This is a genomic window from Micromonospora endophytica (assembly GCF_003236305.1).
GTDB classification, from domain to species: domain Bacteria; phylum Actinomycetota; class Actinomycetes; order Mycobacteriales; family Micromonosporaceae; genus Micromonospora; species Micromonospora endophytica.
The window spans coordinates 1-56,999 of sequence record NZ_POTX01000003.1; the positions used below are offsets into that span (position 1 = coordinate 1).

General features: G+C 68.2%; 51 protein-coding genes and 1 pseudogene. 37 read left to right on the forward strand and 15 right to left on the reverse strand.

All coding sequences use genetic code 11. The features are described from left to right. Positions 1-96 precede the first annotated feature (96 nt). Together C1I93_RS00870 and C1I93_RS00875 are read right to left on the reverse strand one after the other, a co-directional pair. Positions 97-633 carry a PIG-L deacetylase family protein gene (locus C1I93_RS00870; RefSeq protein ID WP_111241255.1) on the reverse strand — a complete coding sequence of 179 codons (537 nt, stop codon included), beginning with the start codon at positions 631-633 and terminating at the stop codon, positions 97-99. A gap of 49 nt (positions 634-682) precedes the next feature. Beyond that, complete coding sequence (locus tag C1I93_RS00875; RefSeq protein ID WP_223256372.1) at positions 683-1,942, reverse strand: nucleotide sugar dehydrogenase; 1,260 nt, start codon at positions 1,940-1,942, stop codon at positions 683-685. A 765-nt stretch (positions 1,943-2,707) separates the two neighbouring features. On the opposite strand from C1I93_RS00875, the gene C1I93_RS32175 reads away from it, so the two are divergent. Then, positions 2,708-2,869 (forward strand): transposase family protein, encoded by a 162-nt coding sequence (locus C1I93_RS32175; RefSeq protein ID WP_223256373.1) that lies wholly within the window; start codon positions 2,708-2,710, stop codon positions 2,867-2,869. Positions 2,870-2,878: 9 nt separating this feature from the next. Then, positions 2,879-3,379: a hypothetical protein gene (locus C1I93_RS32180; RefSeq protein ID WP_223256374.1), complete on the forward strand. Its 501-nt coding sequence runs from the start codon at positions 2,879-2,881 to the stop codon at positions 3,377-3,379. A gap of 102 nt (positions 3,380-3,481) precedes the next feature. Here C1I93_RS32180 and C1I93_RS00885 read toward each other — a convergent pair whose 3' ends face one another. Beyond that, on the reverse strand, positions 3,482-4,345 hold the full coding sequence (locus tag C1I93_RS00885; protein WP_111241257.1) for a glycosyltransferase: 864 nt from the start codon (positions 4,343-4,345) through the stop codon (positions 3,482-3,484). Continuing rightward, positions 4,284-5,504: an MFS transporter gene (locus C1I93_RS00890; protein WP_181444950.1), complete on the reverse strand. Its 1,221-nt coding sequence runs from the start codon at positions 5,502-5,504 to the stop codon at positions 4,284-4,286. The genes C1I93_RS00885 and C1I93_RS00890 overlap by 62 nt, the downstream gene beginning before the upstream one ends. Positions 5,505-6,187: 683 nt before the next feature. On the opposite strand from C1I93_RS00890, the gene C1I93_RS00895 reads away from it, so the two are divergent. Genes C1I93_RS00895 through C1I93_RS00950 form a run of 12 tightly spaced genes read left to right on the forward strand, consistent with a single transcriptional unit; the run spans position 6,188 to position 17,200 of the window. Then, positions 6,188-6,892: a 2OG-Fe dioxygenase family protein gene (locus C1I93_RS00895; protein WP_111241259.1), complete on the forward strand. Its 705-nt coding sequence runs from the start codon at positions 6,188-6,190 to the stop codon at positions 6,890-6,892. A 17-nt stretch (positions 6,893-6,909) separates the two neighbouring features. Further along, positions 6,910-7,095, forward strand: a complete 186-nt coding sequence (locus C1I93_RS00900) for a lysine biosynthesis protein LysW (protein WP_111241260.1) — start codon at positions 6,910-6,912, stop codon at positions 7,093-7,095. After that, positions 7,088-7,966: an ATP-grasp domain-containing protein gene (locus C1I93_RS00905; RefSeq protein WP_223256375.1), complete on the forward strand. Its 879-nt coding sequence runs from the start codon at positions 7,088-7,090 to the stop codon at positions 7,964-7,966. The genes C1I93_RS00900 and C1I93_RS00905 overlap by 8 nt, the downstream gene beginning before the upstream one ends. Then, the gene (gene argC, locus C1I93_RS00910) at positions 7,963-8,991 is read left to right on the forward strand and encodes an N-acetyl-gamma-glutamyl-phosphate reductase (RefSeq protein WP_212808364.1); all 1,029 of its coding nucleotides are present in this window, start codon (positions 7,963-7,965) and stop codon (positions 8,989-8,991) included. Before C1I93_RS00905 ends, argC begins: the two co-directional genes overlap by 4 nt. After that, positions 8,982-10,829 carry a M20/M25/M40 family metallo-hydrolase gene (locus C1I93_RS00915; protein WP_223256376.1) on the forward strand — a complete coding sequence of 616 codons (1,848 nt, stop codon included), beginning with the start codon at positions 8,982-8,984 and terminating at the stop codon, positions 10,827-10,829. Before argC ends, C1I93_RS00915 begins: the two co-directional genes overlap by 10 nt. Then, complete coding sequence (locus C1I93_RS00920) at positions 10,829-11,602, forward strand: thiamine pyrophosphate-binding protein (protein WP_111241261.1); 774 nt, start codon at positions 10,829-10,831, stop codon at positions 11,600-11,602. The genes C1I93_RS00915 and C1I93_RS00920 overlap by 1 nt, the downstream gene beginning before the upstream one ends. Further along, positions 11,599-12,510, forward strand: a complete 912-nt coding sequence (locus tag C1I93_RS00925; RefSeq protein ID WP_111241317.1) for a transketolase family protein — start codon at positions 11,599-11,601, stop codon at positions 12,508-12,510. The genes C1I93_RS00920 and C1I93_RS00925 overlap by 4 nt, the downstream gene beginning before the upstream one ends. Then, complete coding sequence (locus C1I93_RS00930) at positions 12,507-13,388, forward strand: family 3 encapsulin nanocompartment shell protein (RefSeq protein ID WP_223256377.1); 882 nt, start codon at positions 12,507-12,509, stop codon at positions 13,386-13,388. Before C1I93_RS00925 ends, C1I93_RS00930 begins: the two co-directional genes overlap by 4 nt. Next, positions 13,385-14,287, forward strand: a complete 903-nt coding sequence (locus tag C1I93_RS00935; RefSeq protein WP_111241262.1) for a sulfotransferase — start codon at positions 13,385-13,387, stop codon at positions 14,285-14,287. The genes C1I93_RS00930 and C1I93_RS00935 overlap by 4 nt, the downstream gene beginning before the upstream one ends. Beyond that, a complete protein-coding gene (locus C1I93_RS00940; protein ID WP_111241263.1) occupies positions 14,287-15,069 on the forward strand; it encodes an SDR family oxidoreductase in 783 nt (260 codons plus the stop codon). The genes C1I93_RS00935 and C1I93_RS00940 overlap by 1 nt, the downstream gene beginning before the upstream one ends. Then, positions 15,066-15,956: a sulfate adenylyltransferase subunit CysD gene (cysD, locus tag C1I93_RS00945; RefSeq protein ID WP_111241264.1), complete on the forward strand. Its 891-nt coding sequence runs from the start codon at positions 15,066-15,068 to the stop codon at positions 15,954-15,956. The genes C1I93_RS00940 and cysD overlap by 4 nt, the downstream gene beginning before the upstream one ends. Before the next feature lie 2 nt (positions 15,957-15,958). After that, entirely contained in the window at positions 15,959-17,200 is a 1,242-nt protein-coding gene (locus C1I93_RS00950; protein ID WP_111241265.1) for a sulfate adenylyltransferase subunit 1, read from the forward strand. 96 nt (positions 17,201-17,296) lie between these two features. Here the strand turns inward: C1I93_RS00950 and C1I93_RS00955 are convergent, their stop codons facing one another. After that, positions 17,297-19,915 (reverse strand): LuxR C-terminal-related transcriptional regulator, encoded by a 2,619-nt coding sequence (locus tag C1I93_RS00955; protein ID WP_338044275.1) that lies wholly within the window; start codon positions 19,913-19,915, stop codon positions 17,297-17,299. Between the two features lie 256 nt (positions 19,916-20,171). Here C1I93_RS00955 and C1I93_RS00960 point away from each other — a divergent pair, with 256 nt between their 5' ends. The 6 genes from C1I93_RS00960 (at position 20,172) to C1I93_RS00985 (ending at position 26,718) form a co-directional block, all read left to right on the forward strand. Then, positions 20,172-21,371 carry a glycosyltransferase gene (locus C1I93_RS00960; protein ID WP_111241267.1) on the forward strand — a complete coding sequence of 400 codons (1,200 nt, stop codon included), beginning with the start codon at positions 20,172-20,174 and terminating at the stop codon, positions 21,369-21,371. Positions 21,372-21,392: 21 nt separating this feature from the next. Beyond that, complete coding sequence (locus C1I93_RS00965) at positions 21,393-23,027, forward strand: AMP-binding protein (RefSeq protein WP_111241319.1); 1,635 nt, start codon at positions 21,393-21,395, stop codon at positions 23,025-23,027. Further along, complete coding sequence (locus C1I93_RS00970) at positions 23,027-24,178, forward strand: acyl-CoA dehydrogenase family protein (protein ID WP_111241268.1); 1,152 nt, start codon at positions 23,027-23,029, stop codon at positions 24,176-24,178. The genes C1I93_RS00965 and C1I93_RS00970 overlap by 1 nt, the downstream gene beginning before the upstream one ends. Then, positions 24,175-25,728, forward strand: a complete 1,554-nt coding sequence (locus C1I93_RS00975) for an aldehyde dehydrogenase family protein (protein ID WP_111241269.1) — start codon at positions 24,175-24,177, stop codon at positions 25,726-25,728. The genes C1I93_RS00970 and C1I93_RS00975 overlap by 4 nt, the downstream gene beginning before the upstream one ends. Next, complete coding sequence (locus C1I93_RS00980) at positions 25,725-26,072, forward strand: type II toxin-antitoxin system RatA family toxin (RefSeq protein WP_111241270.1); 348 nt, start codon at positions 25,725-25,727, stop codon at positions 26,070-26,072. Before C1I93_RS00975 ends, C1I93_RS00980 begins: the two co-directional genes overlap by 4 nt. Positions 26,073-26,385: 313 nt before the next feature. Continuing rightward, on the forward strand, positions 26,386-26,718 hold the full coding sequence (locus C1I93_RS00985; RefSeq protein WP_181444951.1) for a hydroxyisourate hydrolase: 333 nt from the start codon (positions 26,386-26,388) through the stop codon (positions 26,716-26,718). Between the two features lie 71 nt (positions 26,719-26,789). On the opposite strand, the gene C1I93_RS32185 is transcribed toward C1I93_RS00985, so the two are convergent. After that, positions 26,790-27,191: a transposase family protein gene (locus C1I93_RS32185; RefSeq protein WP_223256378.1), complete on the reverse strand. Its 402-nt coding sequence runs from the start codon at positions 27,189-27,191 to the stop codon at positions 26,790-26,792. A 515-nt stretch (positions 27,192-27,706) separates the two neighbouring features. On the opposite strand from C1I93_RS32185, the gene C1I93_RS00995 reads away from it, so the two are divergent. The 5 genes from C1I93_RS00995 (at position 27,707) to C1I93_RS01015 (ending at position 35,271) form a co-directional block, all read left to right on the forward strand. Further along, a complete protein-coding gene (locus tag C1I93_RS00995) occupies positions 27,707-30,679 on the forward strand; it encodes an AfsR/SARP family transcriptional regulator (protein WP_223256386.1) in 2,973 nt (990 codons plus the stop codon). A 169-nt stretch (positions 30,680-30,848) separates the two neighbouring features. After that, positions 30,849-31,808 (forward strand): NAD-dependent epimerase/dehydratase family protein, encoded by a 960-nt coding sequence (locus tag C1I93_RS01000; protein WP_111241273.1) that lies wholly within the window; start codon positions 30,849-30,851, stop codon positions 31,806-31,808. A gap of 8 nt (positions 31,809-31,816) precedes the next feature. Then, positions 31,817-33,142: a UDP-glucose dehydrogenase family protein gene (locus C1I93_RS01005; protein ID WP_223256379.1), complete on the forward strand. Its 1,326-nt coding sequence runs from the start codon at positions 31,817-31,819 to the stop codon at positions 33,140-33,142. 233 nt (positions 33,143-33,375) lie between these two features. Next, positions 33,376-34,383, forward strand: a complete 1,008-nt coding sequence (locus tag C1I93_RS01010; protein ID WP_111241274.1) for an aldo/keto reductase — start codon at positions 33,376-33,378, stop codon at positions 34,381-34,383. Between the two features lie 159 nt (positions 34,384-34,542). Then, on the forward strand, positions 34,543-35,271 hold the full coding sequence (locus C1I93_RS01015; protein ID WP_111241275.1) for a CGNR zinc finger domain-containing protein: 729 nt from the start codon (positions 34,543-34,545) through the stop codon (positions 35,269-35,271). Here the strand turns inward: C1I93_RS01015 and C1I93_RS01020 are convergent. Beyond that, on the reverse strand, positions 35,225-35,947 hold the full coding sequence (locus C1I93_RS01020) for an ElyC/SanA/YdcF family protein (RefSeq protein WP_111241321.1): 723 nt from the start codon (positions 35,945-35,947) through the stop codon (positions 35,225-35,227). The genes C1I93_RS01015 and C1I93_RS01020 overlap by 47 nt on opposite strands. Before the next feature lie 311 nt (positions 35,948-36,258). Here C1I93_RS01020 and C1I93_RS01030 point away from each other — a divergent pair, with 311 nt between their 5' ends. Further along, positions 36,259-37,314 carry a C45 family autoproteolytic acyltransferase/hydrolase gene (locus tag C1I93_RS01030; RefSeq protein WP_249412227.1) on the forward strand — a complete coding sequence of 352 codons (1,056 nt, stop codon included), beginning with the start codon at positions 36,259-36,261 and terminating at the stop codon, positions 37,312-37,314. 206 nt (positions 37,315-37,520) lie between these two features. On the opposite strand, the gene C1I93_RS01035 is transcribed toward C1I93_RS01030, so the two are convergent. The 3 genes from C1I93_RS01035 to C1I93_RS01045 all read right to left on the reverse strand — a co-directional run bounded on the left by C1I93_RS01035 (position 37,521) and on the right by C1I93_RS01045 (position 39,961). After that, entirely contained in the window at positions 37,521-38,189 is a 669-nt protein-coding gene (locus C1I93_RS01035) for an SIMPL domain-containing protein (protein ID WP_212808372.1), read from the reverse strand. A gap of 112 nt (positions 38,190-38,301) precedes the next feature. Further along, entirely contained in the window at positions 38,302-38,934 is a 633-nt protein-coding gene (locus tag C1I93_RS01040) for a DUF7002 family protein (RefSeq protein WP_146603395.1), read from the reverse strand. Between the two features lie 172 nt (positions 38,935-39,106). Next, positions 39,107-39,961 (reverse strand): NADP-dependent oxidoreductase, encoded by an 855-nt coding sequence (locus C1I93_RS01045; RefSeq protein WP_223256381.1) that lies wholly within the window; start codon positions 39,959-39,961, stop codon positions 39,107-39,109. 153 nt (positions 39,962-40,114) lie between these two features. Here C1I93_RS01045 and C1I93_RS01050 point away from each other — a divergent pair, with 153 nt between their 5' ends. Next, on the forward strand, positions 40,115-40,513 hold the full coding sequence (locus tag C1I93_RS01050; RefSeq protein WP_111241280.1) for a winged helix-turn-helix transcriptional regulator: 399 nt from the start codon (positions 40,115-40,117) through the stop codon (positions 40,511-40,513). 265 nt (positions 40,514-40,778) lie between these two features. Here C1I93_RS01050 and C1I93_RS01055 read toward each other — a convergent pair whose 3' ends face one another. After that, positions 40,779-41,675: an NmrA/HSCARG family protein gene (locus tag C1I93_RS01055; protein WP_111241281.1), complete on the reverse strand. Its 897-nt coding sequence runs from the start codon at positions 41,673-41,675 to the stop codon at positions 40,779-40,781. Between the two features lie 86 nt (positions 41,676-41,761). Between C1I93_RS01055 and C1I93_RS01060 the strand changes: the two genes are divergently transcribed. Then, complete coding sequence (locus C1I93_RS01060; RefSeq protein WP_111241323.1) at positions 41,762-42,304, forward strand: TetR/AcrR family transcriptional regulator; 543 nt, start codon at positions 41,762-41,764, stop codon at positions 42,302-42,304. Positions 42,305-42,340: 36 nt separating this feature from the next. Here the strand turns inward: C1I93_RS01060 and C1I93_RS01065 are convergent, their stop codons facing one another. Next, positions 42,341-45,085, reverse strand: coding sequence for an ATP-binding protein (locus C1I93_RS01065; protein WP_223256382.1), 2,745 nt, complete (start codon positions 45,083-45,085; stop codon positions 42,341-42,343). Positions 45,086-45,351: 266 nt separating this feature from the next. On the opposite strand from C1I93_RS01065, the gene C1I93_RS01070 reads away from it, so the two are divergent. From C1I93_RS01070 to C1I93_RS01110, 9 genes are all read left to right on the forward strand, one after another. Next, entirely contained in the window at positions 45,352-46,917 is a 1,566-nt protein-coding gene (locus tag C1I93_RS01070; RefSeq protein WP_181444952.1) for an alpha/beta hydrolase, read from the forward strand. Positions 46,918-46,956: 39 nt separating this feature from the next. Further along, on the forward strand, positions 46,957-48,027 hold the full coding sequence (locus tag C1I93_RS01075) for an LLM class flavin-dependent oxidoreductase (protein ID WP_111241282.1): 1,071 nt from the start codon (positions 46,957-46,959) through the stop codon (positions 48,025-48,027). Next, entirely contained in the window at positions 48,024-48,761 is a 738-nt protein-coding gene (locus tag C1I93_RS01080) for an NADPH-dependent F420 reductase (RefSeq protein ID WP_111241283.1), read from the forward strand. Before C1I93_RS01075 ends, C1I93_RS01080 begins: the two co-directional genes overlap by 4 nt. 44 nt (positions 48,762-48,805) lie before the next feature. Continuing rightward, complete coding sequence (locus C1I93_RS01085) at positions 48,806-49,531, forward strand: flavodoxin family protein (RefSeq protein WP_111241284.1); 726 nt, start codon at positions 48,806-48,808, stop codon at positions 49,529-49,531. A gap of 48 nt (positions 49,532-49,579) precedes the next feature. Beyond that, positions 49,580-50,521, forward strand: a complete 942-nt coding sequence (locus C1I93_RS01090; RefSeq protein ID WP_111241285.1) for a DUF5996 family protein — start codon at positions 49,580-49,582, stop codon at positions 50,519-50,521. 142 nt (positions 50,522-50,663) lie between these two features. Beyond that, positions 50,664-50,972, forward strand: coding sequence for a GNAT family N-acetyltransferase (locus tag C1I93_RS01095; RefSeq protein WP_111241286.1), 309 nt, complete (start codon positions 50,664-50,666; stop codon positions 50,970-50,972). 53 nt (positions 50,973-51,025) lie between these two features. Further along, positions 51,026-51,337, forward strand: coding sequence for a MoaF-related domain-containing protein (locus C1I93_RS01100; protein ID WP_111241287.1), 312 nt, complete (start codon positions 51,026-51,028; stop codon positions 51,335-51,337). After that, positions 51,334-51,729, forward strand: coding sequence for a nuclear transport factor 2 family protein (locus C1I93_RS01105; protein WP_212808375.1), 396 nt, complete (start codon positions 51,334-51,336; stop codon positions 51,727-51,729). The genes C1I93_RS01100 and C1I93_RS01105 overlap by 4 nt, the downstream gene beginning before the upstream one ends. 113 nt (positions 51,730-51,842) lie before the next feature. Beyond that, a complete protein-coding gene (locus C1I93_RS01110; RefSeq protein WP_111241289.1) occupies positions 51,843-52,616 on the forward strand; it encodes a PP2C family protein-serine/threonine phosphatase in 774 nt (257 codons plus the stop codon). Between the two features lie 129 nt (positions 52,617-52,745). Here the strand turns inward: C1I93_RS01110 and C1I93_RS33165 are convergent. The 3 genes and pseudogenes from C1I93_RS33165 to C1I93_RS01125 form a co-directional block, all read right to left on the reverse strand. Then, positions 52,746-52,856, reverse strand: a pseudogene (locus C1I93_RS33165) (transposase); the annotation flags it as partial. Positions 52,857-52,885: 29 nt separating this feature from the next. Next, entirely contained in the window at positions 52,886-53,314 is a 429-nt protein-coding gene (locus tag C1I93_RS01120; RefSeq protein ID WP_111241290.1) for an SRPBCC domain-containing protein, read from the reverse strand. Positions 53,315-53,629: 315 nt separating this feature from the next. Then, positions 53,630-56,368 carry an ATP-binding protein gene (locus tag C1I93_RS01125; protein WP_223256383.1) on the reverse strand — a complete coding sequence of 913 codons (2,739 nt, stop codon included), beginning with the start codon at positions 56,366-56,368 and terminating at the stop codon, positions 53,630-53,632. Positions 56,369-56,999 lie beyond the last annotated feature (631 nt).

The window sequence follows — 56,999 nt, forward strand, 5'->3', positions numbered from 1 at the left end:
AGTGAACCAGGTCAACCGCGTCACGCTGAAACTCTTCCGTGTACTTCGATGGACGCCCCAACGGGGACACCCCTTCCTCTGGACCAACATCCAGTCTCAGGGTGTCCACATCTCAGGGGGAAGGCCATCAGCGCGCCACTGGTCCGCTGCCTCTTCGTAGGCCAGGACGAGATCCGGGTGATGGCGTAGCCGGGTGTTTGACGGTCGCGTCGCGGTGTGGGCCGCCTCAGCCACGGCCTGGTGGTCCTGGTTGTAGCTGGAACGGTGCGGAGCGATCAACATCGTAGGCCGCAGTCTGGCGATGGCCAGCGGGCTTTCCTGCTCGACCATGTTGGTGAGTTCGAGTCGGGGAATCTGATCGAGCCGTAGGTGATACTCGTCGCCCGGGAAAGCCATGTGCCAGCCGTCCCATCGTTGGTAATCCGCGACCCGTTTGATTTCGTCGTTGCGCTCCGTTGGGCTGGAGAAGACGGACGAGGACTGGTCGGTGGTGTTGCCGACGGTGAGGAACTGGACGAAGACCTCGGCGCCGGCGGACTTCGCTTTGTGGATCAATCCGCCGCAGCCGAGGATCTCGTCATCGGGATGCGGCGATAGGATGAGGATGCGCTGCTGCGCCCAGGTGAAATTCATGGTGGATATCCGTTTCCGTAGGTCGTCCGAAGGTCTCCTGAAGCGCGGCTCAGAGGCGCTCGACGTTCTCGTGACGCCCCACGAGGCCACTTGTGTCGAGCACCAGCCGGGCGTGCCGGGTGATGGCCGCGAGGTCGAACGCCGAGTGCGCCTGGAGCAGTACGACGGCGTCGCAATCGTGGACCGCGTAGAGGGGCGCCTCCACCGCGGGGATGCTCACCCCGTCGACGGACCAACTCCGGATGTAAGGATCGGCGAAACACAATTCGGCGCCAAGGCTGAGCAGCTCGCGGGCCAGTGGCAGTGCCGGGGTCTCGCGGTCGTCGGCGATATCCGGCTTGTACGTCACACCCAGCAGCATCACGCGCGCGCCGTTGACGGACTTCCGCTCCCGGTTGAGCGCCCGCTGCAGGCGGCTGGCGACGTATTTCGGCATACGTCCGTTGATCTCGTCGGCTGTTTCGGCCAGCCGGAAGCTGTAGCCGAGCTTGCGGACGGTGTGCGACAGGTAGGAGGGGTCGATTGGGATGCAATGACCGCCTACTCCCGGGCCGGGGAGGAACTTGTGGAAGCCGAAAGGCTTGGTGGCGGCGGCCTCGATGGTCTCCCACAGGTCGATGCCCAACTCCTCGCAGAAGATCACCATTTCGTTGACCAGCGCGATGTTCACGTTGCGATACGTGTTCTCCAACAGCTTCGCCATCTCGGCCTCGCGCAGGCCCGAGGTGGGCACCACCCGGGAGACCAACTTGCCGTAGAAGGTGGCAGCGTGGTCACGGCAGCTCTCGGTCAGACCACCGACGACCTTTGGCGTGTTCCGCAGTCCGAATTGGCCGTTCCCGGGATCGATGCGCTCCGGCGAGTACGCCAGGCTGAAGTCGCGTCCCGCCGTGAGGCCCGATTCCTCTAGGATCGGCCGGACGACTTCCTCGGTTGTTCCGGGGTAGGTGGTGGACTCCAGGACGACCAGTGTGCCCGGCATCAGGCAGCCGGCGATCATGCGTGCGGCACTTCGCACGGCCGACAGGTCAGGCCCATGATCGTCGCTGAGTGGCGTCGGCACGCAGACCGTGATGACTGCGCTTTCGGCAAGTGACGCCGGATCGGTCGTGGCCCGGAAGCCGGCCGCAAGCATCTCACCGAGATCGTCTTTGGAGATGTCGTCGACATAGGATTTACCGCTGTTCAGCATATTCACGCGACTGGCGTCGATATCCACGCCGATGACACGCAGTCCGGCAGCGGCCGCCTCTTTCAGTAGAGGTAGACCAACATAGCCAAGACCAATCACCGCCAAGTCATACGACACGCGAGGGCTCTCACCTGTTGATCCATCCTCCGTTGAGGTAGGTGAGTAGTCCTTCTCGAAAGACAGATGCGACCGAGCATCGTCCAATATCATGGAGGTAACCGATTTTTGTCCCATGACCGCCTCATTTCGACCAGACTTCTTACCGTCCGCCGGTCCGCGTAAGCCGCGACCGGGCCGCGCGCCGGCTGCGCCCGGGCTCCTTTCGGTGCGCCAGACCTGCCGGTGGAAAGTTTCGCGGCCAAGAGGTCGACCTTCTGTTGGCCGATTGCCGGTGCCGGCTCCTGGTGGGCCTCGGACCATCTCTTACGCGCCTGCTACTCGACTTGTTGAAACCAGCGACGGGAGAGCGCACGATTCGTGTCCGCTCTCCCGGTTGGTTGAATGCGATCCCGTCCTTTCGCAGTTCCTTTATATTCGTAGCAGCAACGTACTCCCGTGGCGGTACCGCACTAGTGTTCTCCCGGTTACTCAATACAATCATGGAGCTGCTCATCAGAACGGGGATTTACTACTGAGGTGAGCTCGACGAGAGTCGTCGGTGCAATGTGGTCCGCTCGGCTCGCGTCCGGTCGGTTCGGGTATTCCCGGGTCAGGGTGGACCATCGATGGGCCGGTCTTTGCGACAGGATTCCGTCGTCGAGTTGGCATCCAGTGATTGACTGTCGCGGCAGGGTCGACGTCAGGGTCCCGGCAAAGTCGTGACGGTGTCTGACTTGTGTGGCTTGGAGTAGAAGCGCCGTTTTTGGTGGCAGCAAGACGGGCATGACCGGTGCCGAAACCGCTGGTGGGCTGCCTGAAGCACTCGCCGTTCTGCCTGATCCACAGGCCCGGCGAGGTGTCCGGCACCGGCTGACAGTCGTGGTCACCGCAGCGGTGTGTGCTGTGGTCGCCGGGTACCGCTCGTACGCCGTGATCGCCGAGTGAGTCGCCGACGTGCCGGCCGAGACGGCTCTCGCCCTGGGCATGACTGCCGACCGGCGTCCATCGGAGGCGATGATCCGTCGGCTGTTGCAGGCCATGGACCCGCAGCTACTGACCGCGGCGATCAGTGTCTGGCTCGCCGGCCGGGCCGCCGCCACCACCTCGGCGGCCGGCCGGGCCATCGCCGTCGACGGCAAGGGCCTGCGCGGCTCCCGCACCACCGACACCACGCCCGCGACAGCACCCGCCCGCTGGCACTACTCGGCATCACCTGACGACTTTGCCGGGCCCTGGGGTCGACGTGCCGGTGGCCGCAGTTGTCGGCGTGCGGACGCCGTGCTGCGCGAGACGCGGCGGCGGGCCGCCCAACGACGGCCGGTCGCCCGTGATCCTGGCCGGCACACCGGTCGTCGGCGAGCGTGGCGCGCAAGACGATGCGCAGTGTCAGGGCGACATCATCGACGCGTGGTATTCGCGGAATCGCCTCTGGTGCAGACCGCGCAGGATCGTTGACGACGCGCAGCGCGCCGGCCTGGGTCGCATCGACGGTGGCTGGCGCGCGGGCGCGCTGCGCTGGTGTGTGGTCCGTGGGACCACACAGCAGCTGCGGTTCGATCAGTGGGTCAGCTTCCGGCCCCGGATGACATCGTTGATGACGAAGAAGTTGATGGTCGGGACGATGTCCAGCAGACGCGTGATCGGCGTGTCGTACTTCCGGGCCATGTATCGATAGTTGGCGACTGCGTCGGCGCCTTCGCCATCGCGCTCGTGCGGCCAGTGCAGCGACATCGCGTCCCGGTCCAGGAACATGCGGGCTCCGTCGCGGTGCAGCCGGTAGCCGAGGTCGACGTCCTCACCACCCCATGCGCGGAACGCGTCGTCGAACATGCCGACACGCCGCAGCTGTTCCGTCCGCACCGAGGCGTTGAACGTCCAGTACATGAGCCAGGGCGCGGGCGCGGCGGAGAAGTCGTCACCCTCCCGGATGAAGAAGTCCTCCCTGATGTCGGGGTGCAGGCCCTTCTCGCGCCACTGCTCGATCGTGGCATCCACATTGTTGACATCGAGGTCGGCCAGGACCTCGTCGGCGTTCTCGTTGTTGAGGCTGTAGCCGAAGACGTACCCACATACCGCGATCGGCTCGGTTGAAGCCTCGTGGCTGGCGAGGTGAACGCGCAGGAGGCTGGAGTGCGCCATCACACCCGCGTCCATGAAGACGGTGACCTCGCCCTGGGCATGGCTGATGCCGAGGTTACGGGCCCCGGCGGCCCGGTAGCCCTCGTCCTCCTGGAAGAAGTAGCGCAGGTTCATCTGGTCCATGTACTTCTTCACGACATCCGCGGTGTCGTCGGACGATCCGTCGTCGACTACCAGCACTTCGTAGTCGTCGTGGTCCAGATCCTGATGGACGAGGGACTCAAGCGTGAGCTGCAGAATGTCCGACCGGTTGTAGGTCGGGATTACGACGGACAGTTTCATGGCCTCTCCTTCTCTTGCGGGACATTTCGTGGCCGGCGAGCAGCGCGAACGCGGCGGCCGTCAGCAGGCCACCGAACAGCGGGATGACGCGCACCCCGGCCGTCGCCAGCAGGCCGGCGCCGATGAACGAGCCGGCCGCGAGGCCGAAGTTGAACGCGACGCTGAGGCTGGCTGACGCCATGTCGGTCGTCGACGGGGCGACCTGCATGATGCGGTGCTGGATTCCCGCGATCAGCGAGCTGAACGACATCCCTGCCACGGCGAGCAGCGGAATCGTCAGTAGCTTGCTCGATCCACCCCCGTAGAGGCCGAGCATCGCAGCGGTGATGAGCCCCAGTAGACCCAGCACGACACCGAGCGGAAACCGGTCCAGGACCCTACCGACCGCCCAGGTTCCGGCGACGCCGAACGAGCCTTGGACGAAGAGCAGGATGCCGAGCGATGCTGCGGCGAACCCGCTGACGTCGAGGAGGAAGACGGTCATGTAGGTGAACGCGCCCATGGCGCCGGTGACCGCGAGGATGGTGGCGACGAGCAGGACGACGAAGCGGTGCCGATCCGGCATGGGCCCGGTTTCGGCGGCGCTCTCTTGCGGGGTGATGCTCGGCAGCAGCAGGGCGACCGCGACGCAGGTGACGAAGCCGAAGATGGCCATCGCGATGAAGGCGGCCCGCCACCCGGCCTGCCCGCCCAACCAGGTGCCCAGCGGCACGCCGAGGACCGGGCCGAGAGCGTTGCCGATCGACAGGCGAGCCACGATGCGGCCGCGGATGTTCGCGGGAAACATCGAGATCGCCACCGGGAACACCACCGCCCAGAAGACACCGTTCGTGGTGGCGGACACCAGCCGCGCGGCAAGCAACACCTCGTAGGAGGTTGCGAAGGCCGACACCGCCGTCGCCGCGGCGAACACCCCGAGCGCGCCGGCGAGCAGCGGGCGCCGGGGCACTCGCCGAGTGACCCGGGTCAGTGGGAGCGCCACGATCATGACCACCACGGCGTACCCGGTCACCAGCAGGCCGGCCTCGGACCTGGTCCGTCCCAGGTCTGGCGCGATCAGCGTGAGCAACCCGATCGGAAGCACCTCGGTGGTGACGTAACAGAACGTGGCGGCGGACAACGCGGCTAGGGCATAGACCGCGCGTCGTTGCTGCACCATTGGGCTACCTCCCAAATCCTGGAACAAGGTGTAGCAAGAAACCGCCACGCAAGCGGTGCGCCGCAGACACTCGATCATCTCGATGGCGCTACTCAATCGCAGAGCCGCTCGCGTGAACCCGGCTAATTGCGTTTTGACGGTAGCATAGACGATCTGACATCTCAGGCCCTGTCCATACTAGAAGCTGTTCCCGCACTTCGGTGCGGTGCGGTGTGGCGCAACGGAGGCGAATCCAGTCGGGAGAGCTACTGCCGAAAGCAGGTTCACAGGGAGCTAGGCAGGCGTCGTAGCGCCCGATCCCCGTACCGGTCGGAGACGCCCGGTGTGGGTACGGCGGGCGGCCAGGGCGGCGCGGGAGTAGGCGCCAGTGTTTGATGTGGACCAGCTGCGGCAGCGCGATTGTCGTAGCGGCGATTCCGACACCGCCGGCAGCGCACCCAACATCCGCGGAGGTGGGGCGTGCCGAACGGTCCGCCGGCACGCCAGGCCTTACGCGGGGTCGCACCTTCGCCCGTACTGAGGCGGGTGCTGGCACCGCCACCCATCAGCCCGATCCGCATCACGTGGGTGAGGGCTAATTCGATTTCTGGGTGCTCTTTTCCGATGTGTTGAGTGGAGCTCGGTCAGGTCCAGAGTACCGCCCCGCTAGTACGTTCACTCCTGGATAAGAAGGGAGGCACGCAATGCCTATCAAAGATTTCGTCCTGCACGGCGCGCAGGACATCGTGGAGAATGGGTGGGCCCATGAACAACTGCACGTTTCCGTAAATAACGGGTGGTACGAATTCGCGAAGTTCTGGGACGATCTCCCAGTCGATCCGTACGTCCAGCCGAGCCATCGGACCCGCCGATACCGACGGTTGGGGCGGCTGCTGGGTCGTTCCCAGGGTGACGTCAAGACGCTGCCCGTCGAGCCGTTCTACCAGGCAACGGACGTCAACCGGGTCTACGGTGGGCAGGTCAGGAAGTTCGCGCCGATCACCCCAGAGGCGCACGAGAATACCAACTTCCAGGCCACCATCGCACACGACCTGAGTTTTATCAGCCGCGCGAGCGGAATCGACAGCGACTGGCTGATAACCGTACACATGATTCGGGTGACGGCCGACGGTGAGGCCACTTCCGCCCCGGCTCCGGAGGGTCGCCACAGCGACGGTCACGACTACGTGGCTATCCATCTGGTTGGCCGGCAGAACTGCATCGGCGGCGTCAGTCGCGTCTTCCGCAAGGGCGAGAACGAGCCGTTGTTCGAGCACACGATGGTGAATCCAATGGAGACCATCGTGCTCGATGACCGCGCAATGGAGCACGAAGTCACCCCCATCGGACCCGAGGGCGCGACCACCGCGACCCGCGACATGCTGATCATCGATTTCGAGCGGGCCTAGTTTTCCGGAGGGATCCCATGTCCAATCTGACCACCGCACCGGCTTGCCTGGAATGCGACACCGAGGTCGCCGTATCGACCGAGGCGGAGCTGGGCGACATCCTGTCGTGCCACGGCTGCGGCCAGGAACACGAGGTAGTCGAGGTTACGCCGACGATCCGGCTCGACCGCGCACCCGAGGTCGAGGAGGACTGGGGTGAGTGAGACGGCCGATGTGCTGGTCTGCGTGACCATGGTGCGCCCGGAGGAACGCCTGCTCCTGGGGGCGCTTCGGGCGACCGGGCTGACCGCGCAGTCGGCGATGCCTCGGCACACCGCAGCCGTGCTCAACAACGCCGCGTCACCACCTCGCATGGTGCTGCTGCGCAACGTGTCCCATCGGGAGCTGGCCGCCATGGCGGCCCGGTTCGAGCACGCCGACGTCGAGACGCTGAACACGCCGCACGCGGTGCGTCTGTGCCTCGCCAAGGACCTTCAGGCGATCGCGTTCGCCAGACACGACGTCCCGCACCCGAGGACACACGTCGCGTTCACCGTCGAGCAGGTTCGGACGTACGTCGACGCTCTCGGCGGGGACGCGGTCGTCAAGCCAATCAGCGGCTCGTGGGGTCGCGGGATCGTCCGCATCGCGGACGAGGCGCAGTTCGACGCCTGGGTCGGCGGTCGGGAGGCGTTGGACCCGGCCGGTAAGGAATTCCCGGTCGTGGTGCAGGAGTACGTGCCCAAGCCGGGTTTCAACGAGCGAGTGCACGTGGTGGGGGATCGTCCGATCGTGGCCTACCGCCAGGTGGGCTCCGGTCTGCGCACCAACACCCACCAGGGCGGCGCGGTGGAGCCCATCCCGATCTCGGACCGCGCTCGCGAACTGTGCGCCCGGGTCGTGGCGTGCTTCGGGCCCGGCTTCTACGGTGTCGACCTGGCCGAGTCCAGGGAGACCGGCGAGATGTACGTGTTGGAGGTCAACACCAACCCGGACTTCGCCCAGTCCTCGAAGGTTCACGGCGTCGACATCGCCGGCCACGTCGCCGCGTACGTGCACGACGCGGTGTTCGCCCGGGCGGGGGTTGCAGCGTGAACGAGCGAATCAGCGTGGCGGTCCTCGGTGGCAGCGGCTTCATCGGAGCCGAGCTGATCCGACTGCTGGCTGCCCATCCACAGGTGGGGCCGACGTTCGTGTCCTCGGCCAAGAATGCCGGTCAGCGCGTCGGGCAGGTGGTGCCAGGGTTGCGTAACCTGCCGATCGGCGGGCACCACATGCGCAAGCTCGACGAAATGCCCACGGTGGACGTCGCGTTCGCCTGCCTGCCCAACGGTGTACTGCCGTCGGTGCTCGACGAGGTGTCCGACCGCGCCAGCGTGGTGATCAACCTGGCCGGTGACTACCGGTTGCGTGAGCCGGACCAGGTTGAGCGTCACTATCCCGCGTCGGCCGGCGGCTGGCGGCAACCCATTCCCTACTACATTCCGGAGTTCGCGCCCAAGCCGACGGCACCGGTGCTCAACCTGCCGGGTTGCATGGCGGCGGCCACCATCTACGCGCTCTATCCGCTGTACCAGGCCGACCTGGCAACGGAGGACGTGGTGGTGGACGCGAAGTCAGGATCGAGCGGCAGCGGCACCGGCAGCGTGGAGCATCCGGCGGTGCGCGACGGAAACGTGCGGGTGCACCGGCTGCACGGCCACCGGCACGCACCCGAGGTGCGCCAGGCGCTCACCGACCTGACCGGTCGCGCGCCGCAGCTGCAGTTCTCCACGTTCAGCCTGCCGGTCGCGCGCGGCGTCATGGTCTCGGCGTACGGGCGGCTGAAGCCTGGTGTGGATGGCAGCGACGTGCGCCGGGCGTTCGCCCGGGCGTACGCCGATGCGCCGTTCGTACGGGTGGCGGGTGGGCGAACCCCGATGGGGATGCCGATGCTCAAGACGGTAGTGGGTGCCAACGTCGCCGAGGTCGGAGCGGCGGTGGCCGGCGACCGCTGGGTGGTGGTGTCCGCCCTCGACAACCTCATCAAGGGTGGCGCCGGCCAAGCGGTGCAGACACTGAACCGGATCTACGGGTTTGACGAACGGCTGGGACTTCCGGAAGCCGGCGGATGGCCATGATGAACAACGAGGCGTTGGCGCGGGTCTCTCCCTACGCGCCGCTGTACGTGGTGAAGGTGGGTAGCTCAAGCCTGCGGCACGCGTCCGCCTACGACGACCTGGCCGCGCTGAACGCGTGCGGTGCCCGCCTGTTGCTGGTCGCCGGCGGCGCGGCCGACATCGCCGACTACTACGCCAGCATCGAGCGTCCGATGCGGATGCTGCGACTGGCCTCCGGCGACGAGGTGCGGTACTGCCCGCCCGAGGAGATGCCGCACATCGTCGACGCGTACGAGCGGCTGACCCTCCCTCGGATCCGAGCGAACCTGGTCGAGCGGGGGATGACGGTGTTCGCGGCGACGGCCACGCCGGAGGGGCTGGTCACGGGTACCCCGAACCGTCCGCTCCGGGTCGTCGAGGGCGACCGGCAGCGGTTGGTCCGCGACCACCGGGCCGGTGTGGTCTCCGCGGTGAACGTGGCGCGGCTGCGTTCACTCCTGGGCGCCTTCGACGTGGTCTGCGTGTCACCCCCGGTGGCCGCGGCCGACGGCGGGGCGCCGATCAACGTGGACGCCGACGTGCTGGCCGCCGAGCTGGCAAACGCGCTCGACGCCGATCACCTACGCCTGGTGACCGGCACCCCGGGCCTGCTCGCCGACCCGTCCGATCACAGCAGCACCTTGCCGCACCTGTGCCGCGGCGAGGGAATGGCGTATGCCGGCGGGCGAATGCGGCAGAAGGTCCGGGCGGCGGAGCTTGCCCTGAACGGAACCGCCGACGTCGCCATCACCGGCCCGCACACCGTCAACGCCCACGGCGGTACCCGTTTCTGGCGTGCCGCCGCGCCGGAGCCCGACCTGGATCTGCTGACCCGCATGGTGGAGATCTCCTCGGTCTCCGGCGGCGAACGCGAACTGGCGCTGTTCCTGCTGAAGTGGCTCGCCGACCGAGGCGTACCCGCGGTGATCGATCCGGCCGGCAACCTGGTCGCCACGCGCGGGCATGGGCCACGCCGGCTGCTGATGCTCGGCCATCTGGACACCGTCCCCTACCGCTGGCCTGTCACCTGGGACGGCGCCGTGCTGACCGGCCGCGGCTGCGTGGACGCGAAGGCCAGCCTGGCCGCGTTCCTGCAGACGCTCGTCGAGTTCGAACCACCCGATGGTGTCACGGTTCGGGTGGTCGGCACGGTAGAGGAGGAGCGGACCGCGTCCGGTGCGCTCTACGCGCGTGACCACTACCCCGCGGACGCGGTCATCATCGGCGAGCCCAGCGGCGCCGGCTCGGTGACCATCGGCTACCACGGCGTCTGCAAGGTGCGGATGAACGTGGCCCAGGCCACCGCTCACACCGCGGGCAAGGATCGGCGGACGGCCGCCAGCCGCCTGGTCGACGTCATCGGCGAGGTCGAGGCCGAGGTCGGCAAGCGCAGCCCGGAGGCGTTGTTCGCGGTGCTCGACCTGACCACCGGCGGCTCCGGCGGCACCCAGACCGCCTCGGCGGTGCTGGACGTACGGGTGCCGCCCGGCACCGAGGTGGACGAGGTGCTGTCCGCCTTCGCCGACGGGCAGCCGCTGCTGGCCACGCCCCCGGTGAGCACGCCACGGACCGATCCGCTGGTGCGGGCGTTCACCCGGGCCCTGCGTGCGGTGACCGGCGGTGCTCCACGGCTGCTGGCCAAGAAGGGGAGCAGCGACATGAACACGCTCGCCACCAGGTGGCGTGGCGTTCCGATGGTGGCGTACGGACCGGGAGATGCGCACCTGGACCACACGCCGGACGAGCGACTGTCAGCCGACGAGTACCGGAGGGCGCGGGCGGTGCTGTCCGCGGCCGTACGGGATTGGTGTGTGCGGTGATGGACGAGATCGACCTGCTTCGTGAACAGGCCAGCCGGGCCCGCCGGCTGGTGGTGGACATGGCCGCCAGCGAGGTCGGCTGTCACCTCGGCGGCAGCCTCTCGGTGGTGGACATCCTGGTCGCCGCGTATGCGGTCGCCCGGTCCCGGCCGGGCACCGACGTCGTACTGAGCAAGGGCCACGCGGCGGCGGCACTCTACGCGGTGCTGCACGAGAACGGCGTCATCGAGGAGAACCCGGCACCCCGGTACGGCCGTGCCGGCTCGCCCTACACGGGGCACCCCGGCCCCAAGGTGCCAGGCGTCCGGTTCCCCACGGGCAGCCTCGGCCACGGGCTCGCGTACGCGGTCGGCTGGGCCCTCTCCCGGCGGCTGCTGAACCTGCCCGGCGGGGCCATCGCGGTGGTTGGTGACGGCGAGTTGCAGGAGGGCCTGGTCTGGGAGGCGCTGCAGGTGGCCCAGGCCAAGCGGGTCGCCGGACTCACAGTGGTGGTGGACCTCAACGGTGGCCAGAACGACGGCCACGTCTCGGACATCTCGCCGATGACCGACCTGCCGGCCCGGCTGGCCGCGTTCGGGTTCTCGGTGGCCGAAGTGGACGGGCACGACATCGAGAAGCTGGTGGCGACGATCGTGCCGACTGACCGGCCGCTCGCCGTGCTGGCCACCACCGTCAAGGGCAGGGGCGTGCCGGCGACCGAGGGCAAGGCCGGCTCGCACTACGTGAAGATCAGTCCGGCTCGGGCGCGGCAGTGGAAGGCGGCGATCCGATGACGACCGCGACGGTTTCGGCACGGGAGGCGTATCGGGTCGAGCTGACCGAGCTCGCCGCAGACGACTCGCGCATCGTGTGCCTGGAGGCGGACCTCGGTGGCGCCTCGCACTGCTTCCGGGACCGGTTTCCCGACCGGTTCCTCAACCTCGGCATCGCCGAGGCATCCGCTGTGGACATCGCGGTCGGGCTCGCCTCCGCCGGGCTACGGCCGTTCGTCAACACCTTCGCCTCGTTCGCGGCGTTCCGCGCGGGGGAGAGCGTCAAGCTCGGACTCGGGTACCTCGCGGCCCCCGTGGTCCTGGTCAGCCCGTACGGCGGGGTGTCCGGTGCCTGGTTCGGGCCGACCCACCACTGCCTGGAGGACCTCGCCGTGATGCAGAGCCTGCCGGGCGTCCGGATCGCCGTACCCGCGGGCGAGGCCGAGACCCGCGAGGCGATCCGGGTCGCGGCGGCCGGCGACTGGCCGTGCTACGTGCGGCTGGGACGCAACGAGGTGTTCGACGCCTCGTTCGCGCCGGCTGGCCGCGGCGCGGTCACCTGGCTGAACCAGATCAGCGGTGACACCTGCCTCGTCTCCATCGGGGAGAAGCCGACAGCACTGTGCCAGGCCGTCACCGAGAGCCGGCCGGACGTCGGCCACGCGCACCTGTGCTGGGTGGATGCGGAGAGCCTGGCGCTCGCCATACCCCACCTGGCCGGCGCGCGGCGGGTGGTCGTCGTGGAGGAGCACCGCCCCGCCGGCAGCGTGGCATCCACCCTTGCGCTGCTGCTACCCGACCGGGAGGTGCGGGGGGTGAACGCCGGCACCGACTGGCCGACCGAGGGCGGCAACCACGACGAGACACTCGCCGCGATGGGGCTCACGACATCCGCGGTTCTCAACGCCGTTCTGGAGGGAGAGAAATGACGACCACGATGCAACCCAGCGCCAGCGCTCTGGAAGTGACCCGGCAGACGTTCGCCGACCCGACGCTGACCCGACGCAGCCCGGGTGAGGAATTCTCCATGTCGGTTGCCCGGGTGCAGGACGGCGCCGACGTGGTGGTGCCGATCCGGGCGCACCTCACCGCCTCCTTCCCACTGTTCAAGAGCCGCCCGCGCTACACCGTGCGGCACCTGTTGAAGGTGGCCTCCGTCTCCGACCAGACGCTCGCCTACGTACGCGAGGCGCCGAAGAGCGAGTACGCGTCGGCCGGCACGGCGTACGCCAGTACTCCGGAGGCCGCCTTCGAGCCCACCGTCGAATACGCCGAGCTGACCGAGCTGAGCCTGTCGGTGCCCCTGCCGGCGGACCTGCGGCACGAGCCCGCGTTGCTCGCCGCGTTCATCGACTACCGAGTGCTCGTCCGGATGGGCGTGGTGGAGAACCAGGCCCTGCTGCACGGCACCGCGGACGGTCGGATCTCGGGACTGCTGATGCTGCCCGAGATGCGCAGGTCGACAGTTTCCGGCGACCTCGGTGCGGCGTTGACAGCCGCGGCGGGGGAGGTCGAGGAGACCGGCGGTTCGTGCGACGGCATCGTCGTGCACCCGATCCACTACTGGGAGCTGGTCCGCGACGGGCTACTCGGCCGACTCGCCGAGGCCGGGATCAAGGTCTCGCGTACCCGGATGATGCCGCGCGGCCAGGCGCTGCTCGGGGATTTCCGGGCCGCCGTGACGCTGCTCGACCCCAGCCGGTCGGCGCTGACGCTGCGTGGCGACGTGGTGGAGGCCCGTACGTCAGTGGGCCTGGCCGTTCACCTGCCCCAGCACTTCCTGCTGCTGTCGGACGGTCACCGATGAAGGTCATCTACATCACGGGTTGGCTGCGTAGCGGCAGCACCATTCTCGGCAACGTCCTCAACGAACTGCCCGGCGTGCTGCACGCCGGCGAGCTGCACTACCTGTGGAAGAACGGCCTGCTGGCCAGCGGCACGAACACCCTGTGCGGATGCGGCCAGCAGATCCGGCAGTGCGCGCTGTGGTCGTCGGTGATCGCCACGTTCGGCGACGACGAGCCCACCCGGCTGGCGCGCCAGATGATGTCGTGGCAGCAGGCCGGCCTCCGGACCCGGCACACCCGCGCCCGCCTCGCCAGCACCCCAGACCACGTCACGGCGGTGCTGGACCGCACCGTCGCGGTGTATCGGGAACTGACGCGGCGCGGAGCGGAGCGGGCGGTCGTGGACAGCTCCAAGTACCCGGCCGAGGCCGCTGCCCTGCTCAGCCGCTCCGACGTGGATGTGCGGGTACTGCACATCGTCCGGGATCCGCGCGCCACCACCTACTCGTACCAACGCGGCAAGCGCTACATCGAGCCGATGAGCCCGGCGCAGAGCACGGCGAACTGGGTCGGCTTCAACGTTGCCTCCGAGTACGTTGGCGGCGCCGCGGACGGACGTTATCTCCGGATCCGGCACGAGGACCTGACCCGACGGCCCCGTGAGGTGGTGGCCGATGTGCTGCGCTTCGCCGGGCTCGACGACGAGCCGCCGGTGACCGAGGAGGGCAAGGTGACCCTCGGCATCAACCACACGGTCACCGGCAACCCGGACCGGCTCGGTCAGGGCACTGTGTTGATCCGGCCGGACGAGCGCTGGCGCACCGAACTGCCGGCACTGCCGACTGCCACGACCACGGCGCTCGCCCTGCCCCTGCTGCGCCGCTACGGATATCCGCTGCTGGCGGGAAAGGTGGCCTGATGGATCTCGGATTGTCCGGACGGACGGCGTTGGTCGCCGCCGCCAGCAGCGGCCTCGGGCTGGCCGTCGCTCGCGCGCTGGCGGCCGAGGGCGCACACGTGTCCATCGCGGCCCGCGATCCGCAGCGACTGGCCGCGGCGCACAGACTCGTCGACGAGGCCGGCCCCGGCCGGGTGCTGGCTGTCGAGGTGGACGTCCGCGACGACGCGGGCGTGACGCGCTGGGTGGACCAGACGGCCGAGGAGTTCGGTGCGCTGCACGTAGTGGTCACCAACTCGCCCGGCGTGCCGCACGGCAGGGCCGACGCGTTCACAGTGGACGACTATCGCCGGGCCGTCGAGGGGTCGATGCTGCCGCACATCTCGATCACGATGGCCGCGTTGCCGCACCTGCGGCGGGCCGGTTGGGGGCGGATCCTGCTGATCACCTCGGAGGCCGTACGCCAGCCGCTCCCCGGCACCGCGTTGTCCGCGACCGCCCGGTTGGGCGTGCTCGGCTTCGCCAAGGGTGTGGTCCACGCCGTCGGCGCCAGCGGCATCACGGTGAACGTGCTGGCCCCCGGCGTCCACCAGACGCCGGCTTTCGACAGCTTCGTGGCGGCGCGGCCCGCCGTGGACCGCGAGGCGGCGCTCAAGGAGATCATCGCCGAGGTGCCGCTCGGTCGGGTCGGGCAGCCTGCGGACTTCGGTGCGCTCGCTGCCTTCCTCGCCAGCGAGCAGGCCGGCTTCGTGACCGGCACGGTGCTGCTGGTGGACGGCGGAAACACGCGAGGTGTCACATGAGTCTGGAAATGCTGGAAGCAGAGTCGATCCACATCATCCGCGAGGTGGCCTCCGAGTTCGAACGGCCCGCGTTGCTGTTCTCCGGTGGCAAGGATTCGATCGTCATGCTCCGCCTGGCGGAGAAGGCGTTCCGGCCGGCGCCGATGCCTTTTGCGCTGGTGCACGTCGACACCGGGCACAACTTCCCGGAGGTCCTCGAGTACCGCGACAAGCGAGTCGCCGAGCTGGGCGTACGGCTGATTGTGGCCTCGGTGCAGGACTCCATCGACGCCGGTCGGGTGGTCGAGCAGACCGGGCGGCGGGCCAGCCGCAACCGGCTGCAGACCACCACGCTGCTGGATGTCATCGCCGAGCATCGCTTCGACGTGGCTTTCGGCGGCGCGCGACGCGACGAGGAGAAGGCCCGGGCGAAGGAACGGATCTTCTCCTTCCGCGACGACCTCGGCCAGTGGGACCCGAGAAACCAGCGCCCGGAGCTGTGGAACCTGTTCAACACCCGAATCCGGCCGGGCGAGCACATCCGGGTCTTCCCACTGTCCAACTGGACGGAGCTGGACGTCTGGCGGTACATCGGCCGGGACGAGCTGGAGGTGCCGCCTATCTACTTCGCGCACCGACGGCGTGTGTTCGAGCGCGACGGCATGCTGCTGGCCGAGAACCCGTACCAGTCACCGGACCCTTCGGAAGTGGTGTCCGAGGCGACCGTCCGGTACCGGACGGTCGGCGACATGACCTGCACCGGCGCGGTCCTCTCCGGCGCGCAGACGGTCGCCGACATCATCCAGGAGGTGGCAACCACCAGGATCACCGAGCGCGGCGCGACCCGTGCGGACGACCGGACCAGTGAGGCCGCCATGGAGGACCGCAAGCGGGAAGGGTATTTCTGATCATGGACATCCTCCGGTTCGCCACCGCTGGCTCGGTGGACGACGGCAAGAGCACGCTGATCGGGCGACTGCTCTACGACTCCAAGTCCACCTTCACCGACCGGCTCGCCGCGGTCGAGGACGCCAGCCGCCGACGCGGCGACGAATACACAAATCTCGCACTGTTGATGGACGGCCTGCGAGCGGAGCGTGAGCAGGGCATCACCATCGACGTGGCGTACGGCTACTTCGCCACGCCCAAGCGAACGTTCATCCTCGCCGACACTCCGGGCCACGCCCAGTACACCCGGAACATGGTGACCGGCGCCTCCACGGCAGACCTGGCCATTGTCCTGGTGGACGCGACGAAGGGCATGGTCGAGCAGAGCCGTCGGCACACGTTCCTGCTCGGGCTGCTGGGCGTGCCGCACCTGGTGGTCTGCGTCAACAAGATGGATCTGGTCGGGTACGACCAGGGCGTGTTCGATCGCATCCGGGCCGAGTTCGCGGCGTTCACCACGAGGATGGCCACCCGGGACGTCACCTTCGTGCCGATCAGCGCGCTGCACGGCGACAACGTCGTGAGTCGATCGCCCGAGATGCCCTGGTACGAGGGTCCCTCGCTGCTGCATCACCTGGAGAACGTGCACATCGCCTCGGACCGCAATCTGGTGGACGTCCGCTTCCCGGTGCAGTACGTGATTCGCCCGCAGTCCACTGCGGTCCCCGACTACCGCGGTTACGCCGGCCAGGTCGCCGGTGGTGTGTTGCGCCCCGGTGACCAGGTCATGCACCTACCCTCCGGGCTGACCACCCGGGTCGCCGCCATCGACGGTCCGGACGGGCCGGTCGACGAGGCCACGCCGCCGATGTCGGTGACACTGCGGCTCGCCGACGACCTCGACGTTTCCCGGGGGGACATGATCTGCCGGCCACACAACGCGCCGGCCATGGCCCAGGACATCGACGCCATGGTCGTCTGGATGAGCGAGCGGCCGCTCCGACCGCCGGCTCGGTTGCTGCTCAAACACACGACCCGAACCGTTCGTGCGGTCGTCCGAGAATTGCGTTACCGGCTCGACGTCAACACGCTGCGTCGTGACCTGAGTGCCACCCAGTTGCAATGCAACGAGATAAGTCGGCTCGAGTTGCGAGTGACCCAGCCGCTGTTGTGCGACCCGTACTCGCGCAATCGGCTCACCGGCTCCTTCATCCTCATCGACGAGGAGACGAATCACACCGTTGGCGCCGGCGTCATCAACTGACGTCCCGCACAGCGTCCGAGCCCGCAGCCGTTCCTACCGGGGGTTTCCGGTGGGGACGGCTGCGGGCTCGGACCGCGAGAAGCACCACTCGGAGGCTCAGCTCTGCGGCCTGGTGAGCAGGACGCTCAGGGCGTTGAGTTCCCCGCGGTTGTTGATGCCGAGCTTGCGGTAGACACGATGCAGGTGGTTCTCCACAGTCCGCACGGACAGCACGAGGTTGCGGGCGATCTCGCGGCTGGACAGCCCTCCGGCGGCGAGCTCGGCGATCTCGCCCTCCCGGCGGGTGAGGCGTGGCGGCGCCAGCGCGGACAGCGCGGGCGAGCGGGGGATCTCCTCGCAGTGGCCCATGAACATGAGGGCTCGCGCGGCGGCCGTGGACGCCATGGCCAGGCGGCCGTGCGACCGATGCCACTCGGACTCCTCGGCGGCGGCCTCCGCGGCCAGCAGCGGACTACCCATTTCGGCGAAGTCGGCGGACACCTCCGCGAGTGCTGCGGCGTCACCCTCCGCCATCGCTCGGGCGTGCAGGGCGTACGAATTCCCGAGGAGTCGACGGGACTGGCCCGAGAGCGCCCGCAGCCGGTCGGCGGCGTGTTTCGGGGCGCCGAGGCGCGCCGCGTCGTGCAGGGCGAGCGTCTCGAAGCCCGCCGCACCTCGGTCACGGGCCAACCGCGCGGTCCACTGTGCGTGGGCAGCGGCGTCTCCGTGTCGCGCGCTGATCACCCAGGCGCGGGCGAGCTCCGTCCACGGGCTCAGGAGCCGCAGGGATATTTCGCCCAACCGGTCGGCTTCGTCCAACGTGCGGACCGCCGCGTCGGCCTCGCCAGTCAGCGCGTAGCCGTGCGCGAGCTGCCCCAGCAGGATGGCCAGCACATTGTTCGAACCCTGCTCACGGGCGATGGAAATGCCCTCACGGCACCAGGATGCCTGGTCTCGCAGCTGACCCCGCATCCGGGCGACCAGGCCGCGCAGCAGGCACGACACGATGGTCGCGAACTGCCACCGGGTGGCGAGTGCCCGGTCGTAGCCGGTACGGGCCCGCTCCTCCGCTGCGGCGAGCTGCGCGGTCCACAAAAGACCGTGGACCGTTCCGAGGTCCGCGAAGACCGAGAGCCACGGCGCCTCGGCAGGCCACTCGCCGGCCAAAAGGTCGAGCCCTTCGTGCGGCCGGCCGGAGAAGACCATGGCCAGGCCGGTGGCCACCTGGGCTTCCGGCTCGTCCGGGGCCCCGGCGGCGAGCTCCAGCGCCTCCTTCGGTGCGTCGGAGAGCGCACGAAGCAACGCCTGCCGCGCGACCAGGCGTCGACGGGAAACCGGGTCGACGGCCTCGTCGATCGCCGCGGCCAGCAGAAGCTCGGCGGGTGCCTGGCGGTCGAGCCCGAAGTAGAGGTTGAACGCGCGCACCAGGGCAACCCGGGCGCGGTCGAGGTCGCCGTCCAACCGGCCGAGACCGGACAGCGCGGACTCGGCCTCTGCCGGCCGGCCGGCGAACAGCAGACCGTATCCGAGCGACTCGATCACCGCCGCCCCGCGACCTGCGGCCAGCTCGCGTCCGGCGAGCTGGCCGGCGAGTTCGAAGTCCATTGCGGACTGGGCGGTCCGAGCGGCGACGGCCATGTTTTCCGGGGACGGCCGCTCGCCACAGGCCAGCTGCCACCGCACGGCCCGTGCGAGGTCGACCGGATCGTGGCTGGTTGCCTGGATGAGGCTGGCGCACTGGCTGAGCCAACGCCGCGCCCGCAGCCGTGGCGTGACGGCGCGCAGAACATCGCCGTATATCGGGTACGCCAGGCGCGCGAGGTCCTGGCCGCCGCTTCGCTCGATCCTGATGAAACCGTGCGCTTCCGCTGCTTCGAGCACGTCAGCGGGCACCAGCTCGCCGAGCACGCCCGGGCCGATCGGCTCGGTGACGGCGAGCAGCTCCATGGCGGAACGGCACTCCGGCGGCGCTGCCGCGAGCCGCTCGTTGACCAGTGCCGCGAGCCAGGTCGGGATGGCGAACGGGCCACGGAGCATCCACCTGCCGTCCTCGGCTACCAGTCGGTTCGCCTCCAGCTGTGCGGTCAGCAGCTCGCGCACCAGCAACGCGTTGCCCGCGGTGGCCTCCCAGAACCGCTGGACCAGGGCGCCTTCCACTTGACCGCACAGCGCCTCCCCGAGGATCTGGTGGACGTCGGCGCGGCCGAGCGGGCCGATCTCTATCCACTCGGCCAGCCCATCGGTCCACAGGTCCGCGATCGGGCGTGGCAGCCGCCGGTCGGGACGCACCGCGGTGAGGAGGAAGAGTTCGCCACGTCGGGCGAGTTGAACCGCCAGCGCGGCGGATGCCTCGTCCAGTAGGTGGGCGTCGTCCACGACGAGCGTCAGGCGGCGTTTGCCGGCCGGCTTGAGCAACGCCTCGGCCGCGGTGCGGAGCGCGTCGCCCGTGAACGGTGAGCGGAGCAGCCCGGACGGCAGATGTTCGGCGAGCGCGCCGAACGCTACGTTGGCGGTCGCCACAGTGGTGACGGCCCGGATGACGTGGTGTCTTGCCGGATCGGCCCGATGGGCAGCCTCGGTCTGCAGGCGGCTCTTGCCCACGCCCTCCGCGCCGATCAACGCAATGCCGGCGGATCCGCGCCGGTCGGTCGCCGCGGCGATGCGCCGCAACTCTGTGTGCCTGCCAGCGAAGACATCTCGGACGCGATCCCTGATGGTTATCTCGGCGGATTCCACCGGTCAACTGTCTTATTGACTGCTATCGAACGGCTGTCGTTCAGCCATCACCCGAAAGGGCGCACCGTCGCTGCCCGAAGCCGGCGCGGTCCTGAGTACCGATCGCGGTCCCTGCGTATCTGAATGGCGGACGGGCTGAGTACTTCGTCGTGGTAACCCGGTAGCGAAGAGCAATTCTTTCCCGCAGTGGTTCCACAGTATCGTCGCCACTGCCGGCAAGCCCGTCCAGAATCAGCTCTCGTGAATTGGGGCGATAATGTCGTATCTGAAGCCGACCGATCCTGCCGTACTGGCGAAGGCCGTCGCTGACAACCTCGTCGTCGCGGCCGATCCCGACGCGCCCGCCTCGGGTCTCTACTACTGGGAGATTTCCCGCCCTTGGCGGGACAAGGTCGTCGATGCGGCGCGGACGTGCGCGGCCGAGACGATCCGTACGCTGGGGGAGAGCCTGTTGGCCGACCCGACGGATCACCTGCGGTACTGGGCTCTGCACGCGGCGCTGGTGGAGCGGCACGGCCACGACTGCGCAGTCGACGACCTCATGCACCTTGGCTGGCGGGCGGAGTGCAACTCGCGCCTCGGCCACGTGCTGAACGAGGACTACACCAGTGACGCCGTTCCGGTGACCGTGGAGGAGATGGCCGCGTTCGACCCGGGGCTGCGGTTGCCCGAGGGCGCCGCCCCGGAGGTCCTCGTCGTGATCCCGTTCCACAGCCGGCTCGAGGGCGGCGGCGAGAGGCTGCGCAACCTCCTGGCGTGTCTGCGGTCGTTGCGTGACCAGTCGTTGCCGCGCGAGCAGTATCAGGTGACGGTCGTGGAGAGCGACGAGCAGTCCCGCTGGCGCGATGTGATCAGCCGGTTCGCCGACAACTACATCTTCGCCCCCAAGGACGGCGTGTTCAACAAGTCCTGGGCGATGAACGTCGGCGTCGCCAACACGCCCGGGCCTACCGAGATCATCTGCCACATGGACGCCGACGTGCTGGCCGACCGTGACTTCCTCGCGCGCAACGTGGATCGCATGCGCGAACCCGGCACGATGGGGCACCTGCCGTACCGGGACATGGTGGCGATGGACTACCCCGCCACCTGGCGGGCCATCCGCGAACGGCTGCACGGCGGTGCGGCGGCGCCCGACCCGCGTCGCTTGCGCGCCTTCACCCTGCGTCGTGGGCCGGGTCTGTGCTTCTTCGCCCGAGCCGAGTTGTACTACCGCACCGGCGGCATGGACGAGCGCTTTCAGGGCTGGGGCGGCGAGGACATCGAGTTCAACTACCGCTTCGGATTCGACGCGGCGTACGACGCCTTCGACGAGCCGCTGCTGCACATGCGGCACCCGTCCTACTCCGAGCTTCGCGCCGACGGCAAGCTGATCAACGCACACCTCGTGCCGGGGAGTTGGCAGCCGACCCGGCCGATCGGGCAGCTCGACCAGTTCACCCCGGCCGGCGTCTAGCGCTCGGAGGACGGCGTGACCATGGAGGCGAGTACGGCGGTCCGGCGGCTCGAACCCGCCGGACCGCATGACGACAAGACCATGCTCGACCATCTCCGGGAGGCCGTGGTCCGGCATCCACAGCGGGCGGCGGTGATCTGCTGGCACACCGACGGACGGCCGACCGAGCGGCTGACCTATTCCCAGTTGGCTGCGACGGTTGAGCGGCTGGCCGCGGGGCTGGCCAGGCTCGGCGTCCGGCGCGGTGAGGTGGTGACACTGCAACTGCCCAACTCGTGGCAGCTCGTCGCGCTCGCCCTCGCCTGCGCGCGGATCGGCGCCGTCGCCGGGCCGGTGGCGCCGGTCATGCGCCGACGCGAGCTGGAATTCATGACCCGACTCACGAAGAGTCCGGTGTACGTGGGGGCGACGTCCCATCGTGGCTTCTCGTACGACGAGATGAGCGCGGAGGTGGCCGCCGCGGTGCCCTCCCTTGGTCATCGCATCCTCATCGGTCAGCCGAGCACTACGGGGGCGCTCGACTTCGCCGCCGACCTGCTCGATCGGGCGTGGGAGGACGAGGTGCCGCGCGGTGAGTTGGACGGCCGCGAAGCCGGCCCCGACGATCTGGCCCAGGTCATCTTCACGTCCGGCACCACCGGTGAGCCGAAGGGCGTGATGCACAGCCACCGGACGCTCTACGCCATCAACCGGCGGCAGATCGAGGTGCTGGGGCTGACCGGGGACGAGATCACGGCGATGGGATCGCCGACCACCCTGCAAGGTGGATACACCTGGAACTTCGTCATGCCGCTGATGCTGGGCGCGACCGCGGTGCAGGTGGACTCGTGGGACCCGGCGCTGATGCTGCGGATCGTCGAGGCGGAGCGGGTGACGTTCTTCTACGGGGCGCCGACGGTTCTCAGCGACCTGATCCACGAGCAGCGGCGCCGTCGGCGGGACGTCGGCGCCCTGAGGACGTTCGGCACGGGAAGCGCGCCGGTGCCACCGGTCCTCGTGGAGGAGGCGCACGAGGTCCTTGGCTGCCGGGTCTACGCGGTGTGGGGCATGACGGAGAACGGCTGCGTCACCGTCACCCGCCCGGAAGACCCGCTGATGCGGGCGGCGGAGAGCGACGGCACACCGGTACCCGGCATGGAGATTCGCATCGTCGACGAGAAGACCGGCAACCCTGTCGACAAGGGTGCCGTCGGGCGGCTCCAGGTACGGGGTGACAACCAGTGCCTGGGCTACTACCACCGTCCGGAGCTGTATCGCCAGTCGCTGACGTCCGACGGCTGGTTCGACACCGGCGACCTGGCGCGCGACGACGGGTACGGCGGCGTCCGCATGGTCGGCCGCGTGAAGGACGTCATCGTCCGTGGAGCCGAGAAGGTGCCAGCGGTCGAGGTGGAGGCAGCACTGCTGCGCCACCCGGCGATCCGGGAGGTGGCCGTCGTCGGGTATCCGGACCCGCGGCTCGGCGAACGGGCGTGCGCGGTGATCGTACCGGACGGCGAGGCGCCTTCCCTCGACGAACTGCGTGCTCATCTCACCGATCTGGGCATGGCGAAGCCGTATTGGCCGGAGCGGATCAGTGCCGTTGACGAGTTGCCGAAGACGCCGTCGGGAAAGGTCCAGAAGTTCGTTCTGCGGGAACGATTGAGAGCTGCGTGATGGATTTCTCTCATACTGCTGAGCAGTGTGCGCTGGCCGACAAGGTACGCGCCTTCACCGAACACCGAATCGTGCCGTTCTACCAGGACAGCGACCGGCAGGGACAGTTCCGCCCGGAGCTGCTGCGCGAGTTGGCCGCCGAGGGCCTGTTCGCGCTGCGCGTCCCGGTCGAGTACGGCGGGCTGGGGTTGGATGCGGTCAGCACCGGCGTTGCCCTGGAGGAACTGGCCCGGGGCGATCTCACCGCGTGCTATCCAGTGCTGAACGCCGCCCTGGTTGCCGGCATCATCACCGCCAACGGCACTGCCAAGCAACGCGCGGAATGGCTGCCGGCGATCGCTCGCGGGGACGCGGTGGTGGCGTTCTGCATGACCGAGCCGGGCCACGGGACCGACGCTGCCGCCGTGAAGCTTCGCGCCGAACCGAGCGGTCCGCACGACTGGCGGCTCGTCGGCGAGAAGACTTCGATCATGCTGGGCGCGTACGCCACCCACGGCATGATCTTTGCCCGCACCAGCGATGCGCCACGTGCCCGCGGGGTCACCGCCTTCTACGCCCGGCTCGACGACCAGTACGTGGTGCGTTCGCCCCTGCGTGACCTTGGCAGCCGGTCCGGTGGCCGATCGACTCTGGTCTTCGACGGCTTGCCGGTCCGGGTGTCCGACGTGGTTGGCGAAACCGGACTCGGCTTTGCCCAGGGCATGCGCGGCTTCGACTACTCGCGGGCGCTCATCGCGCTCATGGCCGTCAGCACGGCACAGGCCGCGCTGGACGACGCTCTTGCGCACGCTCGGCACCGGCGCGCGTTCGAGAAGCCGCTGGGCCACTTTCAGGGGATCGCCTTTCCACTCGCGGAGTGCGCCACCTATCTACATGCGGCCCGACTCCTCGCGTACGAGGCGCTGTGGCGCAACGACGCCGGGCTGGAGCACCGTCTGGCAGCGAACATGGCGAAGTGGTGGGCGCCGAAGGCTGCCGTCGATGCGGCGCACCAGGCGCTGCTGACGCTTGGTCACTTCGGCTACAGCGAGGAGCAACCGATCGCGCAGCGGCTCCGTGACCTGATCGGCACCCAACTCGCCGACGGCACCGCCAACGCCACCAAGCTGGTCGTGGCACGTGAACTGCTCGGGCGGGAGTACGCACCATGAGAAACTTTCCGTCTTGGGTCGCCGGCAAGGACGTCGAATCCGCCCGGCATGTCTACGGCATCTCGGCACGCGCGGCGCTGGAGGACACCTTCGGCGCGCTGAGCCTGAAGCGGCGGCTGGAGTCCGGTCAGCTCGGTGAGGAGGATGACCCGCGCATTGTCGGACGGTGCGCGTTGGCCGACCCGGAGACTGTCCAGCAGGCACTGACTGCGGCAGCCGCCGCCCAGTCGGAGTGGGGCAGAACACCCCTGCGTACCCGACTGCGCCTCGGCGAGGCGATCCGCCGGCGGCTGGTCGCGACCCGCGACGAGTTCGTGGAGCTCATGGTCGCCGAGGGGCGGCCGCGCACCGCGTCGCACGCCGAGATCGACGGGTTGCTGCACATCTTCAGCGAGCAGACCCTGTCCTGGTGCGCGGAGCTGTTGCACCGCGAGTTCTCGTACGGCGGCAGGCGAATCGTCCTGCGCCGCCGTCCGGACGGGGTCGTCTGCGTGGCACCGCCGCAGAACGCGCCGCACTCCAACGCCATCTACGGGGCGGCCGCGCTGCTCTCCGGCAACGCCGCCGTGATCCGGGCGCCGCGCAGTCTGCCGCTGGGCGTGATGTACGCGATCCGGGAGATCATCGCGCCCGCCCTTGACGACGTGGGTGCGCCACCGGGCACCGTCAATGTCGTGTGCGGACCGCCGATGCTCGATGACTGGCTGGCCAGCCCGCACGTCAACGACATCATCTACTTCGGGGGCAGCGAGAAAGGGTTGATCTTCCAGAACGATTGCATCGCCGCGGGCAAGAAGCCCATCTTGGAGCTGGCCGGCAACGACTGCGCCGTGGTGTGGCGGGATGCTGACCTGGACGTGGCGGTCCGCGCGCTGACCGAGGCGTTCAACGCCTCCGGGCAGATCTGCAACGTTCCCAACCAGGTGGTGGCGCATCCCGCGATCGCCGACGAACTGATCGATCGGCTACGGATCGCCGCCGGGCGCGTCCGGCCCGGCTACCCCGACGATGACGGCGTGGAGCTCACCCCGGTCCTGGCCCGGGAGAGCTTCTTCGCGGTGCTCCACGAGGCGCTGGCTGGGGGAGCCCAGTTGGTGTGCGGCGGACGCCAACTGGAGGTGGACGGGTCACCGTCCGACACCGGCTACTTCCTGGAACCGACTGTGCTACGCATCGACGGCCTGGCGCGTAGCCGCGAGTTGGCGGCGGTCCGCGCGGAGACCTTCTTCCCGCTGCTGCCGGTGGTGGTTCCCGAGTCGGGCCGCAGCGACGACGCGCTGCTCGAGGACGTACTCGACTTCGTCAACACCAACGCGTACGGCCTGCGTAACTCGTTCTGGTCGGAGGACGAAACGGTCGTGGAGCGCTTCGTGGGTGCCGTGACCAACGGCGGCGTCATCAAGGTGAACGACGAATCGCACTCCGGCTTCTTTCCCTACCTGCCTTCCCACGGCGGCACCGGCCTTACGGGCGGAGTGTTCGGTGAAGCCAGCTACATGATGATCCGGACGACGCATCTGCAGGCGGTCTCACTGAGGGAAGGCTCATGAGGACGATTCGGGTAGAGGTCCGGACGGCACTGTCGGCGGACGCTGCGTTCGACCGGATCAGGCAGTTCGATGACGAGTGGACGGTGCCGTTCCGGGGTGCGTCGATCCATTGGCGGCAGCGGTCTGAACCGGCGCCGAGCGGGCGTCGCATCTCGTTCACCCAGACCGTTGGCGATTTCCGGAGCCTGTCCGGCGTTTGGCGGACAGTTCCCGCGTCCGAGGGCTGTGAGGTGCTGCTCGAGTTGACGTACGACGTCGGGGTGCCGATATATGACCGGATACTCGATCCGTTGATCGAGCGGGTGTTGACGACGGCTGCCCGGTTGGCAATATCTGGCTTCTAGGCGTTTTGCGCGCAACGTGAAGGTGGCCCCTCGAGTCGTCTTCCGACTCGGGGGACCACCTTTTGTCGTAGCGCTCGGCCTGATCGCTAGCCCCAGTTGGTGTCACGGCTCATAATCTCGCTCCCCCTTCGATCTCGACCATGAACCGAGTTCACCAGCGGCCACTGTCGACCTGATATCTGATGGCTGTCGATCCGTTGTCGATGCGCTTACCGCAAACTAAGAATGACGTTTGCCGTTCGATAGCCGGATGACAGCGCCCACGTGTACGTTCACGCGAGTACTGACCAAAATGGAGGGATGTAGATATCAAATGATTGGTGTTCGCATCATTGACGGCGCGTCGGGCCGGCCTGTCCCAGGCGTGCTAGTGCGGCTGGACGGCCGCGACGATCGAGGCTGGGCACCACTGATGTCCGGGTTCACGGTAAATGACGGCCGGCTGCCGGCGCTGGAGGAACTTCAGGTGAGGCGCGGCGCGCATCAGCTCATGTTCGATCCCTCCAGCTACTTTGCCGGACTCGGCGCTGTCGCCGAGTACCGTGAGTTCACTGTGCAAATTCAGGTGCGCGAGATCGAACTCGACTTGCGGATGGCTGTGTACCTCAACGCGGCGGGTTTCGCCGTATACGGAGAACGTGGATAGGGCTACCCGTGAGGGGCGTGACCGATGCCAGTGGGCGCTGTTGCCGGCGCTGGTGGGTGTGGCAGGGTCCGTCAACCGCATCCGTGAGCGGCGATCATTGATCCCCAGAGCGTGGAGTGCATCGACCCCGTCGGTCGGGACGGCCGTGGGTCGGACGCCCGGAAGAAGATCAACGGCCGGAGGCCGACCGGCGCCTCCGATGGACGCCGGTCGGCAGTCATGCCCAGGGCGAGAGCCGTCGCGGTCGGCACGTCGGCGACCCACTCGGCGATCGCGGCGTACGAGCGGTAGCCGGCGACCACGGCACACACGGCTGCGGTGACCACGACTGTCAGCCGGTGCCGGACGCCTCGCCGGGCCTGTGGATCAGGCAGAACGGCGAGTGCTTCGGACAGCCCACCAGCGGTTTCGGCAACGGTCAGAGCCGGTGCGCCCGACAGGGACGAGATCAGCGATGATGGCAGCGCGGGCATGACTCACTTCGGCGATCAGCATGGCGTAGGAACCTTGATGATCTTCCGAGCCGGTCATGCCCGTCTTGCTGCCACCACCAACGGCGCTTCTACTCCAAGCCCCACAAGTCAGACACCGTCACGACTTTGCCGGGGCCCTGTGTCCCCGTGTCTGTGAATCGTGAGCGGATCCTGGCCTGGACCCCCGTTGTGGTCGGCTCACCCGCAGCTATGGGCGCCACCGCGCTTCCCGAAGCCATCACCCACATGACCTGCCGAATCACCGCGCACAACCCGCCCGCCGCACGTTCACCTGGACCTGATAACCCTTCTCTGAAACAACTCTGGAACATCGGCCACCCCGAATCTCACCTGGTGTCCGCCGGTATGCTTGGCTACCATGAAAAACGTTCTCCATACGGGGCGTCAAACGATCACGCCGGCCTGCTCCGGGGGGCACCGTTGGGCTGGCGCGAGGTGTCGTTGTTGACGGGGGAGGAAATTTGCAGGTTTTCCGCATCCTGGGGCCCTTGCACGTGCTGAACGCCACCATCACCGCCTCCCGACAGCAGATAGTGCTCGCCATGCTGCTGCTAGAGGCCAATAATGTGGTTCCGCTGGGCCGGCTTGTCGATGCGGTATGGGAGGACACCCCGCCATCGACGGCCAAGAGTCAGATTCAGATCTGCATATCGGCGGTACGACGTGCGCTGCGAGACACCGGTCTCGATAATCGGATCATCACCAACCCGGCCGGCTATCAGATCAGAGTCGCCGAGGGTGAGCTGGACCTGCACATCTTCAACGAACTTCTCACCGAAGCCCGCGCCGCGCTGCGCGAGCAACGGCTGGAGGACGCTGCCTCGAGTTTTCGGCAGGCCCTGACGCTGTACCGCGGGACTCCGCTCAGCGGCGTGGACAGCCGGCTGGTCGAGGCGGCGGCGACTCGGATCGCCGAGCGACGGCTCGCTGTAGTTGAGGACTGCCTCGAGTTGGAGCTGCACCTCGGTCGGCATCGCGAGACCATCGATGAACTGATGGCGCTCGTTACCGAACACCCGTTGAGGGAACGGCTATGGCAACAGCTGATCACCGCGCTGTACCGGGCCGGCCGGCAAGCGGAGGCACTGGCGGCGTACCGCTCGGCGCGGCAAGCCTCAATCGACGACCTCGGGTTGGAGCCGAGTGAGCCGCTGCGGTTGCTCGAGCGGGCAATCCTGAACGGACAACTCGAGCCCGGCCCGGCCGTGGAGCTGGAATGGCCGGCTCCGATCGAGCCCGCTCCCTCGGTGCCCCGCATGGCACCCGCTGACATTCCGGATTTCACTGGATACGGCCAACTCGTCAGCGAGCTACGGGACTTCCTGCGCTACGGCGGCGGGCGCCCCGACCGGGACTCCGTGCCGGTCCTGGCGATCACCGGCCGCGGCGGCGCCGGAAAGACGACGCTCGCCGTGCATCTGGCCCATGGGCTGGCCGCCGAATTTCCGCACGGGCAGCTGTTCAGCCGGTTGGGCCCGGAGCGGTCGCACAGCGGTGGTCTCTCCCAGATCCTCGACGGCTTTCTCCGCGCGCTCGGCATGCCCGGGTCCTCGATACCCGAGGGGCTGGAAGCTCGCGCGGCGACCTTCCGAAGTCAGATCGCCGCATCCCGGGTGCTGATCGTCCTGGACGACGTGGTCGACGAGCGGCAGGTGTACCCCCTCCTGCCGGGCAGCCCCAGCTGCGGTGTGATCGTGACCAGCCGACGCCGCCTGGCCGGGATACCCGGCTCCCGGCTGGTCGAGGTGAGTGCGCTCGAGCAGCGCGATGCCGTTGAGCTGCTGACGCGGATGGTCGGCTCGGAGCGAGCCTCCGCCGAACCACGCGAGGCCCTACGCCTGGTCGAGTTGTGTGGCCGATTGCCGCTGGCGCTGCGGATCGCGGCGGCGAGGTTGATCGCCCGTCCGCACTGGCGGATGGCGCAGCTGACCGAGCGACTCGAGGATGAGGGCCGGCGTCTGGACGAGTTGGCGCACGGCGGCCTGGACGTGCGGACCAACATCGCGGTCAGTTACGAGGGCCTTGACGGGCAGGCGCAGCGGCTGTTGCGGCGGCTCGGCCTGCTCGAGACGCATGACTTTCCGAGCTGGGCGGCAGCGCCGCTGCTCGACATCGACGTGGCCACCGCCTCGGACACGCTCGATGCGCTGGTGGACGCACAGCTGCTGGAAGTGGTGGGTGGGTTCGGCGTCGACACTCGCTACCGGCTGCACGACCTGGTCCGGGTCTACGCCCGTGAGCGGCTCGCGGCCGAGGAGACCGCGCCGGCCCGGCTCGAGGCCGCCCGGCGTCTCCTCGGCGCGTGGCTGTTCCTTGCCGATGAGGCGCACCGCGTCCTCTACGGCGGTGACTACACCGTCATCCACAGCGGGGCACAGCGTTGGGAGTTGCCTCGACATCTCGTTGACGACCTGTTGCGCGATCCGCTGATGTGGTTCGAGGGCGAGCGTGCCGCTGCGGTCGCCGCGGTGGGTCAGGCATCCCAAGCTGGCGCACCGGACTACTGCTGGGACCTTGCGATCACCTTGGTTGCACTCTTCGAGAACGGTAGCTATCTCGACGACTGGCGTGCTACTCACGAGATCGCCCTGCTCAGCGCGCGGGAGGCCGACGATCGACTCGGCACGGCCGCGATGCTGTATTCGCTAGGCGCAGTGAACATCGCCGAGCAGCGCTTCGACGACGCTCGTGTCCGGCTCAACCAGGCGCTCCAGGTGTTCGACGAGATCGGTGAGGCCCGCGGTCGCGCGCTTGCCCTGCGGCACCTGGCCTTCCTCGACCGGGTACATGGCGACCTCGATCAGGCGTGGGCGCGCTATAGCGAGGCGCTTGCCGCGCTGCGTCCGCTCGGCGACGCAGCGGGCGCCGCTCATATCCTCAGCGGGATGGCGCGCATCAAGCTGGAATGGAGCGAACGCGGCTCCGCCGCCGAACTCCTGGCCGAGGCGTTGCGGAAGGTCACCGAGGTCAACAGCACGCGTGTCCAGGCGATGGTGCTACACCGCCTGGGCGAACTGCACTTCGAGGACGGCGACCTCACCCAGGCTGAGGAAGAGCTGACCAAGGCGCTGAAACTGGTGCGCGGAGGCCGCGATCGGGCAGGCGAGGCGCACGTGCTGCACGGGCTCGGTCTCGTGAAGCTGCGGCAGCACCAGCACCACCAGGCGGCGGTGACGCTGAACCATGGGTACGCGATCGCCCGCCGCAACGGTGACCGGCTGGCCACCGCGCGATTCTGCCTGGCACTGGCCCGGCTGCACCGGGCCCGACGGGACTATCCATCTGCGCTGGAGTGGGCTTCCCAGGCCCTCGAGATCTTCGACCAGTTCCATGCACTGTTGGGTCGCCTGGAGGCCGACGAGCTACTCGGGCAGATTCGCGATGAAGCAGCTGGGCGGCATGGCCTGCGCGAACATGCTGCCCTTCCGCCGGCTCTCCGAAGTAGTGCCCGTCCGTCTCAGCCGTAGGCCCAAGGGCCCATTGAGTGCCGGTCGAGCCGCGTGCAGAGTACCCGGCCGACAGTACGTTCATCCCACCGGAGAGTGGGCTCAGCCGTCGCAGCGTTGACGCGTTGGTGCGACAAGGCTCTGCGCAGCCGAGGTCCTACCCACTTTCGCCCCGGATAGGAGGCTTCCCGTGCCGAACACCAGCAGATTCCGACGGGCCTTGGTCACTGGCGGTGGAGGATTTCTCGGCTCGTACGTCTGCGAGCAGCTCCTCTCCTGCGGAGTGGAGGTGATCAGTGTCGACAACTTCTCCACCGGGCACCGCAGCTATGTCGAGCACCTGATGGGCCGTTCGGGCTTCACGCTCGTGGAGGCGGACGTCACCGAGGAATTCCCAGTCACGGGATCGGTTGATCTCGTGATGCACCTGGCGTCGCCTGCGTCGATTCCCGAATTCTATCGATTGCCGATCGAGACCCTGCTCGTCGGCAGCCACGGCACATATAACGCGTTGCGTATCGCGCGCCGGTTTGGCGCCCGCTTTGTGTTGGCATCCACATCGGAAATATACGGCGATCCGCTGAAGCACCCGCAGGACGAAGAGTACTGGGGCAACGTCAACCCGATCGGCGCGCGCTCGGTCTACGACGAGGCAAAGAGGTACGCCGAGGCCCTCACGACGGCGTACGGCAAGCAGCACGGGGTGAGCGTGGGCATCGCGCGCATCTTCAACAGTTATGGGCCGCGCATGCGGCCGGATGGTCGGGTGATCTCCGGCTTCATCGCCCAGGCCCTCGACGGCGTCCCCCTGGAGATCCACGGCGACGGCAACCAGACGCGATCGCCCTGCTACGTCGAGGACACCGCGCGGGGCCTCCTGGCAATCGCGGAAAGCGACTACGGGCGGCCGGTCAACATCGGCAACATCCAGGAGGTCACCATCCGTGACCTGGCTCAGATGATCCTCGACGCGACGGGGAGCAGGTCACCACTGAAGTTCATCGAGGCCGACATGGACGACCCTCGGCAGCGCTGCCCCGACATCAGTCGGGCGGAGCGTGAACTGGGCTGGCGGCCACAGGTCGCCCTCGAGGAGGGCCTACGGCGGACGGTAGCGGCCGCCAGCAAGCAATCACCGGACTGGAAATAGGAGGCACAGTGCTTACGATCTCCGTGCTGGGCTGCGGGTATCTCGGTGTCACGCACGCCGCCGGTATGGCCGAGTTGGGGCACCAGGTCATCGGGGTCGATATCGATCCTGAAAAGATCTCCGCGCTGGCAGACGGTCGGGTGCCCTTCTTCGAGCCTGGGCTGGACGAGCTGATCAGTCGCAATCTCGCCGCGGGGCGACTGCGGTTCACCACGTCGTACGAGGACGCCGCGACGGCCGACGTGCACTTCATCTGCGTCGGCACCCCGCAGCGCAGCGACGCTGGCGCAGCCGATCTCAGCCACCTACACGCGGCCATCGAGGGGCTGGCGCCGTCGCTCGTGCAGGATTGCCTCGTCGTCGGCAAGTCCACAGTGCCGGTCGGCACTGCGGCGCACCTGGCCGAGATGCTCCGCAATCTCGCGCCCGACGGCGAAAGGGTCTCGGTCGCCTGGAACCCGGAGTTCCTGCGCGAGGGTACGGCCGTGGCCGACACCCTGCGCCCGGATCGTCTCGTGCTCGGCGTGTCCGACGCCTCCGCCGAGCAGGTGCTCCGCGAGGTCTATGCGCCGCTGATCGAGGCGGGCGTTCCGGTGGTGGTGGCCGACCTGCCCACCGCCGAAGTGATCAAGACCGCGGCCAATTCGTTCATGGCCACGAAGATTTCCTTCATCAACGCGATCGCCGAGTTCTGCGACGCGAGCGGTGCCGACGTCACGATCGTCGCCGAGGCACTCGGCCGCGACCCCCGCATCGGCGAGCAGTTCCTCAAAGCTGGGCTCGGCTTCGGCGGTGGCTGCATCCCCAAGGACATCCGGGCCTTCCAGGCCCGCGCCCACGATCTCGGCGTCGGCCACGCACTGTCCTTCCTGGCCGAGGTCGATGCGGTGAACCTGCGGTGCCGCGACCGGGTGGTGGAGCTGCTCCGCAAGCAGTGCGGGGGAGGATTCACCGGACGGCGAGTCGCGGTGCTCGGCGCCGCCTTCAAGCCCAACACCGACGACATCCGCGACTCGCCTGCGTTGCACGTGGCCGAGCTGATCAGCCGTGAGGACGGTGTGGCTGCCGTCTACGACCCGCGGGCGATGGGGAACGCGCGGCGGGCTTTCCCGCACCTGACCTACGCGACCAGCCCGCTGGACGCGGCACGAGGCGCCGACGCGGTGGCCCTGTTGACCGACTGGGAGGAGTTCTCCACTCTCGATCCACGGGTCCTGGGCAAGGAGGTCAGGAGCCGGAGCATCGTGGACGCGCGGCACCAGCTCAACGCCGAGGAGTGGCAGCGGGCAGGATGGCAGTACTACGCGCCCGGCCGCCCCGCGCTCCAGAGCTGAGTGGTTGCGCAAGAGGCTGCCATCGTATGGTCGGGATCATCTGATCGATGGGATCGGTGCCGCGTCGCGGAGTGCCGGTCGGCATCGAGTTGTGCGCCGCCGGCCAATCGCCATGCCCCAACATCTGTGCGACTCACCCTGATCGCTGCCCCATTAGGACGTACCACGGAAGTGGCTTTCGAGTAGCTCAACGGGTTGACGCCGAGTGCATTCGGACGGATAGCTTCTCGGCCATGAGGACTGTCGAATTGGGGCACACGGGTGAGCAGGTCAGCCAGATCGCTCTCGGGTGCATGTTGATGGGTACATTGACCGACGAGGCGTCGTCGTTCCAAATGCTGGACCGTTACCTCGACGCCGGCGGCAACTTCGTTGATACCGCCAACTGCTATGCGTGGTGGCCATCGCCAGGCAACACCGGTGACGAGAGTGAGGAACTGATAGGCCGCTGGCTCGCCCATGGTGGTCGGCGCGACAAGATCTTTCTCGCTACCAAGTGCGGTGCGCGGATACCCGATCCTGAAGAGGCGCGTGGCAAGACGTGGGAGGAGGTCCAGGCTCGTTTCGAGGGTGCGAGTGGCGACACGGTGCGCCGGGGCATCGACGACAGCCTGCGGCGGCTTGGCACCGACCACGTCGACCTGTACTACGTGCACGTCGACGACCGGTCGACGCCGCTGGCCGAGACGCTGTCCGTCCTGGCGGAAATCGTGCGCGCCGGCAAGGCACGGTACGTCGGCTGGAGCAACGTGCGAACCTGGCGGCTGGAGCGCGTCCGGCAGCTCTGTGACCGGCATGGCTGGCCGGCACCGGTTGCGCTGCAGCAACAACACAGTTACCTCCGTCGTCGTGCCGGGCTCAGCAGCGTCTCCATCGTGGACGACGAGCAGCTCGACTACCTGCGGACGCACGACGATCTGACGCTGGTCTCGTACTCGCCGATCCTCAAGGGGGTCTACGACGATCCGAAGAAGCGGCGAGGCCACGACATCATGGCTCCGTACGAGGGTCCGGATGCCGAGGCGCGCGTGGCGGAGCTCATCGTGCTCGCCGCCGAGTTGGGTGTCACGCCGAACCAACTGGTGCTCGCGTGGCTGTTGCATCAGACGTCGCCGCGTACCGTGCCGCTGATCGGGCCACGAACCCTCGACCAGTACGCGGCCGCCATGTCGGCGCTCGACATCAAGGTCGACGCCGCACACGTCGAGCGACTCGATGCCGCCGGCGCCCCTGCCTCGTGACCAGGGCATCGGCCTACGTGATCGTGACCTCAACAGCCATGTGCCGATCAAGGTGGACCGTCCGCTCCGGTTCCGACCGGCAATGCCCGCGTGGCATGACGGCGTGGACCGGGGCAGAGCACAACCCCCAATGACGGGTTAGGTGGTAGCCTTGTCGGCATGCCACCCGACGTCAGTCAGCTACCGTTGGTCGGCGGGCACCCTGCACTCGATCTGGTCAACACACTCGAGCGAGGGGGCACCTCGCCTCACGACTTCCTGTCCGACACTTCCGCTCTGCTGCGTTGGTCGGTCCTGGTGGGCACGATCAGCGACGTGGAGGCTGAGCAGGTTGACCGGGCGTGGCGCGACGAGCCTGCGGCGGCGCACGCGGGACTGGCCGCGGTGCGGGACATCCGTGAAGGGCTTTATCTCGTGCTGCGTGCGGCGATCATCGACGCGGACGGTGGTACGGCGGACGACCTTGTCGCGGCCGGCGCCGCGCTTGTCGCATTACATCAGCGCTGGTCCGGCGCGGTCGCCCGGGCACGATTCGTGCTCGACTCGTCGCGGGTGCGGCTGGCCTACGACACGGTGCCGGCCATGTTGGTGCCCGACCGGATCGCCGAGGCCGCTTACGATGTCATGCTGACGGCCGATCTGACCCGGGTGCGCCGATGCCCGGTGCTCGAAGGTGGCTGTGGTTGGCTCTTCCTCGATCGGAGCCGCAACGGTTCCCGCCGCTGGTGTCGCATGGCGGACTGCGGCAACGTGGTGAAGGCGCGACGGCTCACCGAGCGTCGCCGTGCCGCCCGGCCCTCCGGCTCCGAGGCAGTGGGCGAGGGCGTTCCGGTGAGGGCTGTCATGCCCTCACGCGATGCTCAACAGACCTTCGCGAAGGCGCTCTGAGAAGGGACTCGTGGTGACTCCACAGCCACCGTAGGTACTGCTGCAGTTCCTCGAGCGTCGCGATCCATCCCTCGTCCGTGTAGGTGAGCATGCGCTTCACCTCCCCGGGTACGAGGTCGTAGGCGGTGGCGCCGGTTTCTGGGACCAGTCTGTCCGGGGCAACGGCCACCGGCGCCGGAATGATGGGAAGTCGAACGCCCGCCTCGTTGAACGCTTTGAGGAGCGTGAGGTAGGCGCGGGGCAGATGGTAGGGCGAGACGGCGAGTGCGAGGCTCGTGATGCCGTGGTCCTTGACCTGGCTGACGATCCACGCGGCCTGCAGGGCCGTGTTGGGCGCCGGCTCGGCTTGGAGGTGGACTCCGTTGGTGCGGCGGAGACCGAGGCTGCGCAGGTAACCGAGCGTGATCTCGACGTAGGTCTTCTCGGTCGGATTGCCGTTGGCCACCAAGAGGTAACGGAGATCCAGATTCGCCTCCCAACTGCGGATCGCATGGGTGAAACGCCACTCTTCGCCCTGGCCGCTGGCGATGACGAGCGCATCGACGTGGTCGCCGGCCGACGGCGGGAGAGCCAATATCATCGTGAGGGCTTTCGTCACGGCCAGGAACTGGCCGGCTGTGAAGCCCGCGAGGTCATCGTCCCTCGCGATCCGAGGAGTCACGCTGCTCCGGCTCATCAAATCCTTCGGCCTCATCCTGTAGTTCGCGGCACGGACTCTACTCGGCACTGAGTAGGTCCATCTCAGCACGTCGGTCCGATTGGCCGGCGGTGCCGCGCTGGTCGCCTCATATGTACGCTCATCCCGGGTGGCCGCGGCGTGAGCGGATCAGACGGGGTCCTCATGGGGCGCGCGGAACTCGAACGCGCGTTCGCTCACCTGGGCGACCGGCTTGTCGGCCGCGGAGTCGTCGCTGACATCTTCAGGATCCGCTGGCCGGCGCCGCACTCCGCACCGACCTGGGCGAGGCTTCGCCACGGCCTCGGGGTTTGATCAGCTTGGTCTTTGTAGAGGCCGATGATGGACTCCATCAGCGCGTTGTCCAGGGCGTCGCCGACGCTCACCTCATCCGATCCTCGCAGGGGGAGTGGCAGCCCGTGTGGCAACAGCACAAGACCTTCCAGGCGATCGAGGTCGGCGACGGCGGCGACGGGCGGTGGGCCGCCTACGCCCGGGGCCTGTGGCAGGAGATGGAGGGCCTGCTGACCGAGGAGGGCCGGACTCCGGAGGGCGCGGATCGTGTTCGGGCGCTGTTCCGTGCGCACATGCCGGAACTGGTTCCGGTTCTGGACCGCCTGGCCGGTCAACTCGACCGGCCCGAGGCGGAGGTCTTCCTCACCCACGCGGCACTGCGGCCGTTCTCCCAGGCGTGCACCCAGATCGGCCAGAGCGGCACTCTGCTGCGCAACTATGACCTGCGGCCCGATCAGTGCGAGGGGACCATCGTCTCCTCGTGCTTCCTGCGTCCCGTGATCGGGATGCAGGACATGCTGTGGGGCTTGCTGGACGGGATGAACGACGCCGGTCTGGCGGTTTCGCTCACCTGGGGCGGACGTTCCGTCTACGGACGCGGCTTCGCCATTCTCATCCTCGTGCGCTACCTGCTGGAGACGTGCGACACCGTCGATGAGGCGGTCGACAGGCTGCGGTCCCTGCCGGTCGCCGTCCCCCAGAACCTCACCCTTGTCGATCCCGAGAAGGCGATGACGGTGTTCGTGGGACCGGATATGCCGCCGACGGTGGCACCGGACGCCTGCGCCGCCAATCACCAGCACCTGCCGGTCACCGACGAGCAGGAACAGGCCATGCGTACGCAGGAGCGGCTGCGAGCCATCCGCGCCGCGGGCGCGGACGACGTGGCGGCGATGCTGAAGCCGCCGCTGTATCGATCCGTCGACGAGCAGGGATCGAGAACGCTTTACACAGCTCGCTACCAGCCCATCGAGGGCCGTGTGACGTACCACTGGCCCGGCGAGTCCTGGCAACAGTCCTTCAGTGACTTCGCACCCGGATCTCGCACCGTGACCTTGGGCCGGGCCAGCTGAAAGGCTTCCGCAGCGGTACGCCCCGCGACACTTCGGTCGACCTGGCCAGCTCACGCTGCCCAGCGCCAGGACGAGGATTGGTCACCGACCGCTACGAACCCAGTCGCCAATTTCGCGGACCACGGCAAGCAGGAGCAGCAAGGGTAGTACGCCGGTTGCGGCATGTGCGTGCACGTGATGTTGCGCGTGCGCGGTAGCGCGGTTGGTCAGTGGCGGGCTACGGCGTAGCCAAGGACCACAGCGGCGGACACGACGACGTGGCCTGGGGCGAGGTCCTGGGCGCTCGTCGCGGCGGCTTCGGCGTGGCTGCGGTAGCGGGCAGCACCCGGCTGTTCCGGGTCGACGTCCTCGATGTGCAGGACCGCGCCGATGCGTACGCTAGCGGCCGCGGCGTACAGGTCGGCCTTTGCGCGGGCTGCGGCCACTGCCTGGCGCCGAGCCTCGGCCCGCAGTTCGCGCTTGCCGGTGACGTCGAAGTCGACGCCCTCGATCTCGTTGGCGCCCGCTGCGACGATGTCGATCAGCAGTGGTTCGACGTCGTCCAGTACGCCGGACTGGACCGCAAAGGCGGCCTGACATTGGTAGCCGATGAACTTGCGTGACCCGTCCGCGTATTCGGTGGCGGTCTTCAGGTCCAGTCGTGAACCCTCGACCGCCGCGTCGGCGATCCCGTGCTCGCGTAGCGCGCCGCGTACTGCCCGCACGGCTGTGCGGGACGCCTCGAACGCGGCGGCCGGGGTCTGCTCTATCCGTACGACTTTGAACCTTACGCGCACAAGATCCGGAACGGCCTTCACGCTCGCCGCGCCGAACGCGGTAATGCCCCAGGGGTGTTCCACCATCTGCATGAACGCCGATCCAACCAGACTGTCCACCACCCCATGGTCCCGGTACGCCGCCCGACCGTGGACAACAACACCGCGTCGCAACCTGACAGCGGCATGGCCGGATATCAAGGTCGGTCGAGGACTGCGATGGGTGTGGGTCTCAGTCGATGGCGCCTTCGATCTTGTGGGTCAGGTCGAGGATGTCAGGGACGGCGTCCAACACGGTGACCTCGACCAAGGCGCCGTCGCGGCCATACCGGCGGCGGTACTCGGCGTAGGGATAGTCGGCGATCGGCAGCCAGGACCGGTGCCCCCGCATGGGGTGGTTCTTCTGCGTCACGGCCCCCGAGTTGAGTCGGCAGAGTTCGATTCGTGGGCCGTGTCGCTCGACGAGGGCGCGGGTGTCGACGTGCAGGACCACCTGGCCCTCGGTGCGGTACTCCTTCGCTTGACGCAGCCGGTCCAGCCGCTGCGCGCTGGCCCAGAAGAAGACCCGGGAGTTGATGGCCGCGAGGTACGCGGCCAGCGAGGAGTCCGGATCAATCTTCTCCGCGATGAATTTCATCGGCTTCTGATCGCGGATCACGGCAGGCGGCAGGCCGGGCGCACGGAGAACCGTGGACCGTTTGCGAGGCGCGTTCAAGAGTCGATCACGCTCGGCGGCGTCGAGGTTGAACAGATCGATCAGTTGCTGCGTGGACAGGAGGCCGTGTCGTTGCACCGATGGCCACGCGGTCGCCGACATCGTGTGGAAGACCCGTGGATGACGCGCGATCAGTTCCTCGACGTCCATGAAGGTCATCATGCCGGACGTCCGCGACTACGGGCTATCAGGAATTCGATCTCTCCCACCTGGTCGACGGGTAGCCAGCAGCGTTGGGGCTCGTCAACGCCACGCCGTGCAGTAGGCGTGGCGCGAGCGGTATGCCCGCCGTGGAGCGCGACGGCCGAGCTTTCGCCGCGGATCAGGGGACGATCACCACGCCGCCGCGCACGCCGCCTTGAGCCAGGCGGTCGTGGGCGGCCGCCGCGTCGGCGAAGGGGTACACGCCGGCGACCCGGAGGGGGATGTCGCCGCTGGTGACGAGTTTGACCAGTTCGCCCAGCCGGGATCCGTCCGGTAGCACCTGCAGCGCGAAGGTCCGGACTCCCCGTACCGGCTCCGGGCGAAGCGGGGGTGATGCGGCCACGTAGCCTCCGCCGTCCCGGATGAGGTCCAGCAGCGAGGAACCGATCACTGCCAGGTCGATGACCGCGTCGTACGTCCCTGTCGGATCGTCGGAGCGCGACAGGAACGCCGCGCCCAGCGACTCGACGAACTCGCGGTCGTCGGCCCCGGCGAGTCCCGTGGCGCGTAGACCGCTCGCCCGCGCCAGCGCCAGAACGAACCCCCCGACCTGCCCGGCGGCACCGGTAACGAGCACGGCCGAACCCGTCGGTAGCGCGAGCAGGTCGAGGGCTTGGGCGGCGGCGAGGCCATTGGTCGGCAGGGTCGCCGCCTCGATGGCGGGGACGCCGGTAGGGGCGGAGGTCAGCCAGACGGCGTCGAACACCACGTACTCCGCGTGGGCACCGACCGTGGTTTGCAGCCACGGCGAGAAGCCGATGACCTCGTCGTCGATCGTGAACTCCTCGACCGATGGGCCGACCGCGTCGACGCTGCCGGCAACGTCCCAGCCGGGCGTGTACGGCAGACCGGTCGGCAACGGGGCCGGGAACCGACCGGAGCGGACCATCAGATCGACCGGATGTACAACTGACGCCGCGACCCGCACCCGCACCTGCCCCGGCCCGGGCTCGGGCACCGGCACGTCAGCCACGTGCAGGACCTCCGGCCCTCCAAACTGTGCATACCTGACTGCGCGCATCGCCGTCTCCTTCGTGGGACCTCGTGATCACCACGACCGTACGAATCATCAGCACTGTGAGAAAGTAGGTACCCCGAAGTGCCTAGCGCACCGGAGGAGGGCAGGATGGCGACGACGACCGCAGCACAACGCCGCGAACAGGCCAAACGCGACTACGACGCGTTCCTGGAAGGTTGCCCAACCCGTGAACTGCTGAGCAGGCTCACCGACAAGTGGGTCGCCCTGGTGATCCCAGCGCTCGCCGGCGGCCCGCAACGGCACGGCGAGCTCGCCCACCGCATCGCCGGCGCCAGCCAGAAGATGCTCACCCAGACCCTGCGGACGCTGGAGCGCGACGGCCTGGTCACCCGCACGGTCACTGCCTCGGTACCGGTCCGCGTCGACTACGAACTCACCCCGCTCGGCCATGAACTGTTTCCGGTCATGATCGCGATCAAGAACTGGGCGGAGACGCACATGGACCGCGTCTTCGAAGCCCGGATCCAATTCGACGCACGCCCCTGAAACATGCGCTGGCGCGTCGCCCGCCCCGACGACGAGCAGATCTATGCCCTGAAGGCGAGACTCTTCGAGGCGAGCGCTCCCGCACTCCGCACGTCGCACCTTCCACAAGCAGCACCGGGGACCTGAGGCGATCGCGACCTGGCATCGCAGGCGGTGGCCGTCGGTAAGAGGTTAGCCGCGGCCCGCCGCGCCTGGATCTGCTTCCAGGACGAGGCCGGCCAAGCGGGTTGGTGGCTGACGCCACCAACCCGCAGCGCAGAGGGCATCACCAAGAGGAGAGGGTTCGTCGGGCCCAGGTGCGGAAATCGGTGGTGGGCAGGCCCAGTGCCTGGGGGATCTCTGGACGCGCGGGACTGCCGTTCTCGTTGATCTGCTCAATGAAGCTGATCATGAATGGTGGCAGGCCGTGTTCGACTGCTTGCTGCGGAGTGCGGATCGGTGCGGTGATCGTCCTACCGGTGACCTCGCTGAGGATCGTGGCGACTTCGGTCATCGTGCGCAGGTCGCCGGCGAGTTCCAGGTCCATGCCGTCGAATTTGTCCGGGTTGGTGAAGGCGGTCGCTGCGGCCTCGCCGATGTCGTCGACCGCGATCCAGGCGATCCGGGTGTCCGCTGCGAAGCCGGTGACGATGGTGCCGCTCGACCAGTCGCCGAACATGTAGGAGTGGCCGAGCAGGTTCTCCATGAAGGTCGCGGGCTTGAGTATGGTCCAGTGCGGGAAGCCGGCGGCGCGGACCAGTTCGTCGACGCCTGCCTTGCTCTCCCAGTAGTGCCGGTCCCAGCGGCCCTCGGCCCAGCCGGGCTGGTTGCGGTGGAAGTCGCCGGCACCGGCGACGCTGCTGTGCACCAGGTGTGACACCCCGGCATCGCGTGCAGCCTCAATGACGTGGTGGCCTCGGCGTAGCTCGGCATCGCCCTGCGGGTCGGTGGCATCGGAGAACGCAATGGAGAAGACGCCGTCCGTTCCCTCGGCTGCGGCGCGCAGTGCGTCGAGGTCGTCCAGGTCGCCTTGGACCAGTTCGGCTCCCCGTTCCCGGAGGGCCAGTGCGGCGTCGGTGCCGGTGTCGCGGACCAGGGCGCGTACCGCGACACCGCGGTTGAGCAGTGCCCGGGCGGTGGCCCCGCCTTGATTGCCGGTCGCGCCGAGAACAAGGACGGTCATGGCTCCTCCTCGACTATGTGGGGTGGTGCCCCGCTTTCCGTCGACTACGATATGGGGTGGCACCCCACTTTTCCAAATGGCAGGCGATGAGAGCTGACGCACAGCGCAACCGCGCCCGGATAGTCAAGGCAGCCAGCGAGGCGGTTGCCCGAGACGGCGCGTACGCGTCGCTGGAAGAGATCGCCCGGGCCGCTGGCGTGGGGTCGGCGACCCTGCATCGGCACTTCCCGTCCCGATGGGCCCTACTGGAGGCTGTCTTTCACGATCGGGTCGAAGCGCTGTGTGCCCGCGCTGGAGAATTGTTGGCCGAGCCAAACGCCCATCGGGCACTGACGACCTGGTTGTGCGAGCTGGCGGCGTACTGTACGACGACCCGCGGCTTGGTCACCGCGCTGCTCAGGGCACCGCAGGAGAGCGAGTCCTGCTCCGCGATGCTCGTGGCGGCAGGCGAACCGCTTCGGTGTCGGGCCGCCGAGGAGGGACTCGTCCGCTCGGACGTCGCGATGGTCGACCTGGTGACTCTTGTCAAAGCGATCGCACTGGCTGCGGAGTCGTCAAGTGCGCCCGAGGCGGAACGGCTGGTTCGTCTCGCTCTGCAGGGAATCAACCCGCCTCGACGGTGCCTCTGAACCCCCGAAGACCGTGCTGGCGTGTTGTCGGCCGGGTCAGGGCAGCCGCGCCTCTTTGAGTTGCCTGCGGGAGGTGATGCCGAGTTTGCCGAAGATGTTGCGTAGGTGGGCTTCGATGGTGCGGGGGCTGAGGAACAGTTGTGTGCCGACCTCCCGGGAGGTCGCCCCGTTGGCTACCAGCCGGGCGATGTGGAGCTCGTGGGCGGTGAGGGCGTCGGCAGGTTGGGCGGTCCGCTTGCGGGGGTGCTCGCCGGTGGCGCGCAGTTCGCGGGCGGCCCGCTCGGCGAACGCGTCCGCGCCCATGTCCGACAACAGCTCGTAGGCGGTGCGGAGTTGTTCGCGCGCGTCGCGGCGGCGACCCTCGCGGCGCAGCCACTCGCCGTAGACGAGGTGGGCACGGGCCAGGTGGGTGGCCACCCGGCACTGCCCGAGCCGCTCGATTGCCTCGCGGTACTGCTCTTCGGCAGCCGGCCCGGTGCTGATCAGCGCTCGCGAGCGAGCTTTCAACCCGAGCGCCCACGGGGTGCCGCTGGCGCGGGCTCGGGATTCGAGTAGCTCCATCGCCGTGGCGGCGCGTTCGGGCTGGCCTGAGCGGACGGCCGCCTCGATCAGCTCAGGCAGGGCAATACTGCTGAAGGTCAACTCGTCATACTCGACCGGCGGTGTCGCGGCGGCAAGCGCGTCGTCGTAGTTGCCCAGACCGTTGTGCAGCACTGCCAGAGAGATCTGGGCCAGGCCGATCGTTGCGCCCTCACCCCGCCCCCTCGCCTCCCTGACCATGGCCTCGTACAGCTCCGAGGTTTCGGGCCGGCGGCCGCGCCAGGAGGCCAGGGTGAGTCTGGCGTTGGGCAGCGGCGGGGCCCCCGTCGCCTGCGTGATCGCCTGTTCCTCCGCAACCAGCTCGGTGGCGCGGGCCGTCTCGCCGGTTAGCACAAGCACGGAGGTGAGGGCGTTGAGCGCGGCCGGAAGCGTGGCCAGCGCGCCCGTTTCGCGGGCGAGCCTGACACCTCGGCTGGCCAGGACGTAGATCGCCTCGTCGTCCCAGAGCATTGCCGCGATGTGGCAGGCCAACCAGAGCCAGCTGCGGTTGTCGTCATCGGCGGGGGAGTCGTGGTTGCACAACGACTCCAGGGCCTGCTGCAGGGTAGGAACACTCGCCTCGAAACCCTGTGTGAACCTGATGGCCAGTCCGTCCAACAGGAGATCGATTGGCCGGGGCGGTGTCGGCGGTGCGGGCGCGGCTCGGGCGGCCTCGGCCGCTTCCTGCAACCATCGCCCATGGCCGAGGCGGCCGGCGTGGAAGGATGCCTGCAGCGCGTGTAGGTAGGTCTCGCGGGCCAGGGGCGGGTCCAGCGGGGTAAGTTTCTTGGCGGCGTCGAGCAGCATTTTTGGCGCATCGCTGCCCCGCGTGGTGTGGAACGTGATCCGGGCGCGCAGCAACTCCAGGTGGGCGCGTTGCAGGGCGTCGAGCGGTCCGGCCGCCGCCTCCGCCAGTAGCGTCAGGCTGTCGTCGGGCGCGCCTGCCTCGTGCTTGGCGTGTGCGGCTTTGAGTGCCCGGCTCGCGCGGACGGTGGGCTGAGGAGTCAGTTCGGCGGCCTGCTGGAGGAACGCGGCTGCGGCGGCCAGTCCGCCGCGGGCGCGGGCCCGGTCGGCTGATTGCTCAAGTTCGGCAGCAGCGTCCTCGTCGGTGCCCAAGACCGATTGTGCGCGGTGCCAGGCGCGCCGGTCCGGGTCGGTCTGTGGGTCGGTGGCGGCGGCCAGCGCGCCGTGGACGCGGCGCCGGTCGGGTGGTGTGGCGGTTCGGTAGACGGCTGAGCGGACGAGGGGGTGGCGGAATCTCACGCGGGTGTCGGTCGTCAGCAGGCTCGCTGTCTCGGCTGCGTCGGCTGCGTGGGGGTCGATGCCGAGTTGGGCGGTGGCGTGCCACAGCAGGGCCACGTCGCCGGTTGGCTCGGCGGCGGCGACCAGCAGGAGTAGTTGGGTGTCGGGGGGCAGGTTGCTGGAGCGGCGCCGGAATTCGTCCTCGATGCGGTGTGGGACGCTGAGGGTGTCGGGCAGTTCGAACCCGCCGGCCAGGTGCGTCGGCGGCGCGCTGCGGGGCAGTTCCAGCAGCGCCAGCGGGTTGCCGCGTGCTTCGGCGATGATCCGGTCGCGTACTCCGACGTCGAGCGGTGCGCGGACGGCTGAGGCCAGCAACTCCCGTGCATCGCTCTCGCCGAGCCCGTCCAGGCGTAGCTCAGGCAGCCCGGCGAACGGGCGAACGTCGCTCGCGTCGGCGTCGCGCAGCGCGAACATCAGCGCCATCCGCTCGGCCGCCACCCGGCGTGCCACGAACGCCAGGACTTGCGCGGAGGCCTCGTCCAGCCATTGGGCGTCGTCGACGAGGCACAACAGCGGCCCGTTCTCGGCGACCTCGGCCAGCAGGTTGAGGGTGGCCAGCCCGACCAGGAACCGGTCCGGTGCCGCCCCGCCGCGTAAGCCGAATGCCACGAGCAGGGCAGCCTGCTGTGGCTCGGGCAGCGCATCCGCGTGGGCCAGCAGCGGCGCGCACAGCTGGTGCAAGCCGGCGAACGCGAACTGCCTTTCAGGCTTCACCCCGACCGAGTTCTCCACCCGGAACCCCGATGCAGCCGCGACGTCACGGGTGTGATCGAGGATCGCGGTCTTCCCGATGCCCGCTTCCCCCCGCATCACGACAGCCCCACTGCGTCCGGCCTGTGCCTGGGCGAGTAGGTGTTCGATGGCGGCGCGCTCTGCGCGCCGGCCCAGGAGGCCGGTCACTTCGCTCCCACCCGAGGTTGGAAGAGCTCCGACAGGATCGGAGTAGGTAGTTGTCACCGATGGGAATCGCAATCCTTCCTGATCTCGGCCGCTACGGCAACAGCGACCAGCTCGTTTGCGGCGCAGTGCGCTGAGGTGAGAGCTAAGGCGTTTATACCGACGCGAAGGTGCCGCCCATGACGGAAGTCTTGAGCCGAGACGAAAGGATTCGCGATGTCCGTTGCGGTAGTGCCAGCAGACGACCGTCAGCAGTCGAGGTGCGGGGCATGAAGTTGCGTCGAAGCGTGGCCGTCATCGTCGTCACCGGGATTGCCGCGTCGCTGGCGGCGGCACCGGCGCAGGCCCGTGGTCCGGCAGCGCGGGTGGAGTGGGGCGTGTGTCCCGGGGAGGTCGCGGCTGTCTCACCCCTGTTGCAGTGCGCGACGGTGCCGGTGCCGTTGGACTACCGCGATCCCGACGGTGCCAAGATCGACATTCTGGTGTCGCGCATCGCCAGTGCGAAGCCGGCGCAGCGTCGTGGCATTCTCCTGACCAATCCAGGAGGGCCGGGTGCCTCGGGACTGACGATGCCGGCGGACCTGGTCGGGTTGGGTTTGCCGAGCAGCGTGTCGGACAGCTACGACCTGATCGGCCTGGATCCCCGCGGGGTCGGGCATTCGGCCCCGGTGAGCTGCGGCTTCACCGGCGAGCTGGACTATTTCAGCAACGTTCCGCCGTACGCGGTCGACGACGCGGCGGTCATCGAGCGGGCGAGGACCGTGCAGGCGGCGGCTGAATGGTGTGCGGCCAACGACACCGAGGGGCGACTGCGGCATATCACGACTGCGAACACGGCCCGTGACCTGGACACGATTCGGGCCGCGCTCGGCGAGGCGAAGGCCAGCTTCGTCGGTTGGTCGTACGGGACGGCGTTGGGTGCCGCGTACGTGTCGATGTTCCCGGATACCACCGATCGGGTCGTGCTCGACAGCAACCTCGGCGACACCCACCTCGACTATGCCGCGCAGCGCCGGTACGCCCTGGGTGTGGAGCAGACGTTCCCGGATTTCGCGGCGTGGGCGGCGGCCCGGCATGGCGCCTACGGCCTGGGCCGTACCCCGGCACAGGTACGCAAGACCTACTTCCGGCTCGCCGAACGGCTGGACGAGGTGCCGGTGGGTGTCGTCACCGGGGCGGTTTTCCGGTTCACCACCTTCGCGTCGCTCTACGGGAAGGTCAACTATCCGGCGCTGGCACGGTACTTCCAGGAGCTGCTGCACGCCGATGACGCGGCGGTGAGCGGGCCGGGCGATCCGGTCGAGACGCCGCCGGAGGTGCTGCCCTGGGACAACTTCTTGTCGGCGTTCCTCGCCGTGACCTGCAACGACGTCAACTGGCCCGAGGACGTCAACACCTACCGGAGCGCGGTCGCCACCGACCGCAAGCGATACCCGATGTACGGCGCGGCCAGCGCGAACATCACCCCCTGCGCGTACTGGGCGTACGAGCCGTCCGAGCCGCCGGTGCGGATCAACGACAAGGGGCCGCGCAACGTGCTGCTCGTGCAGAACCTGCGCGACCCGGGCACGCCGCACCGAGGTGGCGAGCTGCTTCGGGAGAAGTTCGCCAAGCGCTCCCGGCTGGTCAGCGTCGACGGCAGCGGCCACGGCGTCTACGTGTACGGCGACAACGCGTGCGCGCTGAACGTGACCACGGCGTACCTGGTCGACGGCACGATGCCGAAAGACACCCGCTGCGGCCCCGCGACCCGCAGGCTCGACGATGCCGCCGCCCAGCAGCGCGCCGACACCCTCGACCAACTGCACCGCCGGAACGCTCCACGTCTCCACTAGATGTCGGAGTTGGCCGAGACAGTTAAGGAGTTGCCCACGATGGATGCATCGCGGATCGAGTTCGGTATCGACAGTTTCGGAGACCGTCCCCGGGATGACCGGGGGGAGATCGTGTCGCACGCGCAGGCGATCCGCGCGGCAGTGGCCGAGGCTGTGCTGGCCGACCAGGTCGGCATCGACGTGGTCGCATTGGGCGAGCACCACCGGCCGGAGTACGCGATCTCCAGTCCGGAGACGGTGCTCGCCGGCATCGCGACCGTCACGAAGCGCATCCGGCTCGCGTCGGGAGTGACGGTGCTGTCCTCGGATGATCCGGTGCGGGTGTTCCAGCGCTTCGCCACTGTCGATGCGCTCTCCAACGGTCGTGCCGAGGTGATCCTCGGGCGAGGATCGTTCACCGAGTCGTTCCCGTTGTTCGGGTACGACCTGAAGGACTACGAGGTGCTGTTCGAGGAGAAGATCGATCTGTTCCACCGACTCCTGGACGAGAAACCGGTGACCTGGGAGGGCACCACGCGCGCCGCCCTACGGGACGCGGACGTCTACCCGAAGACGGACTCGGGACGTCTGAACACCTGGGTGGGAGTGGGTGGCACGCCGCAGTCGGTGCTTCGCGCCGCGCGCTACGGGTTCCGGCTCATGCTCGCCATCATCGGTGGCGCACCTGATCGCTTCGCTCCGTACGTGGATCTGTACCGGCGGGCGCACCAGCAGCTCGGCACGACCGCTGCGCCGGTTGGGGTGCACTCGCCCGGCTTCGTCGCCCCGACCGACGAACAGGCCAGGGAATTGTTCTACCCCGGCTACCGGGAGATCCGCGATCGGATTGGCGCGTTGCGCGGTTGGCCGCCGCTCCAGCAGCGGGAGTTCGATGCCGACGTGGCGCACGGCTCGCTCTACGTCGGCTCGGTCGAGACCGTCGCGGCGAGGATCGCCCGCGCGATCCAGGTGCTGGATGTGGGCCGTTTCGACATGATCTACTCCGCCGCCGGGACGGTCTCCGCCGCCGCGCGGATGCGGTCGGTCGAGCTGTACGGCACGAAGGTCATCCCGCGGGTACGCGAGCTGCTGGCCGAGCAGTCCGCGGACCCCGCGCGGGTGACCCGGTGATCTCGCAGGTCACCACCATCGGCATCCTGGGCGCCGGGAAGGTTGGCACGGTCCTGGCCCGCCTGGCTGTCGCCGCAGGCTATCGCGTCCTGATCTCCGGCTCCGGAGATCCTGCCAGGATCGCGTTGACCATCGAGGTGCTGACCCCCGGTGCCACCGCCGGGTGGCCGACCGAGGTCGCGGCAACCGCGGACGTGGTGATCCTCGCGCTCCCACTCAGCAAGCACCGCAACCTCCCGGCAGACGAGCTGCGGGGCAGACTCGTCGTGGATGCGATGAACCACTGGTGGGAGATCGACGGTCCCCGTGACACGATCGTCGAGCCCGGCGTGTCTTCGAGCGATGCCGTGCAGCGGTTCCTGCCGGGCGCTCGTGTCGTCAAAAGCCTGAACCACATGGGCTATCACGACCTCGAGGACGAGGCTCGTCCCGCAGGGCAGGCCGGGCGTAAGGCGATCGCGGTCGCTGGCGACTCTGCCGAGGACGTCGGTGTGGTGTCACAACTCATCAACGCGTTCGGATTCGACGCCGTGGCGATCGGCTCCCTCGCGGCCGGCACCCGCCTCGAGCCCGGGACTGCTGCATTCGGCGCGAATGTCGAGGCCGCCGAGCTGCGAACCCTCACCGCAGTCGGCCGGGCCGCTGGTACGCGAGGCCCCGCTGACAGCCTCCGCGAGAACCTGAGGAGGGGGCCGTTGTCGATGGCTGTATCCGGCAGCGCTCGGTGCTCGTGACCGGTCATCGATGTCACTGATCACTTACCACCAGGAAGGACCCCATGACCGCGATGGTGATCGAGAAGCCCGACTTCGCCGGGTTGCGCGCGATGTACATCAACTGCACCCTCAACCGTTCCCCCGGCCGTAGCCACACTCAGGGGGTGGTCGACCGCAGTGTGGCGATCATGGAGGCGAACGGGGTCAGTGTGGACCAGATTCGCGCCGTCGATCACGACATCGCCACCGGTGTCCGGCCCGATATGACCGAGCACGGGTGGGACAGCGACGAGTGGCCTGCGTTGCTGACCCGGGTGTTGGCGGCCGACATTCTGGTCATCGCGGGGCCGATCTGGCTGGGTGACAACAGTTCGGTGACCCGTCGGGTGATCGAGCGGCTCTACGGCTACTCGGGCGTGCTCAACGAGCAGGGCCAGTACGCCTACTACGGGCGGGTCGGTGGCTGTCTGCTCACCGGCAACGAGGACGGCCTGAAGCACTGTGCGATGAGCATCCTTTACAGCTTGCAGCACATCGGCTTCACCGTACCGCCGCAGGCCGACGCGGGCTGGCTCGGTGAGGTCGGCCCCGGGCCGTCCTACCTCGACGAGGGTTCCGGCGGGCCGGAGAACGACTTCACCAACCGCAACACCGCGTTCATGACCTACAACCTGCTCCACCTCGCGTCGATGATCCGTCGTGCCGGAGGGTTCCCGGCCTACGGCAACCAGCGCACTGCCTGGGACGCCGGAGCCCATCCGTACGCCGCCAACCCCGAATACCGCTGACCCGACGACCGTCACCTCTCGGTGACAGCGCCAAGGATGTGAGTAGCGATGACAAGCCCGGCAACGACGAGCTGGCCGAGCCTGCGGGTCTCGGACTGGACCGACACCCGCGACACCCTGCACATGTGGACCCAGATCGTGGGCAAGATCCGCATGGCCCATGCCCCGCTGCTCAACCACTGGTGGCAGGTGACCCTGTACGTGAGCCCGCGCGGGTTGACCACGTCCGCGATCCCGTACGGCACGGGAGCCTTCGAGATCGAGTTCGACTTCATCGGTCACCGGCTCGACGTTCGCAGCAGCAGCGGCGACACGCGGAGCCTTCCGTTGCGGCCGATGCCGGTCGCCGAGTTCTACTCGCGGGTCATGGCCATGCTCGACGAACTCGGGATCGAGGCGCCGATCCGGCCGCATCCCAATGAGGTCGATCCGGCGATCCCGTTCGCCGAGGACCACCACCACGCCTCCTACGACGGTGAGGCCGCCGGCCTGTTCTGGCGACAGTTGTTGCAGGCGAACCGGGTGGTCGGCGAGTTCCGGTCACACTTCGTGGGCAAGGTCAGCCCGGTGCACTTCTTCTGGGGCGGGATGGATCTGGCCTGCACCCGCTTCTCCGGCCGGTCGGCCCCACCCCATCCCGGCGGAGTGCCCAACTGCGGGGACTGGGTCATGGTCGAGGGCTACTCCCGGGAGCTGTCCAGCTGCGGGTTCTGGCCCGGCGGCGGTGCGGAAGGCGCCTTCTACTCCTACGCCTACCCCGCACCGGACGGGTTCGCCGAGCAGCAGATCGGCCCCGACGGCGCGTACTTCAGCACCGAGTTCCAACAGTTCCTGCTGCCCTACGAGGTTGCCCGCGCCGCACCGGACCCCGACCGCGCGGTCGCCGAGTTCCTTCGCACCACCTACGAGGCCGCCGCGGACCTCGGGAACTGGGACCGCCCCGCCTTGGAGGACAACCCGTTCCGCTGGCACCACACCCCGGCGGTCTAGCTGAGCCGCAGATCTCCCTCGAAGTCGATCCTGGCCAACTCGGCAGGAGATGACGCTCAGCGTGGAATAGGCGTTGGTCAGTTGGCCAGAACAAACGGGGGCTGACCAACCCGTATCGGAGATGAAATCTGATGGAGGACACATGGCAGTGCATGTGAAGGATGTCCCCGAAGCAAAACAGTACGAAGCTCGGGTCGAGGGAGAGTCCAAGGTCGCGGGCATCGCGCAGTACATCCGCACCGCGGAACTCATCGCGTTCGTACACACCGAGGTCTCGCCGGAGTACGAGGGCAGGGGAGTGGGGGCGGCCCTGGCCCGCGCCGGCCTCGACGAGGCCCGCGCGGCGAACCTGCTGGTCCTGCCCACCTGCCCGTTCTTCGCGGGGTGGATCGCCCGGCACCCCGAGTACCAGGACCTGGTGTACCAGTCCCGCAGCAGAGTCAGCGACTGAAGTGCAAGGTACGCGCAGAGCGCACCCAGACCAGGTGCAGAGGGAAGGACGTCATGACTGAGCTTGTGATCGGCAGAAGCTACCGGTTCAACCTGGGTGAACTGAAGGTCCGGTTCACCTTTGATTCGCAGACACAGGGCAGCTTCGTCGTCGAGAACGGTGGTGGGCTTGCGCCCGACGGTCACGCGGAGACCGTGAAGCTGGACCTGAGGAAGATCCGCGACGGCGTCTACTTGAATTCGTGGACGGAGGCCAGCGGTGCCACCGTCACCCACGTCGAGGATTTCGCCAACGCGACGCTGTATTCCAACGTGACTGTCGGCGGCACTCTCTACAACTTTGTCGGGACTATCGAGGAGGCATGACCATGGCCGCGAACACGGCGACTGACCAGGCTCAACGCAATACCGAAATCGTACTGACCGCCATGCGAGAACTCTTCGCCGAGAAGGACATCACGGCGCTCGACCGGTACTGGTCTGAGCCTTACGTCCAGCACAGTCCGCAGATGGCCAACGGTCTGGACACGCTACGCGCCGTCGTGCCGGGTCTGGAGGGCTTCTCCTGGGAGCCGAAGCGGATCGCCGCACAGGGCGACCTCGTATTCACCCACAGCATCGTCCATGGCTGGGCACCGAACCCGGTCGTCATCGTTGACATCTTCCGGCTCGAAAATGGCCGTATCGTCGAACACTGGGATGTCATTCAGGACTTTACCTCTCCCGAAGCGACCGTCACCGGTAACCCGATGATCTGACACTCCGTAGGTGGAAGAGGGGCGGATCCGGCACCCGTTCCTTCCCACCGAACCACCGACCCCGACCTCGGTCGAAGGCTCGGCGCGGACAAGCTGAGACAAGGAGACGAGCAATGGGAACGGAGCCCGCCACGAGCACGGTCCTGTCGGGCGGTAGCCGTACCCTGCTCTCCTACCGGCGTCAGTTGGCCCGCGAGCGGCACATCAGCCATGTGCTGCAACACGCCATCCAGCCCGCAAGCAGCGTCGTCGGTGACCTCGCTGGACTGCGGGTCGCCGTGCGATGCCGCGCAGCGGACCCCGTACTGCGGATCGGTGGAGACTGGTACCTGGTTCTTCCACTGGCCAACGGAGATCTGGTCATGGCTGTCGGCGACGTCGTCGGTCACGGGCTGCGGGCCGTCGAGGCCATGATCGGATTGCGGTATGCAATGGCGGCGTACGCCGTCGAGGGCCACCCACCGGCGATGATCCTGTCTCACCTCAACACACTGCTGATCGGCGCCGGCAACGCCACTACCGCGACCGCTGTCGTCGCGACGTTCCGGCCTAGCACGGGCCAGATCGTCTGGGCCGGTGCCGGCCATCCGCCGTTGCTGCTGGCCGACCGCCGGCGGGTGGTCCCCCTCCCCAGTCCCGCGGGGCCGCTGCTGGGGGCGTTCTCGGCACCGCAGTACGCGCAGGAGGCCCGCCAACTGCTGTCCGGTGACTCACTCCTGCTTTACACCGACGGCATGATCAAGCGGGGAAACTTTGACCATGGCATCGAGCTGCTTGCCGATCAGCTCGTCGGCCTCGACGCGCACCCGGCAGCAATCCTCGACCGACTCGACTTCGGCGCCGCCCGCGACGACGCGTGTGCCCTTCTGGCACAGCGCTTGCGGTGAGGCGTCCTTCGAAGGCGTGGTCGAAGGCCGGTGGATCCGGGCGTTCACGCTTCCGATGGCGTTGGTTGAGCAGACGACCGTGCGGATATCGGCGTCGAACGCTTGGCGATCGCGTCCCAGTGCTGGCGGCATCAACACGTCCTCGGCACCGCGGCTCTTGAGCTCGGTGCACACCTGGAACCAGAACTTCGCACCCTCGCCGCCGTCGCCGGCCCGCAGGCCGAGGATGCCGCGGGTGCCGGTGTCAGCTCAGAACGTGGATACGGCCGTCATGCCTCTGCCCGAGCGGCGAGGGCCGTGTTCATTGCCGCGAAGCCCGACTCGGTCGAGCGCAACATGCCGCCCAGCATCATCACGAGCAACCCGGAGAAGCGTTCGGACTGGGTGAACCGGGTCGATTCGGGAGTGAGCGGTTCGATGTCGAAGGAGTGCGCGCCGTCGAAGATGCCCGGGACGAGCAAACGGCCGAGCCACGCGAGCCGCCGCTCGGGCTCGACGACGGTGACGGTGGGAGTGAAGCGGCGCGGCTTGGCCCCGGGGATAGCGATGGTCACCGCCAGCCGAGATCCCCGGGTCAGGCTGCCGTCAAGCTTCGTGATGAATGGGTTCCATTCCGGGTATGCAGCAGTGTCGGTGAGGATCGCCCACACGCGATCCGCGGGCGCGGCAATGTCGATCGTGTGGCTGATGGTAGGCATGGTCGTCCTCTCCTGGTCTGGCCTGAGGGCGACTCAGTGGCCAAATCGGTTGTGCGACAAGGTTGTCGAATAGTTCCAGGTAATCCTCGGGACGAGGCCGTGCGAACCGAACCGCCGGCGGTCATCGTCGAGCCACCAGGATCGCACCCGTGGCGACGGTTCGCGTCGGTGGAAGCTACGGAGATCCCGACCGATCGCACCGTGCTGGCACGTTGTATGAGCCCGGCCGACGCTGTCAAAACAGCCGAATGCGGCCGTTAGATCGAGCACCGAGGCATGGCTGCCCGGGCTTCTGGCTGTGATGTGCCCGGCCGGTCAGCGCAGCGGCAGTTCCTTGAGCTGCCGGCGGGAGGTGATGCCGAGCTTACGGAAGATGCTGCGCAGGTGGGCTTCGATCGTGCGCGGGCTCAGGAACAACTGTGCGCCGATCTCCCGGGAGGTTGCCCCGGTGGCGACCAATCGCGCGATGTGCAGCTCGTGGCTGGTGAGGGCGTGGGCCGGCTGGGTGGTGCGTTTGCGCGGGTGCTCACCGGTGGCGCGCAGCTCGCGGGCGGCTCGCTCGGCGAACGCTTCCACACCCATGCCCGACAGCAGTTGGTGGGCGGTGCGGAGGCTCTTGCGCGCCTCCTGGCGGCGGCCTTCGCGGCGCAGCCACTCGCCGTAGACGAGGTGAGCACGAGCCGTGTCGCTGGCCATCCGGGACTTACCGAGCCGTTCGATCGCCTCGCGGTAGTGCTTCTCGCTATCAGGCCCCGTGCTGGTCAGCGCTCGTGAGCGGGCGGCCAGGCCGAGCGCCCATGAGGTGCCGCACGCATCCGCGCGTGAGCTGAACTGCTCCAGCGCGAGCGCCGCTCGTTCCGGCTCGCCGGCCCGGACGGAAGCCTCGATGAGCTCGGGCAGGCCCGCGCTGCTGATCGACAGTTCGGCGGACCCGCACGCTCTCTCCGCCGCTTCCCGCGCAACCGAATAGTTGCCCAACCCGTTGTGCAGTACTGCCACCGCGTACTGAGCCAGGGCGACATCCGTACCCCCGTCGGGGTAGATGTCCTCTTGGGCAATGATGGCGTTGAGCGCGGTGGTCTCGGCCTGGTCTCCACGCCAGGCGTGGAGAATGACGTGAGCATGGCGCAACGGCACGCCCCCGGTCGCCTCTGTGAGCCCTGTGGCCTCGGCGGCCAACTCGCTTGCCCGGATGAGATCGCCCAGCAGGACCGACGTGATAGACAGGAAGTTCAGTGCGGCGGGGAGCGCGGCCAGCGCGCCGGCTTCACGAGCGAGGTGGACGTTGCGGGTGGCCAACACGTAGAGCAGTTCGTCGTCGAGGACCGCCAAAGCGTTGCGGCCAGCCAGCCACAGCCAACGGTCGCTCTGGCTGGAGTGCCCAGATTCCCCCTGCGGGCCGTCGCGGAACGCTGCCAGCGCGAGCCGCAGCCCGGGCGCTCCTGCCGAATATCCCCTTGTCAGGGTCGTCGCCAGCCCGTCAAGGAGCAGGTCCACCGGTCGCGGCGACACCTCAGGTGCGGGGGCGGCCAGGGCCGCTTCGGCGATCCGCACCGCGTCGCCCCCACCGTTGATGATGGCCGCATCCAGGGCCTGTAGATAGGTCTCGCGGGACAGCGCGGCGTCCAACGGGGCGAGTGCCTTGGCGGCATCCATCAGCATGCCCGGCACCTCGGTGCCACGGGTCAGGTGGAACGCGATCTGGGCTCGCAGCAGGTCGAGCCGCGCGCGTTGCAGGGGACCCAGCGACCCGATCGGCGCCGCCAGGAGCAGTTCCAGCGCGCGTTCGGACGCGCCGGCCTCGTGCGTGACGTACGCGGCTTTGAGTGCCCGGCTCGCGCGGACGGCGGGCTGAGGAGTCAGCTCGGTGGCCCGTTGGAGGAACGCGGCTGCGGCGGCCAGTCCGCCGCGGGCGCGGGCCCGGTCGGCTGATTGCTTAAGTTCGGCAGCAGCGTCCTCGTCGGTGCCCAAGACCGATTGTGCGCGGTGCCAGGCGCGCCGGTCCGGGTCGGTTTGCGGGTCGGTGGCGGCGGCCAGCGCGCCGTGGGCGCGGCGGTGGTCAGGTGGCGTGGCGGCCCGGTAGACCGCCGAACGCGCCAACGGATGACAGAACCGCACTCGGAGTTCGATCTCGAGTAGTCCGGCGGCTTCTGCGGGTGCGGCCGCCTCGCGGGCGATGCCGAGTTGGGCGGTGGCGTGCCACAGCAGGGCCACGTCGCCGGTTGGCTCGGCGGCGGCGACCAGCAGGAGTAGTTGGGTGTCGGGGGGCAGGTTGCTGGAGCGGCGCCGGAATTCGTCCTCGATGCGGTGTGGGACGCTGAGGGTGTCGGGCAGTTCGAACCCGCCGGCCAGGTGCGTCGGCGGCGCGCTGCGGGGCAGTTCCAGCAGCGCCAGCGGGTTGCCGCGCGTCTCGGCGACGATGCGGTCACGGACCTCGTCGTCTAGCGGGGTGCGGACCGCGGTCGCCAGCAGCGCCTCGGCATCGGTGTCGCTGAGCCCGTCCAGGCGCATCGTCGGCAGTCCGGCGAACGCGTCGACGGGGCCATCGCCAGCGTCACGCAGCGCGAAGAGTAGGGCGATCCGCTCGGCGGCGACCCGGCGTGCCACGAACGCCAGGACTTGCGCGGAGGCCTCGTCCAGCCATTGGGCGTCGTCGACGAGGCACAACAGCGGCCCGTTCTCGGCGACCTCGGCGAGCAGGTTGAGGGTGGCCAGCCCGACCAGGAACCGGTCCGATGCAGGTCCGGCGCGTAAGCCGAACGCTACGCCGAGGGCAGCCTGCTGCGGCTCGGGCAGCGCATCCGCGTGGGCCAGCAGCGGCGCGCACAGCTGGTGCAAGCCGGCGAACGCGAACTGGGTCTCGGACTCCGCTCCGACCGAGTGCTCGACCCGGAACCCCGATGCAGCCGCGGCCTCGCGGGCGTGCTCCAGGATCGCGGTCTTTCCGATGCCCGCCTCCCCGCGCACCACCAGTGCCCCGCTGCGTCCGGTCTGTGCCTGAGCGAGAAGGTGTTCGACGGCGACGCGTTCTGCACGCCGGCCCAGAAGGGTCACCAGTTCACTCTCACCTGAATCCGTCGGCACCGTAACGGGAAATTAAAACTAGGTGATTATTACCGAAGCGAACCCCGGCGGCCAGAGCTGGATCTCCACCGCGGCAGGGTGGCCAGCGCGTCCGTCGACGCCGTCGTTGGTCGTGGCGCGCCTCAGGCAGCGACCATCCACCTCGCGGCACGGTGACGACCGGCGAAGCTGTCAGGGCTACGACGGTTCTCAAACGGGTGCGTCCGAAATGAGGTTCCCGCGGCAGTTGCCTTGGGCGGGCAGGCCGGCACGGTCCACCGTCGACCCGCCAGCAGATCGACGAGGAAGAAAGTCAGGGCAGCGGCAGGTCTTTGAGCTGTCGGCGGGAGGTGATGTCGAGTTTGCGGAAGATGTTGCGTAGGTGGGCTTCGATGGTGCGACAAGGTGCGTCCGATGCCCGCTTCCCCGCGCACCACCAGCGCTCCGCTGCGTCCGGCCTGTGCCTGCGCAAGTAGTTGCTTGACCGTGTCGCGCTCCGCGCGCCGGCCGATATGGTTCGCCAGTTTCACTTTCGCCCGAGTCCGTCGGTACTGCACTTGGGGTAAAGCTAGTCGGTGGCCGAGGGCTCGGGGTTGAGCGCTCGGCCCGGCGGCAAAGCTGC

Excerpts from the sequence above, each read along its gene's own strand:
- C1I93_RS00870 (WP_111241255.1), bottom strand. The coding sequence starts at position 633 with ATGAATTTCACCTGGGCGCAGCAGCGCATCCTCATCCTATCGCCGCAT.
- C1I93_RS32175 (WP_223256373.1), top strand. The coding sequence starts at position 2,708 with ATGACCGGTGCCGAAACCGCTGGTGGGCTGCCTGAAGCACTCGCCGTT.
- C1I93_RS00885 (WP_111241257.1), bottom strand. The coding sequence starts at position 4,345 with ATGAAACTGTCCGTCGTAATCCCGACCTACAACCGGTCGGACATTCTG.
- C1I93_RS00890 (WP_181444950.1), bottom strand. The coding sequence starts at position 5,504 with ATGGTGCAGCAACGACGCGCGGTCTATGCCCTAGCCGCGTTGTCCGCC.
- C1I93_RS00895 (WP_111241259.1), top strand. The coding sequence starts at position 6,188 with ATGCCTATCAAAGATTTCGTCCTGCACGGCGCGCAGGACATCGTGGAG.
- C1I93_RS00900 (WP_111241260.1), top strand. The coding sequence starts at position 6,910 with ATGTCCAATCTGACCACCGCACCGGCTTGCCTGGAATGCGACACCGAG.
- C1I93_RS00915 (WP_223256376.1), top strand. The coding sequence starts at position 8,982 with ATGGCCATGATGAACAACGAGGCGTTGGCGCGGGTCTCTCCCTACGCG.
- C1I93_RS00920 (WP_111241261.1), top strand. The coding sequence starts at position 10,829 with ATGGACGAGATCGACCTGCTTCGTGAACAGGCCAGCCGGGCCCGCCGG.
- C1I93_RS00925 (WP_111241317.1), top strand. The coding sequence starts at position 11,599 with ATGACGACCGCGACGGTTTCGGCACGGGAGGCGTATCGGGTCGAGCTG.
- C1I93_RS00930 (WP_223256377.1), top strand. The coding sequence starts at position 12,507 with ATGACGACCACGATGCAACCCAGCGCCAGCGCTCTGGAAGTGACCCGG.
- C1I93_RS00935 (WP_111241262.1), top strand. The coding sequence starts at position 13,385 with ATGAAGGTCATCTACATCACGGGTTGGCTGCGTAGCGGCAGCACCATT.
- C1I93_RS00940 (WP_111241263.1), top strand. The coding sequence starts at position 14,287 with ATGGATCTCGGATTGTCCGGACGGACGGCGTTGGTCGCCGCCGCCAGC.
- cysD (WP_111241264.1), top strand. The coding sequence starts at position 15,066 with ATGAGTCTGGAAATGCTGGAAGCAGAGTCGATCCACATCATCCGCGAG.
- C1I93_RS00950 (WP_111241265.1), top strand. The coding sequence starts at position 15,959 with ATGGACATCCTCCGGTTCGCCACCGCTGGCTCGGTGGACGACGGCAAG.
- C1I93_RS00960 (WP_111241267.1), top strand. The coding sequence starts at position 20,172 with ATGTCGTATCTGAAGCCGACCGATCCTGCCGTACTGGCGAAGGCCGTC.
- C1I93_RS00965 (WP_111241319.1), top strand. The coding sequence starts at position 21,393 with ATGGAGGCGAGTACGGCGGTCCGGCGGCTCGAACCCGCCGGACCGCAT.
- C1I93_RS00970 (WP_111241268.1), top strand. The coding sequence starts at position 23,027 with ATGGATTTCTCTCATACTGCTGAGCAGTGTGCGCTGGCCGACAAGGTA.
- C1I93_RS00975 (WP_111241269.1), top strand. The coding sequence starts at position 24,175 with ATGAGAAACTTTCCGTCTTGGGTCGCCGGCAAGGACGTCGAATCCGCC.
- C1I93_RS00980 (WP_111241270.1), top strand. The coding sequence starts at position 25,725 with ATGAGGACGATTCGGGTAGAGGTCCGGACGGCACTGTCGGCGGACGCT.
- C1I93_RS00985 (WP_181444951.1), top strand. The coding sequence starts at position 26,386 with ATGATTGGTGTTCGCATCATTGACGGCGCGTCGGGCCGGCCTGTCCCA.
- C1I93_RS32185 (WP_223256378.1), bottom strand. The coding sequence starts at position 27,191 with ATGCCCGCGCTGCCATCATCGCTGATCTCGTCCCTGTCGGGCGCACCG.
- C1I93_RS01010 (WP_111241274.1), top strand. The coding sequence starts at position 33,376 with ATGAGGACTGTCGAATTGGGGCACACGGGTGAGCAGGTCAGCCAGATC.
- C1I93_RS01015 (WP_111241275.1), top strand. The coding sequence starts at position 34,543 with ATGCCACCCGACGTCAGTCAGCTACCGTTGGTCGGCGGGCACCCTGCA.
- C1I93_RS01020 (WP_111241321.1), bottom strand. The coding sequence starts at position 35,947 with ATGAGCCGGAGCAGCGTGACTCCTCGGATCGCGAGGGACGATGACCTC.
- C1I93_RS01040 (WP_146603395.1), bottom strand. The coding sequence starts at position 38,934 with ATGGACGTCGAGGAACTGATCGCGCGTCATCCACGGGTCTTCCACACG.
- C1I93_RS01050 (WP_111241280.1), top strand. The coding sequence starts at position 40,115 with ATGGCGACGACGACCGCAGCACAACGCCGCGAACAGGCCAAACGCGAC.
- C1I93_RS01055 (WP_111241281.1), bottom strand. The coding sequence starts at position 41,675 with ATGACCGTCCTTGTTCTCGGCGCGACCGGCAATCAAGGCGGGGCCACC.
- C1I93_RS01060 (WP_111241323.1), top strand. The coding sequence starts at position 41,762 with ATGAGAGCTGACGCACAGCGCAACCGCGCCCGGATAGTCAAGGCAGCC.
- C1I93_RS01070 (WP_181444952.1), top strand. The coding sequence starts at position 45,352 with ATGAAGTTGCGTCGAAGCGTGGCCGTCATCGTCGTCACCGGGATTGCC.
- C1I93_RS01075 (WP_111241282.1), top strand. The coding sequence starts at position 46,957 with ATGGATGCATCGCGGATCGAGTTCGGTATCGACAGTTTCGGAGACCGT.
- C1I93_RS01085 (WP_111241284.1), top strand. The coding sequence starts at position 48,806 with ATGACCGCGATGGTGATCGAGAAGCCCGACTTCGCCGGGTTGCGCGCG.
- C1I93_RS01090 (WP_111241285.1), top strand. The coding sequence starts at position 49,580 with ATGACAAGCCCGGCAACGACGAGCTGGCCGAGCCTGCGGGTCTCGGAC.
- C1I93_RS01095 (WP_111241286.1), top strand. The coding sequence starts at position 50,664 with ATGGCAGTGCATGTGAAGGATGTCCCCGAAGCAAAACAGTACGAAGCT.
- C1I93_RS01100 (WP_111241287.1), top strand. The coding sequence starts at position 51,026 with ATGACTGAGCTTGTGATCGGCAGAAGCTACCGGTTCAACCTGGGTGAA.
- C1I93_RS01105 (WP_212808375.1), top strand. The coding sequence starts at position 51,334 with ATGACCATGGCCGCGAACACGGCGACTGACCAGGCTCAACGCAATACC.
- C1I93_RS01110 (WP_111241289.1), top strand. The coding sequence starts at position 51,843 with ATGGGAACGGAGCCCGCCACGAGCACGGTCCTGTCGGGCGGTAGCCGT.
- C1I93_RS01120 (WP_111241290.1), bottom strand. The coding sequence starts at position 53,314 with ATGCCTACCATCAGCCACACGATCGACATTGCCGCGCCCGCGGATCGC.